Source organism: Novipirellula herctigrandis (assembly GCA_007859835.1).
In the GTDB taxonomy this organism is placed as follows: domain Bacteria; phylum Planctomycetota; class Planctomycetia; order Pirellulales; family Pirellulaceae; genus Novipirellula_A; species Novipirellula_A herctigrandis.
Genome location: SJPJ01000002.1, coordinates 18,744 through 76,414 on the forward strand (window position 1 = coordinate 18,744; position 57,671 = coordinate 76,414).

Here is a 57,671-nt window from a genome sequence, read left to right on the forward strand (position 1 = left end):
AGCGGCAGGAACTCCAGAGAGCCTTGCTCGTGAGGCTGTCCGGTGTGGTCAAGGCTGGCTGTGTGCTCCCGAGAACCCACTCGGACTATCTTCGGTGTAGCGGATTCTCTTCCGCACGCTAGAACCTGCAACTGATTTCGCGATTGGCGTTGTGTGCTGCGCGGTCGATGCTGTAAAGATGCATGTGAACTCGCTGGAGAAGAGGTTTACCACTCCGATCGCGTCCAAAGGGGGAGCATGTCCGAAGCAAAGACTCTGGAAAAGCTCTTTGCTAAGAGAAAAGGGGTGGCCCTTTCTTGCCTAGAAGAGCGGTTGGATGAGTCCGATCGAGATTGACGAAAAGAACGATGCGGTCGGGCCGTGTGTCGATCCATCAGGTCGGCGGGCAAGTACCAAGGGTTTCCTGGCGGTCTCGATGTCTCGTTATTTGGAGCTCTTGGATTGGACGGGCCGGCAGTTGCACCGCAATAAGGTCGGCAAAATACCCGATCACTTGGCTCCTATCTTGAGTCGCATTGGGCTCGACACCCATGGTTGGTGCGACATTGTGAAGAAGTTTGGTCGCGTCTTTAAGCGAGCGGCAGGAACTCCAGAAAGCCTTGCTCGTGAGGCTGTCCGGTGTGGTCAAGGCTGGCTGTGTGCTCCCGAGAACCCACTCGGACTTTCTTCGGTGTAGCGGATTCTCTTCCACACGCTAGAACCTGCAACTGATTTTGCGATTAGCGTTGTGTGCTGCGCGGTCGATGCTGTAAAGATGCATGTGCGCTCGCAGGAAGGGAGGGTTCCCACTCCGATCGCGTCTAAAGGGGGATTATTTCCGAAGCAAAGACTCTAGAAAAGCTCTTTGCTAAAAGAAAAGGGGTGGCCCTTTCTTGCTTCAGCGTTGTGTGCTGCGCGGTCGATGCTGTAAAGATGCATGTGCGCTCGCAGGAAGGGAGGGTTCCCACTCCGATCGCGTCTAAAGGGGGATTATTTCCGAAGCAAAGACTCTAGAAAAGCTCTTTGCTAAAAGAAAAGGGGTGGCCCTTTCTTGCTTCTTTCTTGTTCTTTTCTTGTTCTTCCAATTTTGATCCGTGCGTATTCTTTACCAGCAGCTTTGCAATGCAACGACGGGTAAACAAAGGGCGAGTCTAAACCAGCAATCGATTCTCAGCCAAGTTCCACTGAATGGATGGCATTTGGGAAATCGGAATTCGCATTTGTGGCAGGTTGCACGAAGCAAGTGGCCGCAAAATCGTATTTTCCGGATCCGTCTGATCCAGCCGCTCACCGTCTTGGTTGACCAAAACGGGCTTCGCATAGTCATCGGATTTGCGGCGGATTACGGTCGCAGGAGCGCCACTTTGGAGTTCTACCAAACTGCCCAACGGGAACATCGTCTCGGTCTTCAAAAACGCTCGGATCACTTTCGGGTCAAAGATCCCTCGTCCGGCGTGATGCAGCATCAAACCAAGTGCATCGTGCGGCAAAATCCCGCAACGGTTGCTGGCCGGCGATATCAAATGCAAATAAGCATCGACCACATTCAGGATTCGCGCGTAGATATGAATACGAGGCCCCCGTAGAGCGCGTGGGAACCCCGATCCGTCGTATTGCTCGTGAACCTGTTGAATCGCCAATTGGACAGAAACCGGGATGTCTCGCAAATTTTCTAAGCACTCTTTTGCCACCAGTGGGTGCTTTTCATATTCCCACCGTTCCGCCGGAGACATCGAATTACTTGGGTCGCGAAACTTTGGATCCATTACCAGTAGACCCACGTCGTGCAACAGACCAGCCAAGCCTATTTCGAGCGTTGTCGGGCCATCGAAACCCAATTCGGCTCCTATCGCCATTCCCAATACAGCCATTTGCACCGATCGGCGACTAATATCATGCTCCGCTTCCGCCGCCCCCATCACACCGACGGTTTGGTCGTAGTCGTCCAAGATCGCACGGGCATAAGCATCCGAAATCGTTGCGATCGAGTCGATCGAGTGGATCTCGCGATCGACGATCATCCGTTCGAGTTGATCGAAACGGGCTTTCGCACCCAACAAACCTCGCTGCAAAACTTCGGTTCTTTTTTCGTTGAAAGGTTCTTCAAAGCGGTCAACGAGTAACTCTTTGAGCGAGATGTTCTCTTCCCATACTCCCGAAAAGCCAACTTCGCGTCCGTTTTTCCTGACCGGTCTAGGCCCACCGACTTTGCCACCTGTCATAGCGGCTAAGTCACTCGGATGGATGTCGATCGTCTTGACGTCGCGGTCCACCAAACCCGCAATCACCTGTTCGGTGATGCGTGTCCCTGAACCGAGCAACAAAATACCGCCTTCGTCATCAATCGAATGACTACAAACCACGCCGGGGCGTAGTTGATCGACAGAAACAGAAACGGAACCGGGACGCGACATTGCCCAAATCGTGCCTTGTTGTAAAAAAGAGAAACCAGACGATTGCTCAAACCTAAGTCTGAATTTGTGTCCCAGCAAACACATGTCAAACAAACAATCGCATTTTGTTAGAAACTCACCACACTCAAGTTGCGGTCGCTACGGAAAGCAGGCCGTATTACAACGGTTGTAAGGAAGATACGTTTGCTTATTGCCTTCACACCGCGTTGCAGGATTTGACGATTCAGACCTCGGCGCCGCCGATATAGCTCGAACGACGGAAATTCCAACTGATAAATACCTCGGACAAGGCTAGGCTGTACACCAACAAACCCACACTCAGCTTGGATTGCCTTTCGATTTGACACACAAACGCTAAGTGAAATGATATGCTGTAGCAGCTAGAGAATCGCTCTGCGGAAGAGCGGACGACCCTTCAATCCATCAAGTTCACCCTATGAAGAAGCAAACCAAAGCGACGAAGAAGAGCCGTTCGGTCAAGAAACCAGTCAAGGCCAAAAAGCCCTCAAAGAAAGCTGCCTCAAAGAAAACGCAACCGAATCAAGAGAATTGCGTCACCGTGCATTTGCTCTCGGCGGCCACCGGTATTTTAGCCAACCAAGTAATCTATTCGGCGATGGCTCAATTCCCCCACCTTTCCACCAAAGTAGTCACCCATACATTTGTCGAATCGAAGGAAGAAATCGAGTCGATCCTTAAAAAGGCCAAAGGTAAAAACGTCTGGGTCTTTCAAGCACTCTTGGATCCTGAAATGACGGAACTGGTCGGCAAACTCTGCGACAAACGCTCGATTCCGCACTACAGCTTGACCAACAACGTCATCCGCTTTATCGCCGATAATGCGAAGATGGAACCCGTTTATGAACCGGCGGATCGGATCGATGAAGAATACTTCCGACGCCTCGACACCTTGGAGTTCACGCTCCAACACGACGATTCACGGCGGTTAGAAACCGTGGGCGAAGCCGACATTATCCTGGTCGGATTGAGCCGAGTCAGCAAAACACCGACCTCGATCGTATTGGGCGAATTGGGATTCAAAGTAGCCAATGTGTCCATCACCCTTGATTCGGGAATCCCCGAAGAAATAAAATCCAGCTATAAAAATAAAACGGTGGCGTTGACGATCCAACCAAAACGTTTGCACGAAATTCGTTCGCGTCGAATGGCAATCAATAAGTTTGACAAAGCGATCCACAAGACCAGCCCCGGCGATTTCCGGTACACCGACTTAAAGAGCATCATTCGCGAAGTGATGGTCGCTGAAAAGCTCTATCGTGACCGAAAATTCAAAATCGTCGACATCACCGACCAACCCGTTGAAGCGACGGTCGTTCGGATTCTTGAGTCTTTGAAACTGGCGCGTCCAGGGGCATAATCCAAAAGTGCCAGCAAATGAATCGCCCCAATCGGACCTCAACGCAGGTGAGCTGATCGCGCGCCATCAACATGGTGTCTGGCGCTATTTGCGGATGCTGGGATGTGACAATGCTACCGCGGACGACTTGACTCAGGAAACCTTCTTGCGGGTGCTCCGACGAGAAAACTTCATCCAACATAGCGACACCGCAACGTCAGCCTACCTGCGCCGAATCGCCTTCAATCTGCTCGTTTCCAGGCACCGAAAACTGGGACGTGTACAAAACGCCCCTGACTCAACTCTCATTGATGAAGTCTGGGATCGGTGGGCTGGAAAGGACCTTTGCGGTGATTCGGTCGTCGAAGCGCTAAGAAGTTGCATGAAATTGCTAACCGAGCGAGCACAAATTGCCTTGCGAATGCGTTTTCAAGAAGAAGCCACTCGTGTCGAGATTGGTACCGCGCTTGGGATTAGTGATCATGGCGCGCGAAATCTGATGCAACGAGCCAAACAACAACTACGTGATTGCGTCGAACAAAAAATGGCAGAAGAGAACATCGTCGAATGAGTCGAGAACTGACCCCCACCGAAGAACAGGCAGTCGATGCGCTGATCACGGAAGTATACGGCACCTCGCCTCCCGATTTGTCTCAACAAATCTTGACGCGACTGCGCGAAGAAACCGTCGTCGCACCGCAAGTCCGAACGAAAAAAGATGAAGCTCAGCCCATACGCAAAGCGAAGCCAAACGGTAGCCGTTCTTGGTGGATCCTCGCAACAGCAGCCAGTATTGCAGCTCTGCTGATAGGTGCAATGTTCGTTCGCAACGCTCGACAAAGACAAGTGGCCATCAACGGATCCGATGTTCCTTCGACAAATTTAGCGATCGAGGCAAATTCCTCGGATGCCCCCAGCTCGGCAAATCAGCGAACGCACAAACCACAATCACCGCCAAAGCGAACCAATTCAATGCAACAAGCGGTCGTGCTCAATCAAGGAGCAAAGGCCGATCAGCTTGATCGAGACATAAAGGAAAACGATTCGTCCGAGGTATTTCAATCGCCGCGTGAACCTGATGCGATTCAACCGATCACGCTTGTCTCAAAGCAAATTGGTTTAGGGCTTCGCGATTATTGGGTTTCCGTCGCGGTGGAGCCCACCGAGGATGCTGCGGTCATTGAGGTTGCCGATCGATTGAGCGAGACCTTTGGGATCGAGGTTCCGCCAACCTCCATCGAGTCCGTCGAATCGTTTGATGCCTTTTTAGCTGAACCGCAAAATGCGGTTGCCGTCGCGTCACAGCTTTTGATGCAGGTTACCGAAGGTGGTTTGGCTCGATTGGACCGACAGAACCAAACGAATTTGAGCAACGATCTTGCGAGTTGTTTTAAGCTGGCCCAACCTTTCGACCGTCTCATAGCGGGATGGTTGTCAAAGAAAGGACCGACGTCCGACGCTTGGTGGAAAGCAAATTCCGCCAACCAAGAATCACCACGAGCAAAACACTCGATGGCCCGTAGGATTGCGAAATTGACGATGAACGTCGATCTCCGCTGTATCCGTTGCCATGACGCGAAAATTGAAAGCCGTGGAAAACAGAGTGAGTATTGGTCATTCGTTGGATTGATGGCCCAACGCCCAGGGCAAGACGTGTTCTACGAAACCGCCAACGGCACTCAGAAAATGGTTGAGGCCGTCGTCCCGCCAACCTGGCTCGGTCAAACGAACCGAGACGACGGTGCGATTAATTCCTTAGACCAGTTTGCATCGGGATTAGTGGGGTCACGTGAATTGGCGAAAGGAACGATCAATGCGATCTGGGAACTGGTCAATGGCCGCCCGCTTGTAGGGTCCGTCGTTGATCTTAGTACCACTCCGCACACCGATTCGTTGTTGGAACTGCAGGACAACTTGGTAGACGATTTATTAGCATCCAATTTTGACTTAGGCCGGTCGTTGGCGTTGGTCGTCACGTCACCCGCGGCCCGCCGCAGTGTCCCCGAGACACTCGATCCTACGCGTTCGACTTTGGCCAGTCTCCAGGAGTTAGAACTCGCTAACGAAAAGGTCAGTGCGTTTGCGGCCGCTTCGCCCCGCCACAGGAAGGTCTCATTGGCAAAAAAAATTGAGTTTGCAAACCGCTCGTTCGCAGACAAGGTCGACGGGTCGCGTTTGGACGTAGCGGAACGCTCTTCCCTGCTGGCACAAATATTTGGCGAGGACTCGGATACATCAAAACGATCGCAACCGCAAGCTTCAACCAAGGCGCATCCGAAATTAGAAGCCTATCCCTATCGCGCCGAAGCCCTACCACTCAATTGGCTTGATTCGGTCGCTGGCCTTGACGAACAAATTCGGCACCTTGGCTATGTTGCTTCGCTCGAAGAGGTTCCTCGAAAAGTTACCAACGTAGCAACCCAAATGCAGACTGCCGGAGTCGCCCGGCCCCTAATTTTGCATCGCGTTTGGTGGATGATTCACCCGTAATCGTTCGACGCAAACCCGGCGGATCGCAACGATCACGATACCGTGATTTCGTAGCCCTTAGGTTGTTCTCGTTCCGCAAACGGAAAAATTGGCTTGCTTGTCATCACCAAACTTCGCTGCATTGGGATCGTAAGTCACTTTGCGTTCTAAACGCATCGCAATGTTTATCGGAAACTTTGGCACTTTTTCCGCCAACATTTGCAAATGGATACCCTGCGTACCCTAAGGATGAAGGGATGTGGCCAAGAATATAGATACCCGCGAGTTCACGGTGTAAACTCACGACAATCTCCCTTCGTCCAGAATGACCAACGTTGATTGTCCTTATTGGAAATACGAACATGAAAAAGTCGAACCTGTCTCTCGTCGGCACGCTTCTGTTGTTTGGCTTGATGGTGGTTGATCCATTACTCGCCGACGAACCAACCGATGGTGACTTGAATAGCATTTCGCCTGTTAAGAGTGTCCTGCTGATCGTTTCGGACGACCTTCGGGCTAGCACGTTGGGTTGTTATGGCGACCAAGTAACTCGAACGCCCAACCTTGATCGAATGGCGGCCAGCGGGATGGTATTTGATCGTGCTTATTGCCAAGGAACATGGTGCGCTCCGTCGCGAAAGTCATTCATGCGTTCGCGTTACGTCGATGCCGGGTGCCCGACATTAGGCGAAACATTGAAAGCTGCTGATATCCCCAGTACGCGGGTCGGCAAGATTTTTCACATGCGAGTTCCCGGTGACATCTTTGATGGAACCAACGGCGAAGATGTTGCCGAATGTTGGACCGAGCGATTCAATTCGCAAGGCGATGAAGCTCACACCGTCGGTGACTACGCATGTTTGAACCAAAACATTTTCACCACGGCGATGGAGGGGCGACAAGGAGCGCGCACCGCTCACCGCATGTTCGTCACTGTTCAAGTCGACGGCGATGCTACTGACCAACCCGACTACAAATCGGCCTCCAAAGCAATCGAACTGCTGCATCGTTACCAAGATCAATCTTTCTTTTTAGCAGTCGGATTGGTGCGGCCTCACTATCCGATGGTGGCACCCAAAACAATGTTCGAACACTATCCGGCCGAGTCGATGGAACTTCCCAACACTTGGAACCAAGACCTCAGCAAAAGCGGCATTCCGCCAGCAGGACAACCGGGCGGACGCTCCGCACAAAATGGGATCGACCGATACCCCATCAACCAGAAACGCATGTGGTCGGGGTATCGAGCGAGCGTTGAATTCATGGACGCGCAAGTCGGTCGTATGCTTGATGCGTTAGAAGAACTTGGGCTCAGTGAAACGACGGCAGTTGTCTTCACGAGTGATCATGGCTATCACTTGGGCGATCACACTTTTTGGCAGAAGAGCAACCTGCATGAAAACGTCGCCAAAGTTCCACTCATCATTCGTCCGGGCGTTCGGTCAGGGACGTCGCATGCCAACGCAAGCACGCAAATCTTTGACACGCAAATGCTTGCCAAGCAGGGGCAACGATCCGAATCGTTGGTCGAGCTAGTTGATCTCTATCCCACCGTATGCGACCTGATGTCGGTGCCGACGCCGAGTGCATGCCAAGGCAAAAGCCTGATCCCCATCTTGTCCGATCCATCAAGAACCCTTCGCGCGGAGGCGATCACCATCCTCGGGCAAAGAAAAACACGCCACTTTTTACTCCGAACCCATCGTTGGGCGTTGATGAGTTACCAAAACGGATCCACCGAATTGTACGACATGCAAAAGGATCCTGAGCAGTTAACAAACTTAGCGAACGATCCTGAATATGCCGTGACCCAAACGGATCTTCAGCGCCGGCTAGCCTCGGTGATTGCCCAGCGGGGCTTAAGTTTATCGACGCAATAGAGGCACCGGCCCCATGCGTGCCCCGCCAAAGAAAGGCCAATCGGAGCCGCTGAAGCAACCAAAAAATCACACAGTCAATTAACCGGACAATGCACGCATCCAGAGATGCATCCATTTTCGTTTCAATGGGCGATACAGGATCAGAACATTCGCCCGAAACACGGGGAATCAGCATGATTCCCGGCATAGGCGAAGCAGAATGCGAAGCACTTTCAAACGATGCTGCTCTACGTAGCGTCGTGCAGGCTTGGTCCACTCTGAACCAACCGATCCGCGAAATGATCGCCATTCTTGTCCGACAATGCGGTACTGGATTTGGTGTATAACGTGTAGAGTGCTATTGGCACACACAGCACCTACTTTTGAGCCCCAATAAACAGTAAAAAACTTAAATAACCTCGTGTTTTGCGGCTATTTTGCTCAAATTTTCATTTCTCCCGGAAGACTCACTTGACATGGTACAACGAATGCGATAACGTCCTAAGGACGTTATCGCATTCGTTGTAGGCCTATCTTGAGCTCCTCTCGTGAATTTTTCGTCAGAAGTTTCGTTGCCCAATAGGGTGCTATATGCACTTGCTGAAGAGAATCGAGGAGCAACCTCCGCATGGCGAGTTCGGATTCTCTGCGTCCGTGATGCTCTCGAACACAAGTCGGCAATCCCGGCAGAATCGAACACGAAGCAACTCATCAAGCGAATGGTCGCGGGCAAGCAGTTGGGGCCGATCGAGGGCCTCAAAGAAGTCTATCAAGTAATCGTACCTTATGCGTCGCTCTGTCCAGTCTCCGCAGAAGTCGTTGCGCAAGAGGCAAACCCGAGAGCAGCAATCAGCCATCTGACCGCGTTTGTTCATCACAGCGTGAGTTACGAATTACCTGACACTCTGCACTTGACGATTGCTCCAGCAAGCACGTTCCTTCCGGCTGGAACGACACCTGAAGACTGGCTGGATGCGACGTTACCAAGACCAAGGAAACCAAGCTCGATTCTAGGCCGGGAAGTCCAGTGGTCTTCAACTAAAGATGAATGGGATTTTGGATTCGAGATTGGAATGCACGAAGGGCTTCCGATTTACACAACTGACTTAGAGCGAACCTTACTTGAAGGTTTGCGGTCCCCGAACTACTGCGGCGGATTCAAGCACGTACTTGAGTGCTGGGTTCGATCTCTCGATGAAATCGAAATTGGTAAGATAGTTACTTACGCTAACAAGTTTTCTCAGAACATCTTAAAGCAGCGTATCGGCTTTGTCCTAGAGACACTAGGCGTGAAGCATCAAGAGTTTGACGAGTGGGCCACGAAGGCAGTCAGAGGAAGTAGCGCGGTACTTGTCGCCGGTGAACCTTTTTGCTCCGAGTTCAGCGAGCGGTGGAAGATATCCTTAAACTGTCCGTCAAGCGAACTTTCGATTCTGGAAAACCGTGATTAATGAAAACACTTCAATTCACTGGTCAAGTTTCTGACATAAAGTCGTGGTGCAAGGAAAACGGCATTCCCGAGCACGTGGGCAGAAGACGATATGTTGAGCACGCCATACTCGGCTGCATTGCGCGATCTGGCAAGCTGCGGAACGCGATCGTCTTCAAAGGTGGAAACGCTTTGCGAATTATGTACGGAAGTTCCAGGAGCACACTCGACTTGGATTTCACAGCACTGCCTGATGCCTTATCCGATGACGAAGACGATCTACGAGTTATCGCGGACGAGGCTTTCCGCACCTCTGCAAACTCGTTTGGCGTGAAGTTGCGATGCCAGAAGGTGAAGCGTAATCCACGAGGACAGGAGTTTACAACACCTACGTACAAGATTAGCGTTGCCTATCAATTTCCAGGCGACAGATACTACGAGAACATGGAAACGCGGAACCTAAGTGAAACCGTGCCGGTTGAGATTTCGCTAAACGATGTTGTTTGCGACATGTCAGAGCTTTCGCCTGTAGCCAACGGCCGAAGCACAATTAAGGTTTGCAGTCTTGAAGATATTCTTGCCGAAAAACTCCGTTCGATACTGCAGCAAAAAGTCCGAAATCGGAATCGCAGCCAGGATGTTTACGACATTGCTTTGTTTGCGAGGTCGCATGCTGCGAGTATTAATTGGCAGGCCGTATATACGTATTTTGCGATTAAATGCCAAGCTAGAGGCATAATTGCAGAGAGGAAGGAGTTCGACGTGGCCATCCGCGAGATGGCAGCTTTGAACTACGAGAAGGAAATCAACCGTCAAGCTCGAGATGCGTTCATTTCATTCGATGATGCTTGGAATGAAGTTGAGAGAGTCGTAGAAGGCTTGCCACCTGCGAATTCGTAGAACCTATACCCGACGGCGCAGTGCACCTGACCGAAGCGATAAACGTAACCACGCCGTCGGAACCTCGGTTGATTCTCTAAATTGCATCGGGGTGACACTCGACCGAAGCGAACGACGCTTGAATCTCCAGTAAATGAACCAACTCTGGCGGAGCGACGCGACCGCCCGAGCCAAGCCGTCGAGCGACAGCGAGAAGGCGCAGGCGAGCCTACGCTGATAGCTGCCGGCAGGCACGCCGGCCATGGACGGTCGGCGAAGAATGGGCGGTCGGGGCATGGATGCAGCCGGAACGCAGGCTATGGATGGCCGGAGTGGAGGCCGAGCGCAGCGAGCCGATCGCCCATGCCCGAGGGATTCGCGATCCGGCAAGGAAGCGACCGAACGAAGCGATTGACGTTTGCCTATCGAAAGGTTCTCCAACACGTTTGCAGTTTGCACCCCGAAAGTCGGAGCGTTGCCGGATCGGGACGGCGACGTTTGCAGCGTATCGCCCGTCAACCGAAGCGATTGCAGTTTGAACCCCGATGCAGTCTCCAACACGGACGGAGTCGCCGCCGAGGGCATCAGCGCAGGATGCCCGCAGAAATAACGACGGAAGCAGGATGCCGTAGGGTCACTTCGTGAAAGTCGGACGCACGCTGCAGCTTGAACGCCAGCCGACTGAAGCGATTGACGTTTGAATCTCGCTTGCGGACCGCCTGAATCGGGCTCTAAAGCCCGGTCGCACAGACGATGCTCCAAGGCATCGTCACGATGGAATGCGGAGCCGACGGGAGACGTGTCCTCAGTGAGGAACGAACGTATGCCACGTGCCGCGGCGGTGGAGCAGGAACGGAGCGTTTGAGCGCAGGCACACGGACAAGCACTGATGCTAGCGAGAAACGAGCGGGCCGGGGTTCGTCGGAATGACCAGCGGAGTCTCCATCGCCCGAATGATGCTCCAACACGAAACCGGCTGTACGTTGGGGCTCCAACCCAGACGAAGTTGGCGCAATCGTTTGACGTGAGATCGCAATAATCCATTTTGATCGCAAGTCCAAGGCAGGCGACAACCGCGACGCCACTTCATGAGCCTAACTCACTTTTGATTGGCTTGCGGCTTTTCGCACTCGCATTCTTGGGTCTTTACTGAGCGCGTCGCGTACGGGACGGATCGCGTCAGCGTACTCAAGTTCTTCCTCAGCCCACCTTGTTACGGCTTCGGCAACCGCGTACCGCGTGTCGGGCGATGGATGCTTGGACATCCTTTGCAATCGAACCACCCATTGCTTCATTACTGTTACTCGCCAAAGGGCCTTGGGCGACAGTTTCTTTAGTCGTGCAACCCCATCGTCTGACAAAAACTCCTGTGAGAACACGCTGACTACCTCGGCCGGCTTACTCGGCATTGAAACAAGCACCAACGCTTCAGCATGGCCAGCCAAGATCGCCGCCAAATCTTCTTTGTCCTCCGCGATATCGAGTATCAACCTGAAAACTAACTTGGCAACACGTGGTCTAAGTTCCGGAAAAAACTCGTGGCATTTTCCTGGAATCCACTCCAGTAGCGCGTTGCAAATAGCGTCGCGAGCAACTCCAGCAACAACGGCATTTTGAAGGCCAATCAACGTCACCTCGTAAAGAGAGCTTTTCGTGTTTCCGCTATAGGTAAAGTTGGTCAGGGGCCCCGATTTCTCGAAGCCAAAGTTCTTGCCAGGAATGCCGTTCAACAGAAGCGACAGCAATCTTTTGACGATTCTCTTCGCCTGCGTCTTAGGACCAAGTGTGATAAGTTTCGACAGGACAAGGAAATAGTCAAACTTGTCAGTAAATAGTACGGTGTGACTTTCAACTGCTTCAAGAAGTGCGTTGACAAGTTCTTCGTCGGACCTAGTCCATTTGTAGAAACTGACAATACGATTGTAAGTCGATTCGATCATCGAAACTCTGGTGCCACTCAAATCGCTGCGGTCTCTGATTTGCTTGAGCAATGCTGAACGCAAGTCCTCTTTCCTCAACTGTTTCACGTCAGCAAGTTTATCGTTGCCCGTGCGTTTCTGAAGTGTCTTGGCAAAGAATTCGTTGCCAAGCAATCTTGCGTCAGCTTCTAAGCATGGAAGGAGCTCAGCTCGTAGTTCCGGCCGAAGCTCATAGGCATTGATAAACACAGAGTATCGGTATTGTACAAAGTGATGCTCGCCGCACTGCGTTGACGACATCGTTTCTGCCAGTAACAACGCTGACGAAATTTCTCCGTTGGCTAGAGACGCAACGAAAACATTGTGCAATTCCTCCCAAAGCCCAGGTTTTCTTGAAGCCGAAACAATGGCAGGGGTAAGTGATTCTATGAGCTCCGTTGAGTTCGACGTAAACGGCAGGATTTCCTTCCAAAACCCGAGCAAAGAATGGGTCCAAAGCATGCTGATAAGATCGTTCTGCTCCACGGAAACGGACCATGCGGCAACATCAGACAAGACTTCTTCAGGGATGGCATCTGAAAGCGCGCTTAGGACGTCTGCTACGTGCCGCCAGTACGTCGCCGGAAGTGCAAGCAGATTCGAGACGAACGCAGCTCGCTTTTCGTTGTTAGTGAAATCAGCTAGTTGGATCCTGTTTTTTAAAAGTTCGGACTTTTCGATGCTGGAAAAACCACGGGACACCACAAGATCGAATAGTCCGTCAAGCACTAAAGACAAATCTTGATGTTGACCGAGTTCGACCCTACTTTCACCTCTTGTTTTTAGACCCTCAAGCCAAAGCCCTACATCCCAAGTCCGAAGCGCTTGCAATTGCAGCAGCATTGCCATCCGAAATCGAATCCAACGTTGCCGACCGAGCGAACCGCCTGGGAACCCTGCGATCGCAAGTTCGGCCAACGCTTCGCTTTCTGCCTCTTTTCTCGCTTGAATCACAAACGCAATGGGCTGTTTGCTGGAAACGTACTTGTAACGCGGCAACGAAACGAACTGATCTTCAGAGTCCTTTATGTGCATGCGAGAAAAGTGAACCAGCGTAAAAAACGAACGGTAGATCGCACTGTTGGCGTCAACTTTCGTGTTCAGTTGTCCGATTACCTTGGCAAGCGATTCATGGTCGCAGGCCTGATAAAGTCGCCAACCGCTAAGCAACAACTGCTCTGGCGAGACTTTCTCTGAATTGGATTCGATCTCTTGCCCAATCGTCCCACCGTACAAGCTCGCCTGTATTGATAAGCGTTCTTCCAATTTGGCAAAGTCTCGTTGCCAGCCTTTATTTGGACACGAGTCTCGACATGCCGACGCAAGCTTCTTCCATTCTTCACCGTATGGCGACTGATACCAGACAAGTTCGATTAAGAAGATAAAACCAATGAGCAGCTCATCGCGAGACTCTGAACTAGCGAACTGCAATTCCCACCATGCTGCCGTTGGGTAGCTGTAGTCATCCCACTTATGCTCTGCGTGTGGATGATTCAGGTGGTTGTGAAGCATGACAATCATGTCTTTCGCGGGATCATCAGACAACTCTAACTCGGCTGCCTTAAGCCTCTCTTCAACAAGATAGAAAATGTAATCATCGACCATCCAGTAGAGCCCCAAAATCAAGGCCCACTGAATTTCTCGATATACTACGGACTTGCGCTCGTCGGTGGTTGCGAAAGAGCCGCACCGTCGGATAGCAACAGTCGCCAGATGATTTACTGCCAGACCGTCGCCGGAGCGATGGCAGTCAATTGCATGTTTTCGCAGATACTGCAATCCAGCAGAAACCGTTCGACAATCTTCGTTTGGACCGGTCACGATACTCCACCAACTATTGCTTCAAACGTTTGTTCCAGTGGAGAACGAGGCTCTGTGCTGCCCTGGGCCGCTTCCAATACCGCCAAGTCAACATCTTCCAGCGATGCGACTGCCAACTGCGTTAAGGTTTCTTGGCTGCATCGAGTGGGGCTTTTCAACGCCTCACCCATGAACGTCCGTAGCAGTTGGAAAGTCAACGCTGACTCGTTGTCGAATCCCTCAAGTGCATTCCAGTTTTTCAGCAAGTCGGTATTCGTTAGCGGAATGCCAGTGGATGGGTTCAGGTTTATGTTTGTTATTGGTGCGTCGATCGCACGCAAGTCCGCCTCATAGAGGCTGATGAGCCGGAAATGGTTTCTTAATGCCGAATAGATCGGCTTAGTAAGATGCGTTGTTCCGGGGGGCTTCTTGACATCTACGGAAATGGAACCATTGGTTATCAAAATGCGGTCAGCGGTAAGAGCATGACGCATCCAATGCGCTCGATTCAGTTCGTCTCCACCTCTGTGTTGAAGTAACGTTGTTGTATCGCATCGCCCTGCGTCCTCATCTAGCAAGTCTGCGACTGAAACAACTGCTGCGAGAGCACGGCCGATCGCATCCAGACCACCATCTGCAGCCCATTGCCAAGGCCACTTTTGGTGGGCCATAGCAACCTCAACCGCTCGGAGCAGATTTGATGGGCACGCAGGATCGAAAAATTCCTCGTAGTTCTTTGAGTAGTCCAACATCAATCGCGGGAGTAAACGAGGTAACCGTACTACGTGAGTAGTTCGTACCCACAAGGCACGGCTTGTCCACTGAGACGGGTCAAGGTCCGGGGAGTACGGTTGAGGGAGATCGCATGGATTCTGCGATAGCATACCTAAATCGTGGATCAAAGTAGCGACCAATAGATCGGCTGCATCATCCGGGGCGAGTGACTCAGGCAGGTAAGTCCCACCGACACCAGGTAACCCCCAGCAGCTAATCCGATCAACCAGGCTACACAAATGTGGGAGTCCGTGATCCGTGAATTCTGGAAGGTGACAGGCAAGAGACAGCCTATGTGTGGCGTCGAGAAGATCGCCAACGAAATTCGCAAGGTTTTTTCGCGAGGAATCGAACGCCCGCCTTGTTAGCGAGGATGCAAATATAAAGTCGCGTGCCTCGTGCAGAGTGGAGTTCGGGTCTGGTAGCGGTCGGTTGGAAATCATAGCTGTCGATCAAACTGTGCAAGTCAGAGCTCACGCTATCGCTCAAGAAGAGACGTGCTTGGCTGCGGCAGGAGAACGGCAGAAAACCAGCAAGTATTCCTGTCTTACGCATTCTACTAGAAATTCCCCGACCGTGAAGGCTCGATTCAGAGTGGTTTCACCAGCGTCTGCGAGTACAACTTACAGCAAATTCGCATCTACTTGGTCGGCTTACTAACTCTGGGTTTTGCTCGCTGTTTTGCTTTTCGCTTCTTTGATCGTTGCTGTGCTGGCGATCACTTTTCCGTCCGAACTACATCCTTTGTGTTGAGAGTTATACGTAACACTCGATAGGTAATCACGAACCACAAATTGACGATTGCTGCTCCTCCACCGGGGTCTCGATCCATTTGCCGATGCTCCACCACGCGAAGCGACCTTTTGCGTTGTCGATTCGGTCCCAGATCAGACCACGTTCCCAACGCTTCGGATTGCTCCACGGATTCAGGTCATCATCGGTTGGGTCGGCGTCAACGGGTTGAGTTTCGCTGTCGGTGAATCCCCAACGATCGAGGAACGCTCGCGAGCGGTCGCCACGAAGTAGGCCGCTCGATGTGTCTTCAATTTTGCCATCGACGAACACCATCATCGTTGGCGTTGGGCGGACGTTGTGAGCATCAGCACTCATTGATCGCGAAATCATCGACGATTGCTTGAAGGCGGCTCCCGACGCCCAGTGGCGAGCGATCATCGCGCTTGCCCGGTACGGCGGATTGAGGACGCCAAGCGAAACGGCGGCGCTCAAATGGTCTGATCTCGACTTTGCTGCTGGTCGGATGATTATCAACGCCAGCAAGACAGAGCATCACCGCAGTGGCGGACGCCGAGTTTGCCCGATGTTCCCCGAGCTTCGACCTTATCTGGAAGATTTGGACGCACTTGCCGAGAAGGGCGACGAATTCGTGGTCCCGCGATGCGGCAAATCATCGAACCTGCGAACGATGTTCATTGCGATCATCGAACGGGCCGGCCACGAGGCATGGCCAAAGCTGTTTCAGAATCTTCGCGCCTCCCGCGAGACCGAGCTCCTGGCACTCTATCCCGCAAAGGATGTTTCAAGCTGGCTCGGCAACAGTGTTCCCGTCGCGATGAAGCACTACGCGATGGCACGCAAGGAAGTCTTCGAGGATGCCGCGCTCAAACCGTCAGGTGCGATGCCCGAAAACGCAGATGAGAATAGCGAAGCAGAATCCGAAGCAGACGCGAAGCAAAATGCTAAGCAGACCGTAGCGACCGCGAGTGGTCCGCAGGAGCACGTCCAAAAGAAAAGCCCGCGAATCGCGGGCTCGTTGCCACTTCCGCCCCCTAAGGTCATCTTGGGACAAAGCGGCGGGATGGGCGATACAGAATTCGAATCTGTGACCTCTGCGGTGTGAAAAGAGGTGAGCCACATTGCAAAAGTCTCGGTTTTTGCAGTAAAAACCCGTCATTCACCATGTTTTCCATGCTAACAATGTGCAAAGGTTAATGCAACTAGCGGGGTGTATTGCGGTATTGTGGCGACGGAAAACTTCATAGTCGTGGGGTTATCCGGTATGCGTACCGAAAAACGCGGCGCAATTTGTTGTAACGCGATACCCGCGCATAAAAAAAGCGAGTCGAACGAGGGGGCACCCGCGCGACTCGCTCAACAGCACTAGATGTAATCCACGGCGGGTGAGGTGATTCCGCGATGGCAAGTGCTGATTGTTAGCTAAACGAGACTTTCACCTTTTTTCAGCTCTGGTAAATCAAACCTGCGTAGGGTGGAATTGAGCGCGTCCGCTGCCATCGCTCGAGTGTTCTTTTCTCGGTCGGCCTCATTTTTCAAAATCTCGGATTTGATCTTCTTGACGACTTCGGCCAATGGCTCGGCAATCTTGCCACCCACAAAAAGAGCGGGGTAGTCCGCCTTGGTTTTTGCGGCGTCACTCTGTGCGGTGGTGTGGTCGCCGCCAGCTTTCATGAGCTCATGTACTCGCCGTTGCCAATGGTTTGTTCTGTGTTTCGCGATGTGCATTTGCCGTTGGGCGTTTTCGAAGTCGGCGGCATGGGTCTTTGCTTTCGCCTGCGCAACTTCCGCATTGGCCACGGTTCGGCATACGCGCCCGATCGCTGCCACTCGCGAGCGAAACTCCGCGTCATCCATTTGCAGAATCGCCATCGCATTGTAGAGCGTGTCTGCGTCCGAGTCGTCGGTTGTGCCAAGGTACTCTTTGACGGCGATGGCGAGCACTTCGCTACGTTCACTCGATAGCGACTCCTCGACTAGTTGTTTTTCTTCGTCGCGAAGTGATTTCAATCGACCGAAAATGTCCGTAACCATTTTGCTTTTCCTTTTGTAATTTCGTCCAGTGACGCCCTGATTTCTCGGCAGTAGTCGATACGCGGCGTCTGACAGTCCACGCAAATCGTTCGCCTCGCGACCAAGTGTGTCCACGGCTCCGTAGCCGTCGGCGTCAACTCGGTGCTCACGGTGTGGCTGTAGGCCCGCCTGCGGGTCGATCCACACTCGGGACATTGCCTCGCATCGCCGAAGGTTTGGGCGTTGAAACTTTGCCTTGGGCTTGATTTGATTTTACCATTCATTCCGTGATTTCCTCCTTGTCCGAAGTGTGACCCTAGCACTTGTTTTTCGTGTGGTGGTCAATACTACATTTTGCGACTGTTCCCGTTAGGGTTAGCCCGCTAGAGGGGGTCAGTAGGACCCGTTAAGGTTCTCCGGTGCATTGTCACGCCCGCTAGCGTCCACTTCTGCTGTATCAATCTCACTGTTATGCACGTTGCATAACAAATACTTCGGAGTCCCCTTCCATTTCGTTCTGCCTTCACCTCGCCAGTCACTCGGTCGTCGTCTGGAATCTGCCGTAGCTTTCGCCATCGGTCCACTTCTGCGTTACAAATAGTTGTTTCACAACTTGTGAAACAATACCTTTGCCCCTTCCCATTCCGCTCTGCCTTCACCTCGCCAGCTTGTGATCGGTCTTTCGTTCGTCCTTTGAAACCGGCTCAATTAATTGAGTAGGTTTTTTTTTGCTTGGTCGCCCGCCTTTTGCGCGGTCATCATTGCGCCACCTCAGCTTCGCCGGATTCCTTGACCGGTCTGACGTGCGCGCATCCCGGTGTCTTGCAATCGTAATTCCGATAGCCACCAACTGCGGTTTCTGCGGGTTCCATCGCGCCACCGCATCGCGGGCATGGAATCGGCTTTTTGTGTGGCTCATTTTTCGCCTTGCACCTAGTTGCACCTAGTTCAGGGGTTGCCCTTAGGGAATTTGGCAAAACCCGGGGAGCAATAGGTGAAACCGGGTGCAACTGTGTGCAACCTCGTTTTTTACGGTGTTTTTGAGATTCGGATTCCGACGGATCCTCATGGAAGTCGTCCGTTTTTCTGAGCCTCAAACCCTCGTAAATCACCTTCCCGCGGTACGGATCCTGCCAGCCCCGTAGTTTGTCGAAACGCTCTGCCATAGCCCGCCCGAAAGCGGTCTTTGACCACCTGCCTTTGTGCTCCTCAGAGTACAGTCGATACAGTTCCGCCGCCGGTGCTATGGCGTTGGCTTCGACCACACAATATTCAGCGAGGAACTCGCCTAAGGGATCCGATTCGGTTCGGTATTCTTTTGTCGCGTCAACGACCGTCTGCGGTTCCTGAAGTCCCTCACGCTGATATGCGAGGTGTCCTTGCACCAACCAGTTCAGGATCCCCGGCCCTTCGTTCGTGACTAGCCACCGGTCAAAGTCGGCAATCGGCTTCACTTTTGTGCGTAGGTCAACGAGGAACGGGATCAATTTGACGCGCCGCCAGATTCCGTCGTCGATCCCGTCGATACGAGGTAAGTGATTTGTCGACAACCAAAACGTATGGGTCCGGTCGAATGACCAAAAGTCTTCGTGCATCCGCCTGGCCGTGATGGTACGGTCTCCGGTCAATTCCTTGACCCGGGCTTCTCTGAGGCTCGCGCCACGTTCCGGCTCACTGATCGCCATGAACCGCTTTTGATATAGCGATGCTTTTTCCGTCGGGTGGTTATCCTTGTCGCCGAGCAATAATGCATCATTGGCCAACCCGGCATAGTCGCCGAGTAACTCAGTCACCACATTCCATATCGTCGACTTGCCATTGCAACCGGATCCGTAGGCGATTGGCAAAATGTGCTCGCCTGTGTCGCCCGTCATCGAATAGCCAAGCAACTTTTGAACGTATCCGATCAACTCCGCGTCGTCGGAAAAAATTAAGTTGAGAGTCTCGATCCACTTTTGGCAAGTCGCCGTGGGATCGTAAACCACGTTTGCAAGCTGTGTAATTCTGTCGGCCGGGTTATGAGCGCGTAAGCAACCGGTCGATAGATCAACCGTACCGTTGGCGACATTGAGAAGATTCGGGTCTTCGTTCAGTTCATCGACGACGCATACAATCCGTTCATCGACTGCCGCCAAACAAGTAAAGTCTTCGATCCGTCGACGATGGTTCGTTGACTTGACATAGGTTTGGATCCTGCCCAATTCGTCGCGGTCAACGTGCTGTGCGGCTTCGGCCAATTTGTGCCATAGATTCCGACCGTACCGTTTAGCACGCTGCATGACGCCTATACCATCGTCGTCGTGCCACCGTGCGCCGTCCCAAGTGAGCCATTTTCGCCACGGCGGGATATAGAGCAATTCGGTGGCGAACCGATCGATAAACCGGTCGGCATTAGCCGCATCGGTGCGACCTGATTCACTCAGTAAGTCGCCGGTATCATCTTTTGAACCTTCCCCAATTGTTTGGGGAGGGTCTGCTTTGCCTGCTTTTTGCCTTACATTGGCGTCATAACATCCCGGCTCATAATGTTGACGTAGATCCCGCCAATCCCACGTACAGTGATCGTGCTGGCACCCGGCGGCAATTGCACCTGTTGGGCCTTGGGTGATAAACGCCGCACCATCAGCATCATGGGTACATAATCCCGGGATTGACTCATTAAGGACCCATCGACGCCCGCTACCCTTCCACGGTCTCGACTTGCCGACCGGAACATTATGATCGTCAATCCATTGCCGTAAGTCCCATTCGTTTTTGTCGGGGAGCACTAATCCGTTTTTCTTCTTCATCGGATCCACGGTAGGTTCCTTTTGATCGCCAGCAAACGCCCGTAATTGCTCCGCTGTGACGATTTGCGGCATTGTGTGGGGAATGACAAACCAACTTTGTCGGTGCGGCCTGTGCGTGCCCTGTGGCTTGTCAGCGGGCTGATAATGTTCGCCCTTTCGCGCCACAGTGCCGAGCACCTTCACGATTCGTGCCGAGTTAACCGCTGTGGTGTCGACCTCGGCGTGCTCTGTATCAAACCTCGACTTAAGTTCAGCGAGTACGCTGCCCACCAACGCGGTTGAATCAGCGTCGTTCGTCAAGTTGATCCGGTATAGAAGATAGAATCCGTTCCCCGACATTCCGAACAACGGTTCAGACCATCCGAGCGCCGTCATTTCGGCGCGGATCCGTTCTGCCAATTGCTCGGCGTGATCGTGCTCCGATTGCGTCGAAGAAACTCCAGCAGGCCGTACCGGATCGATGTCAACAAATAACCAGCGACGTGATTGTATGTCGTGATCGCTTGTCGTTTGTGACGCTTTTTCAATCAGGCGGTTGTTGCCGCGTGCAAGGAGTGCGTCATCGCATGGGTTCAGGGTGACATAGATTGCCGGGGGTTGCCGCTGTTCGAGCATTTCCACCGCTTGCGAGGCCTGCTTCGGATCGTCGAACCATCCCGCTACCGTCGCGGTCCATTTGCTACCGTTTGCATCGGGGCACTTTATAGACCGAATTTCAAAAACATCCCCGGGCTCATGCAGCCAAGATAGGAACGCGAGTGTGTCTGTTGACTGCTTGCTCATTTGTCACCCTCCACAAAACTGACCACGTACCAACCGCCTGTGCATCGTGACTTGATCCGGCCTTGCCTGCGTAGGCGCTGAATCGTTTTAGCTACGCATGTTTTCTCGATCGCCCATCCTTGGACTTTTGCCATGTGCTCGGTCAGTTCGTGCAGCTTGAAGACTCTTTTTTTCTCGACGACTAGAAAGAATAGAATGGCGTGCGTCAGTTTTTTTGGGTACGGACGATTGTCCGCGTCTCTCGATTGCGGATCGTCGATCTTGAGTAGCTTCAAGCGATCCTGGGTTTCCTTGTCAAACGTGTCCCAGTACTTTGGTTGTTCGCCTAGCGTTCCTGGTTGCTTTGGCGGCTTAGTGGCATGCCTGAATCTATTTGACTTTGGGTGGTGTTTCTGTACCATTTAGATGTTCCTGATTTGCTGCGGGACGATTCTAAAAAACGTCTTTGGTCTGCCGGCCAAGGGCGTTGCTTTTTGCAATGCGGGGCACCCGATGGTTATCAGGTGCGTTGACTCGTAAGCACGCTACTATTGGATTGCCCCGAGAAAACGAGATACGGCCTGGCGGCTTGTGAAAATCCGGCTGCCGATGGCGACCGTTTCCAGCTTGCGACCGTTTATGCCGCGTTTATTCCATCGCCATAGAGTGGAAACGTGTGGACGGTGGGGTAGCTCTTTCGCTGCCTGTGAGAGGCTCACCACATCTTCGGTCAGGAGGTTGAGCGGTTGCGGTTGCTGTAAATTCGACATAGCTGGTTCTCCGAGTGCGGCCCGGAGAATGCCTACGAAAAATGGCAATGCCTCCGAGCCATGTAATGAAACATGGATAGGAGACATTGCCATCACGCAGCGGAGCAATCGTCTTTTAACAGCCTCGGTCGTCGCCCACCATGCAACCGAAAAACGGCTCTGGTAATTATGTGATCTGAGCTAGCGAGGCAATTTGGCTGTCACAGTCGAAGTGGTCCCTACTTTGTTGTCCGTCCATGCCACCGACGTGCAATTAAATCACGCCGGGCGGATTTTCCTATCTCAACACCATCAGGCTCCGGTACACAGCTTGCACGTATAGTAGCAGATTATGCGAACAGTGCAACCCTTTGCAACAAAAAGAAAGAGGCTACGAGATTTTCGGCGCTGCCTTGGCGGCTTGGATCGCTTTTGATTGTGCGACGCGGACATAGTGCTCGGTCTGGGCGGTGTGTGAGTGACCTAGTAGCGACTGTGTTAGCTCTAGCCCCAGATGCTCGCAGACTACCGACGCCGCCAAGTGTCGTAATTGGTAGGGCGTCCAGTGTTCTACGTTAGCCTGTTCTGCTTTTCGTTTGATTGCTCGGCGGTATGAGTCTTTTGTGAACTTCACACCTGGGCGTCGTTTAGGATCCGCTTTACGCTTATCCCCCGGTTTGGTTCCCCAGCGCCGATTCGTTTTTCGGTTCGCCGTGCGTTGTTCGCGATACCACTGGGCCGATTCTCTTGGCGAAAAGCAATAGGCGTCTGTGTCCCGGAGTAGGTATGGAGTGAGTGCTGCCCGCACTTCCTCAATAATCGGCACCACTCGTTTTTTTCCTCGCCATGTGTTTTTGTGCTTTTCCGGTATGTAAATCCAAACATCGCCGCTCCGATCAATGTCACGCGGGCGAAGATTGAAAACCTCACTGGGTCTCATGCCGGTTGCGGCCTGAACTAACACCATGGTGCGAATGGTCGGCGATAATAGCTTCGCGGTGGCACGTACCGATTCGATGGCTACTGGTTGCCGGGGCTCAGATTCGCGTGCCTCCGTTTGACCATACCGCAACGGCTCCAGCGAATTGAGAGACACGAGGGTATTAGGGTCGACGATCTCGGCGCTAACTCCATGCTGAAAAATGCGGATAATGTTTCGCGTCTGATCATTGACGTAGCGACGACAATTGCCCGAAGCAACAAATAGCTCTCGCAACTCCGCCAACTTTCGCGGACCAAACTTTTCTACCGGATCGCCGCCATATTCATCTTCAAGCAACGTACACAAATTTTCAAAACGGCGTTTTTCGTTTGCGTTCTTCGCGTACTTTTTCTTGATGTGTTCGCGGAACTCACCTGTAACGCACCGCACGGTTACAGGGGCGGCAACTTGGTGTTGCTGTTGCTGCGGAGCCTTCATTCCGTTGGCGTTGTATTCTCCCAGCAGGGCAAAATACTTTGCCCTCGATTCGGGTGAATTGTGCGGACCAAGATAGAAATCAGTGCCGTCAAGCGTAACGATTGCTTGACCACTAAAGTGAAACCGATAATCCGGGATTGCTTTCTTTGGACGTGCCATTTGCGTACATACCTCTCATTTTTGGGGTTTTTCGGTATGGATTACCGAAAAACTCGCGGTGAATGAGGTTGCACGGCACATCGCCGGTTACGCTAAGATGCGTATCAACCAAGACTTACAACAATGGGCGATACAGAATTCGAATCTGTGACCTCTGCGGTGTGAACACAGCGCTCTAACCAACTGAGCTAATCGCCCGTCTTTTGATTCCATCCCCATGCCGACTCGGCACGGGGATGAAATCAAAAGTTAACCGCTAACTAGGTTTCATTCCACCAGGGGAACGACCTTCCTATGTTGGCGGTTTGAATTTTGGAGCCGAAGGTTCGTCGGGTTCTTCCAAATCCGGCTCGCTCGACTTTTTCTTCTCGTCCATCGACAACACTTTATTGGCCTCATATTCAGCCGTTCTAAATTGCTGTTGAACATCATTGAGAGCACGACGAAGTTCGCGGTAACTACTTCCAAATTTGCGAGCGACCTCAGGAAGGTTGCCCCCAAACAAGACGACCGCTATCACACCGATCGCCATCACTTCGGGTATCGATAGCCCAAACATCCTAAGACTCTTCTCGTTCCGAAGTCTCTTCGTCGTCAACACTCTCGTTCATACCACGTTTGAACTCGTTGGCGCTCTTGCCAAGATTACGCATCAGACTTGGTAACTTCGCTCCGCCAAATAGAAGTAAGGCGATGAACAATACGATCACCATCTCGGGCATGCCAGGAAAACCGAATGCCAGGACAGAATTTTCAACAAACATCGATAACATTTCTTCGCTCCGCAGGAGAGGCTCTAATTTTGAGTCCCTGACTGATTTTTCGGCGAAAGCGGGTAGGTCGTTCGGCCTCGGCGGTCGATACTCAATCGACGGCTGAGTCTGCCAAACACCTCCTGAACCGATGTGTCGGGGGTGGGGGGCGAGGCACTCGCTCGCCCTTGGTAGCCCCTATTGTATTGACCGACGGAAAAGAGTCAAAGGCGTAACCGGCAAGATTTTATTGGCGAACGGACAATTTGAATCACCTCGGTCTTTCGGGTTGTTCGACGGGCCCGACAGCAAAAATGCCCGTCTTACGATCCGTTAACGCGCGAACCGTTTTCGCAATATCCGGTGAAAAGCCCGATCGCAAACGCACTTAATTCCAGAAAGCTCGGAACGATTGAGTCCGCTGGCGGCTGTCGGAATTTTTTTGGTTGACCGCTTCGAGCTGATCCGCTTGCCGCCGCGAGGGAGGATAGGTCTCCATTTCACGGAAAGGCAACGGACCGGCACTTTGGCCGCTGAGCGTGTTGAGGTCGGCATCTTTGTCCCAGCCCACGCAATGCAAGATGAAATCGCGTTTCCATCCAGGCGGAACGGGGTGCTCCGGCACACTGAATTGCAGTCGCAGTTCGTCACCGCTGCCCATCACTACCATTGAATCATCCCAAGCAGAAAGCTGAACAGTACACGCGTCATAATTCGTGAATTGTCCTCGCAGCGGAGGCCATTTCGGCGACATCGTCGCGTGCGAATAGTCATACGTTTCAGGTGCCAACGGTGACTCTTTGACTCGCCGTGAAAAACCCCGGTAAACCAGTTCGCTATCTCGCAGCATCAGTTCGTGTGACGTTGTCGAAGCCGGTTCGGATTGCACCACCAATTCCGCACAATCCCAGTAGATTTGGGCACTGGTGCGGATTCGCAATCGCGGATCGTCGCGATTCATTTCATCAGTCACATCGACCACAATCGTTTTCGTTTTGCCGCCTGGGAAACCAACATAGTCAATCGCTTTTCGCCATCCGGATTCCGCGTCTGGATCGGGTACCCACAGCGACGGAAACTCGATCGGTGGCAATTCGGGGTTTTGATCAATTTGGATATTCAACGACGTATCGGTTGGCAATATCCAACCGGTCAACACGAGGAAAATGGACTGATCGGATTTGGCATCAGGAACGAAGTCCTCTGCAAATTCGACATCGATCCAATGTGGCGGACATAAACCTTGGCGAATGCGGCGATCGAAACCTTGGACGTATTCCTTATCAATCGTGGAAAGCATCTTGGTTATATCACGGCCGCGAGCATCTTTCGCCTGTTTGGCCGAAGTTCGACTTTCGGCCGGGAACGCGTAAACGGTCGGTGTTGCGATGGGCGCCGGCCCGACTTTCTCGTTCGTCCAAATGTCCACTTCTTGGGGATGATCCACTGCGATGAGAGAAACGTAATCAATGTAGGCTACCTCCCACAATTCTTCTGTAATACGCAAGTCATAACGGCCGTCGTGTTCGGCCACAAAATCACCGTCCACTTTCAAGTATTCCCATGGACGATCCTTTGCCACCACACCATCGGCCACCTGAAGCCCCAGCGGCGCGGCCCATAAACAGTCGGTCACGAATGCATACTTTTCCCCGTCCCACGCATACAGATAGGGGCAAGAACCTTTGAGCGTCTGTTCTTCTTCCACCAACGAATCGATGCCTGGGTCGCGAATGGTTTGCGTCAGACCATTTGGAAAAATCACCCGCAATGTCGTCGCGTCATCGATCTTTCCGAGTCCAAAATGGGTGGTCGGTGATGTAATCACTTCGGCTCGATAGTACGGACCAGCTCGCATTTCCACGATCGATCCAATGGAATAATGGTTCACTCGACCACTGTTTACATTGTTGTCATCTATCCCTCGAAAGCGTACTTGCAGGTAATGGTTGTCCGTCGCGGTTGTGTTGGTCGCGACGACAGGCTTTCCGCCATTGAGACTCAATACGTCAAGCAACCCGTCTTGGTTGAAATCCGCTGTGGCAACAAGTTGGTCACCGAGTACTGCCTCGATTGTGTCGACGCTCTGAACCCCGGCATCAACAAGTCGTATCACAACCGCACCGGATTCACTCGACTGGACCGCCTCGAATGCGAGGTCATTATCGAAATCCGCCAATAGCAGGCTACTGCCTCGTTGATCGGTAACCTTCGTTTGGTCGATTGTCCAAGCCCCGGCATCAGCGGTTTGTGAATAAGCAAAAACGGTTTTCTCGGCTCCAGTAACGATCAAATCCCAGGAAACATTTCCGTCAATATCTTCAACTGCGACGCTAAACGCGGATTCAACCGCAGGAATTTCTTTGAGCGAACGGAAGCGGAATTGCAAATGCAAAAAGTTCTCAAGCAAGCCGACTTTTCCGTCTTGGTCTAACGTAACGATATCCAAATCGAGGTCGCGGTCGAGGTCGACAATTTGCATGTCGATAATGGATGTTTGATTGACCAACGAATTCGCTTCACCAACGGTAGCGGTTTCGAAAAACGTTCGGTTGCCGCGATTGATGAACGTCCGAATTCCCTTATCGCCAGTGGCAACGACCAGGTCCAAGTCGCCGTCACCCTCAAGATCACCGGCGATCATCGATGAGATGCTGCGGACCTCTTCGAGTCCCGTAGCCTTGTCGATCACCGACAGTCGCTCCTCGAGGGCCGTCGTTGGCCGTCCGTCAACGGCGATGAATTTAATCCCTTCGTCGCCGTAGGCCATGACGGTAAAAAATGTGTTGTGACGTGACGACGTGGTATCGGGCGTCGTGTATTGCAACCGATTGGGGTCACTGCTATCCACCATAAACAAATCCGCAATGCCAAGCCCAACCACGGAAATACCGAGATCAACCGAACCTGCCACATCCCAATTTCCAGCCCCGCTCGATGGGCTTTGAAACAACGTGATATTACCTTCCGCGGTAGTGGTAATCACATCGAGGTTTAAATCGAGATTAAAGTCAATTGGCATGGCCGCTTTGACATTATCGATTTCTCCGACTTTTGCAGTACGGAACTCGATGTTCGATACGGCGGTGCTGGTGCCAATCGACTTAGCTACCTGCGCAGACGCTCGACGCATTGAATCAAAACTGAGCCGATCGAGTGGATGCGGCGACGCGCGGCGGCGATCCGTCTTGACCAACTCGGTGCTGTTGAGCACGTTGAACCACAGCAGCATTTGATTCTCGGCCGTTGAAAAATCTTTCTTGCCAATCGCCTCAATGATTTGATTGACCAATTCGCTTGGTGTTAATCCAATCGGCTCGGTTTGACGCCGCAGCGATGGCTCGATGGCGCTAGCGAGTCGCCCAGTCCTTTGTACCGCCTTGGACGCATCCGGCGACGCGATCGCCAACTGAATTCGTGCTGCACGTAGCGCCAAGAATAAATTCTCGGGATGTTGATCGGACATCACACCGAGCGTTTTAGCCGCCTGTTGTTGGATAGCTTTTGGCAATCCTTGGATTGGGTCTTCCATTTCGTCGAGAATCGTCGTCAAAGGCCCGCCAAGAATCACTGACTCGGGACGTTTTCCCATATCGCCGTGGATCGCGGTAACGAGGCGGTCAAAGTAATCCTTGCGAAGCGAACGCGTCATCGTAGCGGGCAACAAAGATGCTTCGTGCAAATCGACTCGCGTTCTTAGCCATAGCCCCACCACCGCGTCGCCGTCAATCTTTTCGAAATCGTCGACCGCTTTTCGAGCAGCATCGATCGCTTCGGGCAATTGCCGCCGCGTGGCTTGTTTCTCTTCGGCCGTCAACATCGAATTGGTAGCTTGTCCAGTCAACGAGTCGACCAACAGCACTCGGTTGAGTGCCCGGTTCAGTGCGATCGATCGATCGTTAGGCGATTGTTCAAGGAGCGTGTTCCAGTCCTTGTCGGCGATTTTCGAATCAAAATTCTCAGTCGCCTCAAGTGCCTCGCGAGTTCGATCCAACGCAGCAACGGCCGCATTCGGATCGGCACTCGTTTGAGAATCCACACCGCCGGCTTGTTGTTCCGCAACGGGTGTTCGGCGTGAGAAAGCAAAAAGGAGCCCGGCGACAACGACCAGAACCGCAAGAAGAATCAGAATGCGCTTCATGGAAAAGACTCGAATGGGAATGAAGATGAATCGAATGGAGACTGCGCAGTACGAAATCCACAACGACTTCGACTACATTCGCGGCTTGCTCTGTTTGGTTTCCCGATTGAATTGATAGACTTCCTTTTGTTTGGGATCAACGACGTAAATGGATTCTTCATCGATGGCAATTCCAACGGGACCGACCAACGGTTCGCCCTCGTGCCAAACTTCGCTTTTTCCATCCGCGGTGAACTTCCAGATTTTTTTGCCGTAACCATCCGTAACGAAGCCGAATTCGCCAGCCCAAACGATCCCGTTAGGATATTGATAGGGTCGACCGGTGACGATCGCTTCACTTTGATTCGATTCCACGTCGATGCGATAGACCGCAGCGTCATCGGGCGTATTGGCCCAAAGCTTGCCCTCAGCGTCAAACGCCAACCCGCGAGCGTTCACACGGTCGACCAATTCAGGGTCCCCCCCTTCGATCGGAAAGCGAAAAACGGAACGCTTTTCCGCGTCCCCGACGTAGACCGTTTTCTTGTCGGGTGAAATGGCGATCGCCATCGCATTGCCCATGTGCCCGTTGACCAACGGCTTTGGTTCCCCGTCGGCCTCGGTGATATGATAGATTTCGCGGGTTGCCGAATCGCCAACCAGGATCCCGCCTTCGGGATGTATCGCGATGGCACGCGGACGGTTCAGCGGTTTGCGGAGCAAGTTCGATCCACGAACGAAAAGCGTACGCTCGTCCGCAGTGATTTGCCAAACACCGGGAAGATCCAAGTCAACGACGTAAAGCGTGTCACCATCCACTGCGACCGATATCGGATATGCCGGTTCCGCCTCCACTGCAGCGTCTTGGGTTTCAGCGGCGTCTTGGGGTTCAGCGGCGTCCTGTGCCGATGCGGCATCCAGCGACGCGACAGCGGTTAACCAGAACAAAACGAACAACGAAGAAAGAATCCGGCGGGATGTAGAGGGAAATATCGCCATCAATTGAACCTAGGTGTGGAAAAGACCAGAAACAGCTATTTCGGATTGTAGCGTACTGGGGACTAAGAAAAAACGAGGGGAAATGCTTTGCCCTATGCTGACTGTCGCACAACAGCACTGGATGGTTCGACTCTTAAAACCGCAAACACTCGGTTCGAGCTATCCGTGTCGGAGCGTCGCCTTGTTCGAGGCAACGCGATCCATGTCGAAGTGCGGTCTGCAAAGGCGCGTCCAACCTTCTCACATTTACGTGACAGAGACGTGACAGAAACAAAAAGGAAACGTGACACTTAATTTGATCGAGTCAACACGTACATCATAATCGCTGATGCGACGGCAACATTCAAAGAGTCGGTACCCAATTGCATCGGAATGGTCAAACGCTCCGTCGCGATCCGCTGCAGCACCGGATCGAGCCCGATTGCCTCGTTTCCGATCATCAGCACCTTGGGGTCGGCTATGAAACGCGATTCATCAAGAACGGTAGCTTCGCGATCAAGCGTCGTTGCAATCGTTTGAGCACCTGTTCCAATGGCGATTCTCCGCAAATCTTGCTCTGGCCACTCGAGTCGATAAAACCGATGCTTGAACGCCGTCGCCATACTCACTCGAATCACGCGGCGACGCAGAGGATCGACCGTGCCATCATCTAGCAGGATGTGGTTGACCCCCAATGCTGCGGCGGACCGAAGAATACTGCCCACGTTTTCGAGTTCCGATACCCCCATTAAGGCTAACGTCAGATTCGGCAGCGGACGTTGGGAAAGGAAATCATCTACCGTGTGCAGTGGCTCTCGAATGCCGCACGCCAACACCCCCCGATGAAAGTCAAATCCCAACAGTTCCGCCATTTTACGACGAGGCAACGTATAGATCGCCACACTTTCAGGAACGAGATCAAGATAGGATTTGACCATGCCCTCTTGGATCAAAACGGACGCAACTTGAAAGCGGCTTTCCAGTAACCGTTGAACGATCAAATGGCCTTCAGCGATGAAATAACGTCCACCTTTGGCCAAATCGTTGTGTCGCATATTCGCGAACATGGAAAGCCGGGGATCGTCGGGGCTCTCCACCGCGATTACATGCTGCTCTCTCATTCGCTCTCGATTATTACCAGTCGCTGTGATTTGAATCTCTGCGTTGGGTTGAATCCACGAGTTGATTTGCATCCAACATCGTGCCTCCGATCACCAAGGCTGGAACCAACACAATCAGACGCCCTCCACTTCCCAGCCTTGTCGATATTGTTTGGCAATGTATTGGTCGGCTTCGGGGCAATTGGTCGCCTTCAGCTGTTCAGCATTCCAAATCAACGATTTCCCTGTCCGGAACGCGACGTTACCTAACAAAACCGATTCGGTCAAAGGGCCGGAATAGTCAAAATCACATGTCGTGGGCGAGCCGTCCTTACAAGCTTTGATCCACTCAGAATGGTGTCCGATCGAATCGGGAATGGTTTTCTGGGGTGGATCGAAATCAACATACTTGTCAGTGGGGAAGAGTTTGTATCGTGAGTAGTCCGCAAATAAGTTCCCTTCGCTACCGACAAACATGACGCCCGCACCGGGAGCTTTTTCACCCGCGACTTCGCTTGGAATTTGATTCCCATCGGACCAGGTCAACTTCACCGGTGGCTTCGATCCGCGAGCCGGAAACTGATAGCGAACGGTCAATCCCAAGGGACATGTTTCGGGATGAACTTCCGGGCCTTCCGCTTCACACTTGGTCGGATACTTGAGGTCCAGGGCCCAGAACGGAAGGTCCATATAGTGACACGCCATATCGCCGAGCGTTCCCTGACCAAAATCCCACCACTTTCGCCATTGTGCGGGGTGGTAGCGTCCGGAGGCATAGGGCCGCTCGGGTGCCGGTCCCAACCACAAATTCCAATCCAAATTCGCAGGTGGCTGTTCGGCAACGGTTGGTCGATCACCACCGCCCCATCCCTTGCCGACCCAGACGTGGACTTCCGTTACGTCTCCGATCGCACCGGATTGAATAATCTCGACCACTCGACGGTAGTTGGTTCCGGCATGAATTTGCGTCCCCAATTGCGTTGCAACGCCTTTGGCTCTTGCTGCTTCCGTAATGATCCTCGCCTCTTGGACCGTGTGAGTCAGAGGTTTTTCGCAATAGCAATGTAGTCCAGCGTTGATCGCTCGTATCGCCGCAGGAGCATGGTTATGATCGGCGGTTGCAATCACAATTGCGTCTGCCTTATCGGCTTCAGCCAATATCATCTCTCGATAGTCAGCGTATTTACGTGCGTTAGGCAATTTCGCTGCGGCACGGTCCAAGTAGTTGGAATCCACATCACAAATCGCAACAATGTCTTCGCCTTCGACACCTTGAACGTTGGCGGCCGCTCGATTCGCTGTGCCAATACACATCACTCTAAGCTTGTTGTTAGCCGAAAGGGACTCCGCTGCGGGCAATTCGCTCCAGACTCCCGCAGCGACCGACATCGCCGTTGAAGTTTTGAGAAAAGTACGGCGCGACAGATGGTTGATTGACGCTTTTCGTTTTCGTTGCATGATCGAAAATCCGATGGTTCAAGGAAGGAGCACTGGGCGAGGAGTCCGATTTTATCAGATTCCGTGTTTTGGTGTTGTTTGGCTAGGGTGTTGTTTGGCTAGGGACGATTTGCCGCTAATGGCTTTCCCCCAATCAACATTTTGCAGCAAAAGGAAGATTCAAAGCCAGGAAGTCAACGAACCGCCCAGTCGCTACAATCGCCGCACCGCGGCCTCCATAGACAATGGCCCCTTTCATGATTGCCCATCATTTTGACGAAAGATAACATGCCCCCCAAGGATCGAACCGAACCAGCAATGATGATTCGGTTGTCGATCTTGATGTTCTTTCAGTACTTTGCGATGGGGGCTTGGTACGTCTCCGCGACCGGATTCATGTTGCGAAGCGACATTCAGATGGATGGACTTGTGTTTGCCGTCTATTCCGTGGGACCGCTGGCGGCGATCTTTTCGCCATTTTTCATCGGCCTAGTCGCCGACCGCTACCTGCCAACTCAAACAGCGCTAGCGATCTTGTTTATCGCCAGTGGGATTCTGCTTTGCATCGCTCCGGCAATGGCGTCGCCATTTGGCGTTCCCGATGTTTTGCATCAGAATTGGTTAGCGGGACGATTGACGATGCTTTGGACATCGATGAGGCACCCATTCGTCCTGGTTTTGCTGGGGCACATGCTTTGTTTTATGCCAACCATTTCGTTGACGGCCAGTTTGTCGTTTCGGCATTTAAAACATCGCGAGAAAGAGTTTCCGGTTGTTCGCGTACTCGGGACCATCGGTTGGATTTGCGGTAATGTCGCTATCAGTTTCCTGCCAGGAAAAGATGCGTCGGCATTGCAGTTTGGCTTGGCCGGAATGAGTGCATGTGGCATAGGGTTGTACTGTTTCCTACTGCCATCGACTCCACCACCGCTAAAGGGTCAACGGGTGACGTTTGGCGAGATCATTGGACTTGGCTCGCTAAGGTTGTTCCGCAGCCCTGCCTTCACCGTGTTTATCGTTGCCTCGTTCTTGACGGTCATCCCTCATTCGGCCTATTCGGCATTTGCACGTTCCTTTGTCGAAGCGTCACACGTCGCGCCGTTTGGAAGCGCCACATTTGCGATGGCGTTTGGTCAAGCAAGTGAAATCATCTTTATGCTAGTGATGCCATTTTGTGTTTCGCGAATTGGCGTGAAGTGGATGTTGGCCATCGGCATGGCTGCCTGGGTGCTCCGGTTTGGACTGTTTGCGGCCGCCGCGGAGACACAGAGTGCATGGATGATCATGAGCGGCATTTTGCTGCACGGCGTCTGTTTCGGATTCTTTTTTGTGACCGGGATGATGTACGTCGATCGAACAGCACCTCCGGCGATCCGCAATCAAGCTCAAGGTTTCCTCGTCTTGGTCACGCAAGGGTTAGGCATGTTCACCGGAGCACAAATCATCGGCGGATGGGAACAATATCAAACCGTGGCGGGAGTCATCAATTGGACCGACTTCTGGTTATCACCCGCAATCTTCGCTGCGATAATTACTCTCGGTTTTGTGATATGCTTTCGAGATCCTAGGAAAGACCGAAAACAGAGCGAGTGAGCCGCTCCGATTTGATTTTGGAGTAGTGGACGAGGCCCCCTAGAAATCCAAAAGTTGACCACACTCTCCGCTTTTTATCCCAACGTGGAGTTCACGTTTCCGCTTGCGAACAAGCAAGCCGACATCGCGACCTATTTGCAGCAACCTTGATGCGTCCCACTTCAACATTACCACACGAGACATCTAACCATGTTCATTCGTTTCACGTTACTCTCGCTGATCGCCTCGCTTAGCGTGACGATTGCCAGAGCCGACAACCTCGCCGCGTTAAGGTCCAAGCAATGCCGCGACATATTGCAGACGTCGATTACTCATTTCTATTTGCCTGATTGCATTGACGCCGACTTTGGTGGCTACCTCGAAGTCATTGATGAACACGGCACTTTTATTTCAAGCGAAAAATTTTTGACGCTTCAAGCCCGCCAAGTTTGGTTCTTTAGCAAACTGGCAAACACGTATGACACCGATCGTGAAAAGACGTTAGCTGCCGCCAAATCAGGCTACGATTTTTTGCGTGCACACTTTTTTGATCCGACCAACGGCGGCTACTTTTCCAAGACTGATCGCGACGGAACGCCAACCGATCGGCGAAAACATGTCTACCCCAACGCCTTTGTGATCTACGCATTTGCGGAATATCACCGTGCGACTGGTGATCAAGAACCGCTCGATCGAGCAATGGAGCTTTTCCAAACGCTCGAGGAACATTGCCATGACAAAGTGAATGGTGGTTACCATGAATTCTTTTCCGATGATTGGCAATTGATCACTGACCCGAAGGAATCAGGCTACATCGGTGTTCCGGGAACGAAGACCTATAACTCGCACTTACATTTGCTCGAAGCTTTTACCCCCCTATACCTTGAAACGCACGACCCGTTGGTCCGAAGTCGACTCATTGAAATGCTGCTAATCAATACGTGCACAGTCAAACTTCCTGATTTCCCTTGCAACGTCGATGCTTGGTATTCGGATTGGAAACTCGTTGATACCGACCGGAATCGCCGCGCCAGTTATGGGCATGATGTCGAATGCGTTTGGTTGGTACTCGAGGCAGCCGAAGCATTAGGGATGAAACCCAATTCGCTTCGTTCGTGGGCGGTTGCACTCTGTGATCATGCGATCGAACGCGGATTCGATACCGTCAACCACGGATTCTTCTATACCGGCCCAGTAGGCAAACCGAGTGATGACCGAAAGAAAGTATGGTGGACTCAGTCCGAAGCATTGGTTGCAATGTTAAGGATGCACGCTTTGACAGGCGATGAGAAGTACCGCACGATTTTTGAGCAGACGTTTGACTTTGTTCAACAACATCAAATTGCCCCAGAGGGTGGTTGGTGGGCAACGGTCAATCAAGATGGCTCGAAGATTCCTGGCACGGCTCGCACAAGCATGTGGCAGGGAGCGTACCATAACGGCCGAGCATTGTTGATGTGCGAACAAATGCTAAACGGGGCTGCGAGTCGATAGTCTTTGGCTACCGAAAAGACTCGTGAAATGAGCGGCGAAATTGTAGAGTACGGGCGATTTATTTTCGCTCTGTCTCCCTGGCCAGAACCTTATCTCAAAGCATTTCCAATATGCAAACCACGACCCAAGTCTGGGCAGACGTTGGCGGCACCTTTACCGATTGTTTTGTCGTTTCCAATGACCAGCGTCGGTCAGGCAAAGTCCTCAGTAGCGGCGTCGTTCGCTACGGGGTGCTGCGATATTGCGTTGTCACAGGGACAATCTTTCTCCAACCTGATGCCGCATTTGATTCGTTACCTGATGGTTTCTGGAACGGAGTTGGCGTTCGGCTTCTTCAAGAGGATGGGTCGGCAACCGAACTTGGTACCGTCACGGATTTCACGGCATCCACATCGACAATCCAGCTCGACCGAACCACTGCGCCACTTTGTTCGGACCAAGTGATCGAATTGGACCCGCAAATGGAGGCGCCGGTGTTGGCGACTCGATTATTGCTGGGTATCCCGCTTGTCACTCCGCTGGGACCAGTCGACGTTCGCTTGGGGACGACTCGTGGTACCAATGCATTGCTCACTCGACGCGGGGCCGAGACAGCACTTTTGGTTACCGTCGGATTTGCAGATGTCTTGCGAATTGGCGAACAAAACCGTCCTGAATTGTTCGACCTAGCGATTCGTAAACCATCACCGCTGACCGAACAGACGGTGGAAGTCTTCGGCCGAATGGATCAGCACGGAAACGTTATCCGCGAAATCGATGAGCAAAGGCTACGTGATGATTTACGGCGACTCAAACAATCCGGAACCGAATCGTTAGCGATTTGCCTGATGCATGCTCACGTCAATGACACGCACGAACGAATCGTCCAAGAGATCGCTTGCGAAGAAGGATTCACTCAGATCAGTCGTTCTAGTGAAGTTGCGCCACTGATCAAATTGGTCTCGCGTGCAGAGACAACAACACTCGATGCCTACTTGAATCCGATCCTAGCCGACTATGTCCACCGAGTATCGAAACAATTTGGCGACCAATGTCACTTACAGATGATGACAAGTGCCGGAAATCTCGTCATTGCCGAATCATTCCGTGGCCGCGACAGTATTTTGTCGGGCCCGGCCGGTGGCGTTGTCGCCTTGGCTCACGTCGCCCGATCCGCCGGCACCGATGCGGCGATCGGCTTGGACATGGGGGGAACAAGTACCGATGTCAGCCGGTTCAGCGGTCGTGTCGGTCGGCGGTTTGAATCCACTGTCGCGGGGATTCGAGTGATGACGCCGATGATGGACATTCGCACGGTCGCGGCTGGCGGCGGATCGATTTGCGATTTTGTCGATGGACGATTGACCGTCGGGCCCGATAGTGCGGGGGCCACCCCAGGCCCAGCGTGCTACGGTCGCGGAGGCCCATTGACGGTAACGGACGTCAACCTGTTACTAGATCGATTGCCTGCGGATCGATTTCCTTTCCCGCTTCATCGCGATGCTGCACAGCGACGAATTGATGAGATCGCGGCGAAGCTACCTGCGGGAAAGACACCGTCCACTAAAAAATTGGCCGAAGGGTTCTTACAGATCGCGGTGACTCACATGGCCGAAGCCGTGCGAACGGTCAGCACAGCCGAAGGGAACGACGTCCGAAACATGTCTCTCGTTGGCTTCGGCGGAGCAGCGGGACAACACTTATGCCGGATTGCCGGTGCCTTGGGAATGACAAGCATTGTCGAACACCCCGACAGCAGCACGCTAAGTGCACTGGGCATGGGATTGGCCGACATTGGACGCGTTGTGACTCGGGGCGTTTACGAACCATTCGACGACAACACAAAAGCAAAAATCGAAGGCATTGCCGCCGAACTGCAGAAAGAGACGTTACAACTACTGACCACCGAGGATCAGACAGCCTCCAAACCGAAATTCGTGTTTGAATGCGATGTTCGTATTGTCGGGACGGAATCCTCGTTGCCTATTTTGGCTTGGCCAACCGAATCGCTCGTCGAGCGATTCCACGAGAAGCACCTGCAAACCTTTGGCTATCGTCGTGACCAACATGCGGTCGAGTTGGTGGCGATTCGATGTGAGGCGACATTAGCCTCTAACTCAATATCGATTGCTCATGCCAAGACCAAGGCTCCGTCAGAGATATCGAAGACCTTTCGTGGCATGATCGATCGCGTCACGCTGTGCATTGGCGATCGAATTGAGGCTCCCGCAATGGTCGTTAGTAACGATTCAACCTTGATTGTCGAATCGCCATGGACAGGGCAAGTCTTGGAAGATGGAATCATCACGTTGACACATCCGACCGAAAGCCCGACCGAGCGAACCGGCAAAAAAACCGCCGAGATGGAATCCACGGGTGATGACCCGGTCCTGTTGGAAGTGATCGCTCGACGCTTGCAGGGGATTGCCGACGCGATGGGCGAAACATTGCGGCGAACTTCAGTGAGCGTGAACGTAAAAGAGCGTCGTGATTATAGCTGTGCGGTGTTTCGTGGCGACGGGTCGTTGGTGGCCAATGCGCCTCATGTGCCAGTGCATCTCGGTGCCATGGGGCATACCGTTCGGCATCTAATGAAAGAATATCCCGTTATGTTCGCTGGCGATTGCTACCTCAGCAACGATCCGTTCTCGGGCGGTTCGCATTTGCCCGATGTGACATCGGTGACACCTGTTTTTTGTGATCCAAATCGCACCAGCGGAAATCCCGATTTTTTTGTCGCTTCGCGAGCGCATCACGCTGAGATTGGTGGGCGGACACCTGGTTCGATGCCACCCGATGCTCGGTCGCTTGCTGAAGAAGGTGTCCTGATTCGCTCGTTCAGCTTCGTCCGAGACGGAGTTGTTTCAGAAACGGCACTTCGCAACTTGCTATCGAGTGGCCCCTATCCGTCACGCAACCCTAACGAAAACTTGTCTGATATTTCAGCACAACGCGCTGCGGGCGAAGAGGGCGTTCGTGGATTAGTCGAAATGTCACGAGTTTATTCGGTTAGCGAGATCGATCGCTATATGGGTGGATTATTGGCTATTGCCGCCGAGACCGCCGGTGCGTGGATAGAGACGTTGCCGCTTGATCCAATGCGGTTTTCGGATTCGCTTGACGACGGAACCGTAATTCAAGTCTGCATCTCTCGTTCGGGTGAGCGTTTGACGATCGATTTCACAGGAACGGATCCCGTTCACGAGTTTGGATTTAACGCAACACCTGCGATTGTGACCGCAGCGGTGATGTATGTGGTTCGGTGTGCTTCACGTTCCAACTTGCCGCTTTGCGATGGGGTCACGCAAAATATCGATTTGGTGATTCCACCCGGACTATTGAATCCACCAAAGCACGAAGACGCCGAGCAGTGCGCGGCCGTAGTGGCCGGAAATGTCGAGACAAGTCAACGTGTGGTCGATGTGCTGCTTGGGGCACTGCACGCAGCGGCAGCTTCGCAAGGAACGATGAACAATGTGTTGATCGGCGACGAGAGCTTTGGCTTCTATGAAACGGTCGGTGGCGGCAGTGGTGCAACCGAGTGGGCGGATGGAGCCGACGCGGTTCACACGCATATGACCAACACGCGGATCACCGATCCCGAAGTGATGGAAGTGCGTCTGCCGCTGAGGTTACATCGCTTTGCAATCCGACACGACAGCGGTGGAATAGGAAGTTGCCGAGGCGGCCATGGAATAATCCGCGAGATCGAGTTTCGCAAACCATTGACTTTATCGTTGATCACCGGTCGCCGAACCCGCAGCCCATACGGAATCGATGGTGGCCAAGCGGGAACACCTGGAAAGAATCTGTTGATTCGCGATGGAAAAGAAGTCGAGTTGCCCTGGGCAACCACGACTCAAGTCGCCAAAGGGGATCGGTTGCGACTAGAAACCCCCGGCGGAGGTGGGTTCGGAGAACTGCGCTAGCGAAGTATTCCAAGCGTTAGCCGTAAACAATCCGGCCAGTCTAAGCAAGGTCCAAAACGGGACTCTTCCAAAGGCAAGAAACCATCTGCATGCCAAAGAATCAACAACTACAAAAGCGTAGCGAGTTGTTGGGCAGAGTGGACCATCAGTCGTTTGTGGTCGCGTACGACTCGCATGAACTCGTCCTCATGGACAGGCTTTTGAATGTAGTCATGCACGCCAAGTTCGCGACAACGGAATCGCATTTCGTCATCCTCGTTGGCCGTCAAAACCACTGTGGTCACCTGATCAATCGTAACATCACCATTCTGCAACCACTCCAGCACATCGATGCCACTGCCATCGGGCAAGTTCAAATCGAGTAATAGCAGGTCGGGTCGTGGGGCGCGTGCGAAAACCCCCTCTTGATTGAGAAACATCAGCGCCTCTCGCACACACCGAACCAGAGTTAGCCGATGATGCACTTGGCTTCGACGAAGTGAGTGGATCGTCACGCGTGCATCAAGCAAGCTATCTTCAACCAATAGAATCTCCATCGGTTTGACTCGGGATGCCGCAAGCATGTTCAACTCCTTCGCAATCAATCTAATGTTCTATTCTTTGCCAATTGGCTGTTGCCTAAATCGCTTCCAAGAAGCATTCGATCAATTCGTTTTCACATCGTTCGTGTGCCTGCCAATGTTCGTCGAATTGTCGGAACCGCTGTACCAATTCCTGAATCTGGGCCGCTGCGACCCCACGATACTGATACTCTTCGGCCACTTCAGCCAAGTCACTCGCTTCTAAATACAAGGCACAATGCTGTGTCTTTGTATCATTCACATCTGTCACACCATCTCTGGACTTACACACGAACGATCCGTTCTTTGAATCGATGGGAACTTCGACGTAACCGTAACATTCCTCGAGAGCAAAGTGCATGGCGATCACGTCGCGCAACTGATCAAGCAACTTCACCATCTTAATCGCAACTTGCCGAGGCTCATCCGTCGAATCGCAAACTTGGCGAAGTTGATACCAAGTTTTCCAAAGTTCAGGGTTACTGTCTTTGATCTCTTGCAAGAACGCAGCGTTGACAGCCAATTGGTTCGAAGAAGTCTGGACGGCTGTTTGATTCGCTACGTTCGTTAGGATTCCAACCATTGAACACCTGCCCTGTAAATGAATCTACCCCGTAAATGAATCTACCCCGTGAATGAATTCAACCTTTCGATGAATTTGCGATCCATCGCATGGCCTAACCGAAGCAGCGTGTGGCATTTTTCGGTGTGCACTATGCAGTCCGAATTGATGACGCACTTCTTTAAGGGTAGCGATGCGAGCGTAGTTTGGTCAACCATTTGACGTTTTTCCGCCAAACCGATCGGCAACCGCCAAACCGATCGGCAACCGCCAAACCGATCGGCAACCGCCAAGGATGCCGGAGTGAGAAGCCGTTGGTTGGCAAGTCACTTCGAGTGCTAAATCGGATTGCTGAGATCGCTCGCTAGGGCCGCTTTAAACGCTAGGGCCGCTTCAAACGTCGCGGCCCATTTGGCTACCATCGAAAAATGCCGTATTTCACAATGCACCACAGCGCACTAACGCCGTCACGCCATCCAATCTTCTTACCTTCGTCGTACCAGCGGTGTTGATAGCGAATAGGGCGTTCGGTGAACCGAAGATCACTTTGGACCCATCGCGCCGTCATCTCGATCTCGACCCCAAAACGATTCTCACGCAATTTCGGCAAGATTGCTTCAAAGTGCTCTCGCGGCGCCATTTTATAACAGGTTTCCACATCACTCAGTCGAATCCCAATGCAGACGCTCGCCAACAGCGTAATAAATCCGTTTACGGCTTGGTGCCACCAAGGTGACAATTGGCGGTCGTAGTGGCCATATCGCGTTCCGTAGACCACGTCGGCGTCCCCGGCCACTAGCGGCTGGAGCAGGTAACGAAAATCGGATGGATCGTACTCTTGGTCGGCGTCTTGGATCACGATGACGTCGCCGGTACAAGCTTTCACACCACTGCGGATCGCGGCCCCTTTTCCTTCGTTGGAATGATGATGGATCACGGTGATAAAATCTTCGCCTGCCAACCTCTCCATCACCTCGGCTGTCCCATCATCGCTGGCATCATTGACAAGAACGATCTGCATCGAGATTCCCACCGAGCGAAGCCGATCCACAACGGCCGCGAGTGTTGTCGCTTCGTTGAATACAGGCACGATCACCGACAAGACAAATCCGGTGGGCAATTTGTAGATAGCTAGGCTGCGGCAAACGCTATCGCCCAACAACGCTTCCATCTGATCCACATAGGCATCGGTCCACAATCGGCGAGCGTCCTGCGGCGAAGAATCCTCGTTCGAGACAGGAGCATCTTTCGACAAAGAAGCGTCACTGGAATCGTCCAATTTTTTTCGGGTTTGATTAGGCAGATGCGTCAAGTTGTCACCTCACGAAGAAAACCGGTCAAGAGTTGAACACGACAAAAAAATTGAGCATGATTCAATGATAAGAGCAGACGATGCGACTTGCTATCGCATCCGGCATATGAACCGAGCCGTGAGCAGCATAACTACGTTGAACCACAAAAAAAAGTTTGCGCGAAGTCCTCGTGTTTTTCGCTTCTTTTTGGAGCGAACATGTTAGATAAACAAAAAGAGTTGGCACTTTGTTGTTGACACCGACGCGAGTTCACGCCACATTCTCTCTCACAACAAACATGTGATTCACGGTGAGCGAACGGGCACGTTGTAGTGAATTTTTGCAGTGCCTTCTGTTCGCCACATTTCTTGACAAACGACGGAGTAAAGTGATGCGAAATCCGAATGACTCAAGCATGCTTGTTTTCATCGGGTCGCCACCCTCTTTCCGATTGGGTCGGGCGAGTGACAACGCCTGAGACTCTCCGGAGTCGAAACGTCTTCATGTCGAAAGACATCTTTAGTGCCGGAGAAAATTGCTAACCGGCTTGTTCCGAAAACCGATTCGTGGAAAGAGTCCACGGTTCGAACTTATCGTCGCAACGGATCCTGTTGACGATCGTTCATGGGAGGTGGTCCCAATGGATAGCCACCAATGAGTTGTTCACCCTACTCATGTACACGGATGTCCCTCCCATTTTCTCACTGCTAACGTTGCAAAGCGATTTACTACAACAAAGCTTTTTGCGGGCTTAAGTCCGTTGCGATGCAACAAATGGGAAAAGGCCTAGTGTTGATGGATCGACACTAAGTTGAATTCCTTAGCGGTGAATTGCGAGTTCCGGTCATGCAGGAAGCACACCGGCTCGCTTTTCTTTTTTTTGGCGTCTTGAACGAACGGCTAACTCTGCGTAGTGCGGTAGTGGCCCCACAATTTGATTCCCATCCAAACTGCGGCGAAACTTCCTACGAACGCCATCACCGTATAGAACAACGGCTGTAGATATTGTTTCGACACATGCGCCGATGCTTTCCCGGTTGATTCAATCGAACGCCCCACGATTCCAGGTTTCGAAACGACGATCGGTTTGCCTTCGGCGTCAAAGACAATCTGATCGCCTCCAAGAAACCGCTCCGGCTCCGCCAAGATCACCGTCGTGGTCGCCGCAGTAAACAAGGTTTTGCCGGGATTCGCTTCCACAAACCGACCAGCAAACTTGACGACGCGCTCGGTATCGTTTCGGATCATCGACAAAACGGCACCGCGTTGAACCGGCGCGAGCGAAGAGATTTCGTCTGCGTGCCGTGCAATCACAATCGCTTGGTCGGCACTCATCCGACCAGCCAATTCCGCACCGTCATCGCCCAAGTATTTGAGCAACGTTAATCCAACACCTGGATGTTTCAATTCGCTCACAAGTGCGGTTGCTCCATAACGTGAAACCGCGCCCGCAAGCGTCTTACCCGATTCACCCGCTGCCAATTTTGCAAGCGCCGCTGGGACCTGGTCTGTGGGAAGGTCGTCGATCGCACTGACGATTCCACGGATGCTGCCTGCATTGTCGAACGCCAAGATCGCGTCAGGTCCATACTTGGTCGTCAACGTCGCGACCTGCTCGACCGCTTCCTCGCCTCCTTCTTTCGCAGCGACCTTCGCCACACGCTCGACGGCCTCACGGCTTCCCGATTTCGCTAGATACTCGGTCGCCTGTTCGGCCCCTTCTTTACCAAAGTACTTTGTGACCGCTTTGACCACCGTAGTGGCACCGGCGGCATGCACCGCATGGGGAGCAATCGCGACGATGACGAACAAGCAGAGACAAACGATGGCGCGTGGTCTAGTCATTTTGATGGTTCCGTGGAAACGATCTTGGCAAAAAACTGGTTGCGATACGCTTCCGTTAACGAATCACAGAGTTGGGGCAGCGACCTTCGCAAACCCTCGCTTCGAAGGCCCTCGCTTCGAAGGCCCTCGCTTCGAAGGCCCTCGGTTTGCAAACGATTGGCCGAAGAATTCGCCAAAGCGGGGGAACCCTCAATGAGTGAGCTGCGAAGTTGGCCAAGATAGTCGTAAAGCTGTTCGCACATTTTGGCTTCAAAGTTTTCGGTCATCCACCAATCGATCGCGACACCGACGATCAATCCGACCGCCAATCCAACCACCGTGCCGACCGGTCCCGCGAAACTGCCACCGGTCGCGCCCGTCGCGGCGGCTCCGGCTGCAGCACCGGCCCCGGCCGCCGCGCCGACTGCCGCGGTTGCGGAAAATCGGGCCAATAATCCCGCAGCGATGCTCATCGCTGCGTACCCGCCTGCTTCACTGACCAAGAAAACCACTAATGCATTGTAGACACTCGTCGTTCCTTGTCCGGTTGAATAACCGTGCAATTCCTTTGCCACCGATCGGTAAAATGGTCCGTACTGCTCGAGATGGATTTCAGGTAAGTCCGCGATCTCGAGCGACGCTTGAACATGAACGAGCATCCGTTTTTGATTCGCGTCAACCTCTTGTCGAAATTGGTTTAGAACGTCCGCAATACTCTCGGTCAACGAAGTTTCCGAAAACAGATGGGCTTCAAACTTCTCAGTGACATACCTTTCAATCCGCCCATCGCCGTTCCACCAATTGCCTGGCGCCCGCTTAAGAATTCCGAAGCGAGTTGAGAAACTAGTCAAGTCATCCACGAACGGCTTGACCCCGTTCTGATAGCGACGGATCAAAAGATCGATTCGCTCCAAGCACCGTTCAGCCGCCTCGCGATTGAGCACATCGGTGGCCACGATTTCCGGTTGAACTTCGCGGTCGAAGAAAGCCGCTCGGATCACTTCTCGCGACACAGCCGGGGCCTCGGTTGGTTCGGCAATGCGAAGACCGGCTGGGGACATCGGCGAAGCTTTCGGCTGCGAAGGAGGATCAACCGCCGCTCGTTCGGTCGCGATCACGTAAGTCGCAAGAGACACGATACTGGCGACAAGCAACGCAAACGCCCGCGGGTGCGCCGGTGCCGATCTGGAAGCCGGTGCCGATCTGGAAGCCGGTGCCGATCTGGAAGCCGGTGCCGATCTGGAAGCCGAGTCACTCGAAGGACCTCGAGCATGACGTTTGCGTAAGTCACTCACATCTGGCATCCACCGCCGCAACACCGCGGCATCCCACACGCCTCACCGGAACCCGTTACCGGCAGCGATGCACCATGACGAACCGCTGGAGCGGCCGTGACGCTTAATTGTCGCTCCATTTTCCGATTCCCACACTCGGGACATTCCGCGATTTCTTCTTGTGACCGAACCAAGATCTCGACCACCTTAGCGCATGACTTGCATTCATATTCGTATAATGGCATTTAGAAAAACCCCGTCTGTGAATTATTTGCCTGTGAAATTGTTGTCGCCGATGTGTTGATTATCTTTCAAAGCGGTATGATTGGGAAGCCATGAATTTACGCCCTTTATCGTGTGACGAAGTTCGTCAAGTTGACAAAACAGCGATCGAGACGTTCGGAATGTCCGGCTTGGTGTTAATGGAGAACGCTGGCCGAGGGGCGGCCGAGCGTATCGCGGCGATTGTACCAACAAACGACCCAATCACGATTCTATGCGGAAAAGGGAACAACGCAGGCGATGGCTATGTGATCGCTCGCCACTTGGAACGACTCGGACGTCAAGTCACGATCCTTTCGATTGTTGACCTTGAATCTCTATCGGGCGATGCAAAAGTAAATGCGGAGATCGCACGCAAAGCCGACATCGAAATCAATATTGCCAATTCAACTGAGAGCTTAAAACAGCCTATCGAAACGGCGAAGGCCTTGGTCGATTGTTTGCTTGGCACCGGAGCACAGGGTCCGCTTCGAGGCCTTTACGCGGAGGCCGTCCGAGTTGCCAATGCGTCTTCGGCGATGCGAATCGCGATCGACGTTCCAAGCGGTTTAAATGTGGATACCGGTGAACCCGGTGAGCCAACATTCCAAGCGGCGTGGACGTTATCATTTGTTGCAGAAAAAATCGGCTTCACCCGCAAGTCCGCAAAGCCCTTTGTCGGCTGCGTCGGAGTCGTCTCGATCGGCATACCCCAAAAGCTGCTCGACCAAATTCAGGTGGGAACTGATCAACAATGATTCACTTCAAATGTCCTGCGTGCAAAAAATCTTACAAGATCTCCGGAAAGTACGCTGGTCGCCGAACAAAATGCAAAGCGTGCGGCCAAAAATTTCGTCTTCCAAGTCCGGCGGTGGCCATTGAGGAAAAACCAATCGCTGTAGCCGTAGTGAAGGAAAACAGGGAGTTCGATGATGCGATACGCCCAGAGTTGCCTTGGGCCGATTGGCTAACAGAATGTCAACAACGATTTGGAGACGCGCCACGTAAATTCGACGCAGAGACATCCGCATACCTGAGTTTCCCAATGGGTTGGATCTGCGGATGGCTATTCTTTATTCCGCTGTGCAAACTCCTGAAAAACAGTCGTCAACGCGAAATATTCCGAAAGGGGAAAGTCGTCTGGGCCCACATCATTCAAGTGAACGACACATTGTTCACTCAGTCGCTTAGCGGCGGCGCGGGCGACCAAGACGATGATGACGCGCCAGGCGAGTTGGTTTTCTCGCTCGATACTTCAGGGCGCTGCACACCGGAAACACTGATGCCGATTGCAGATAAGATTGGAATGCTCCGCGGTCAAAATCTTAGCGACCCGGAACTAAAACGAATCGGCGACTACCTTGAAGCGGAAACCGTACGTGCGTTCGGATGGAATGTACCGAAGCAATTTACTCCACGACTACCGTGTTTTATTTCGACGACGATGTTCATGCGCAAACACCTGCCAAGTAGATGCTTGCAACAAAGCTTCCTACCGATCGTTGTCTCACACAAATCGCCACACTATGCGATGCCCCTACCGGAACGGTTCTGGGCTCCTGACCTGATCGCTTGGTGGACGACCCATTGATCGGCTGGTCATGATTATTCCTAAACAAACATGGTCCCCCATGAAATGATTTAACACCGGGAAAGTCTGCATCGAAAGAAGATGGACGATAAAACGTCGGCAACGAAACTGGCACCACGGTGAATTAGATTGAAGCAAGCCCCGAAGTCGCTTGCCTCGGAAACGCGAAATGGTTGCACCCAAATCTTGAAGTAGAAAATATGAGACTTGCAAATATCGGCGTCATGGTTGTTGTCGCGATTGCTTCTGTTCTGGGGTCAGTTTACCGGACACTGCATGCAGCGGAGCTTTCCGTCGAAGAAGCTCGTCGCTTTGCTCTTCCACTCATTGAATCGGAGCGAATCGACGGATTGTCGGTTGGGATCATTGATGGACCGCGGCACTTCACGTTTCATCTTGGTGCAGCAAATGACGGACAGACGGAAGCTGATGACAACACGATTTACGAAATCGGCTCGATCAGCAAAGTGTTCACAGGCCTATTACTTGCCGATGCTGTGACCAAAGATCCAGGAATGCTAGAAAGAACGCCCAACTCGCGTGATTGCGAAGTCAGGCTGCCTCTGTGGCAAGACCAATCAATCACGTGGCTCGATCTTGCAACACATCAATCGGGGTTGCCGCGGTTAGCCGATAACTTCACTACGGGGCAAAGCAAGGACCCTTACGCGACCTATGATTCGACCAAAGCGATTGAGTTTTTGCGACGTCATCAACTGCGACGACAACCGGGCACTCAGCATGAATACAGTAACTTTGCTTTTTCATGGTTGGGTTATCTCTTAGCCAATCGCGAACGCGTTTCCTACGAGCAACTATTGAAGCATCGGATTACGGGGCCGCTCGAGATGACAGACACTGCCATCACGCTCGCGCCGAATCAGTCGCCAAGACTCGCAACTCCGCATTCTTCTTATGGGAAAGAAACATCCTATTGGGACTTTGCCGACTTGCCAGGTGCGGGCGGGATTCGAAGTTCCATTTCCGACATGATGAAATTCATGCATGCACAATTGGATCCCCTCAATTCAAGTTTGCGTGAAACGAGCGAATTGGCATGGAAACAACATAACCCCGGAAGTGAGAATCACTTAGCGATGGGACTTGGATGGTACATCGCCCGTGATGGGAACACCCGCTTCCATAATGGCCAAACCGGCGGGTTTCACAGCGCAATGTTTGTCAATCGCAAACGAAGTATCGCGGTCGTTGTGCTTGCAAATACGGGCCCAGCCGATGAAGTTGACGTACTTGCAGAGCGGCTGACCCAACGGCTCGCGGGCATCAAAGTGCAACCACAGAAATTGTCCAAAGCGACCAAGGTCGATCGCAAAGCGATGGCAAACTTAGTGGGACGCTATGAGTTGTCGCCGACGTTCATCTTCGACGTCAACGTGATTAACGATAGCTTGATGGTTGGAATTACCAACCAGACAACTCAAGAGGTGTTCCCTATCACCGAAGTACGATGGTTCTATAAGGGCGTTGATGCCGAGTTGACTTTTGAACTTGGAGAGAACGGCCTAGCAGAATCGTTGGTACTGCATCAAAACGGCATTCAGCAAACCGCCAAACGAATCGATTAGTCGGCAAGCGAGCATCGGCTATCCGGACGAGAGGGCGAAATCGACAATCATCTTTCAGCCTATTCCAAGTTTGTGTCAGCGATGATTGCTCGGTTGCATCAATTGACGATCGGCGCGAGCGAAAATAATCGGCAAACCTTACCGGTTAGGCAAGGTTTGCGGTTTTTTCTGATTTTTCGGGTTTTGCGTTTAGCTTCTCAAGTCTTCTGGCCGATATCTCTGGTGAACAAGGTAGTGCCTGGTCGAGCGAACTCGGTCCGGCGTTTTGTTCGATTACCCGGGGGGGTGACACCACACTTCAGCGATCGGTGCTGGGAATTTGACTTTTTCAAGTTTCCTGGTCCTTCGCATTCCAGAATCCTATTGGTGAAGCCAGTGCTTTTTCTAAACCGCACCTCCTGTTTCACGCTCATGTTGGCGGCCTTGGTGGCCAGCCCCACGAGCGCACAATCTTCGAACAACCAGGGTCCTGTCCGCAGAGCCGAACGCAGTGCTCGAGCGAGTTGGCAACCCGTTCGGTCCTCCAATCGAGTTGACGCAGACGCTGCTACAGTAACGGCGGGTGCGAGGACTCAACGCGAAGCGACCAAACCGAACGACGCGGAAAGAGCAAACCCCGCCGCGGGTCAAACCTATCCGGTCCGCCAAGTTGGTTACGCTCAGGCTCGCCAATCGCAAGCTCGCCAAGTGCGACCGATTGGCCACGCCATCCCCGCGCCTCCCTCGGGTGGAATGTCAATCGTCGAAGGACCGCTGATGGATGGTTCCATGACGTCCGAACCGCTCGATGGTCAAATCGCTTTTGCTCCCGTTTATGATGGCATAAGCTCATGCGATGCGATGCCAATGGGTTCTAATTGCGGTTGTGGCGCGTCGACCTGTGACGGCGGTTGCGACGGCGGATGTAGTTCACCTAGCTGCTGTAACTTTTCCGCAGGTTCGTGCAACAGTTGCTGCGGAGAGCTTTGCAGCCCCGATTCATGGCGACCTTGTGTGACGCTTTGCTTGCCGACCGATGGATGGGCGACTTTTGAATACTTGATGTGGTGGCAAGACGGCATGGAATTGCCGCCGCTGATCACCACCAGCACCGACCCGAATGTCGCTCAGGCCAACGCCGGTGTGCTTGGCCAACCAACCACTCAAACCCTGTTTGGTGGCGATGATGTTTTGACCGACAGCTTTGAAGGCGGCCGCTTACGCTTTGGTTTCTGGTTGGATAAATGCCATACTTGGGGCGTCGGAGCAGAGTACTTCCAAATCGGCAGCAAAAGCGAATCGTATTTCCGAAACAGTAACGGTAACCCCACACTCGCACGACCATTTTTCAACGTCAACCCAGCAACAGGTAGCCCTCGCGAAGATTCCGAACTGGTAGCCTTTCCCGACGTGGTTTCGGGTGCTGTTGGTGCCGAAGCGACCAGCGAATTGGTCGGTGCCGGATTCCATTTCCGTCGCCTACGGAATTGCGATGAAGGCTGCAACCGATGGTTGTTTGATTCGTGTGATCAAAACTATTGCTCGCGGACCGAATCGATGATTGGCTACCGATTTTTGCAGCTCACTGAAACGGTCAATATCACCGAGAACTTAACTGGCATTCAACCACAAGCTAACTTTGACATTTCAGACAACTTCCGTACTCGAAACCAATTCAACGGTGTCGACCTAGGATGGGTCTATCGTCAAACACGAAACAATTGGACGATTGACGGATTGATTCGGTTGGGTATCGGTGTGACACACCAACAAGTTGATATCAATGGATCCACGACCATTTCCGGGGATCCGACGAACCCCGGTTCGACGACCTACTCAGGCGGCCTGCTGACTCAAGCATCAAACATCGGCAGCTACACTCGCGACGAGTTCTCGGTGATTCCAGAGTTCAACGTCAACCTTGGCTATCAACTGAACGATCATTGGCGAGCGATGATGGGTTACACCTTCATCTACTGGTCCAACGTGGTTCGACCTGGCGAACACATCTCGCGAGATGTGAACCCGAGCCAGTTGGCACCACCAGAAGATCCACTCACCGGCCCCAACCGTCCCGAGTTTGATTTTGACTCGGTTGACTATTGGGTCCAAGGATGGAGTGCGGGCCTCGAGTATCGCTGGTAACGAGAACCGTAAAACGAAGTGAACACTGCCGGTAGCTCTAAATCCGGTGGTAACAGTCAAGACGATCGTACTAATCGCCCGATAGATATTTCGAATAGTGCAGATGCGCAATCGCCGTCTGCATCGCCCCTCACTGATGAATCCCCTTTCGCCCCAAGCCACTGCGTCTAGACGCCGACTGATTGGCACAAATTGCCAAGTCTCCGTAAAATAAACGCAAGTAATGGCTACCAGGGGAAAGAAAACGCCGACGACGAATAGGACAACGAAGATGGTCTGGAACAAAGTTGTTGCTCAATTTACGAAGCGATCACAAGCACGGCGTCGCAAAGCACAAAACCGCTCGCTGCGACTTGAGACGCTCGACCGCCGCGAATTGCTAGCGGCCGATATCGGAGCGATTTCTGGTACCGCTTTCACCGATCAATCGGGCGACGGCTTAACCGCCGACGACCCACGACTCGTTGGTGTTCAAGTTCAACTCTACGTTGACAACAATAGCAATGGCATTCTGGAAACAACCGGAGCCAGCCCCGATACGTTACAGGGAACCTTAACGACCGACGGCCAAGGCCAATATCGCTTTGATGATCTTGCGCCCGCCGACTACTTGGTCGTTCAAGCATCCAGTGGTGCGCTCGTAACGCCCACCCCCGTTCCGGTGACGATCGATACCGGAAGTGTCACGGTCGAGACAATTGACCAATTCAGCGAAACCAACGCCGGGACGTTGTTGGCAGATGCAGCCACCCCAAACGTCACCTTCGTTGACAACGTCACATCGACGAGCGTTCTTGGTTCCGAACGCGACGTCACTATCACTCGCACAGGCACGACCGGAAACGTCACGCTCAGTATCGAAACAACGACAGGAGAATTGACGTTCGGCAGTTCAAACGGTACGGGGGTCGCAACGCTGCAATACGATGGCGACGACAACAGCACGACGCTCAATGCTACGGGCTTGGGAGCGGTCGACCTTAGTGCCAGTGACACTCAGAGCGGTATCATCGTATTTGTCAGTGCAGATCCTCGCGTTGATAGTGCCTCACAACCGACGAACTTCGAATTGACTCTCTACACGGACGCGAATTCGTTCAGCACTCGATTGGTCGACTATCCCGTAGGCGCTGACGTTGCACCTGTGGAAATTTTTATTCCATTTTCGAGTTTCTCGACGGGAACGGGTGCCACATCGCCCGCGAACTTCAGCAGCATTGGTGCAATCGAACAATCGATCGACTTGATCCTTGACCAAGATGTGAAAGTATCGCTCGTCGAGTCGGTTCGCCCCGAGCTCGAAACCGTCAATCTCGCCAATACTCAATTGCTCTCGCTCGGTGGCCAAGTCTTCATTGACAATGGTCCCGGTGTTGCTCAGAACAATGGGGTGCGTGATAGTGGTGAACCATTGGTAACGGCGTCTACATCCGTGGAACTATACCGTGCAGACCAAACGCCGGGAACGGACGCTCCAATCGCAACGACCGCGACCGTCGCAGGCACCTATGACTTCCCGAATCTGACGCCCGGCGACTATGTCGTCATGATTCCCGAAGCAAATTTTGCAAGTGGATCGACCTTGTTTGGCTTCACGACCAGCACCGGGAACGATCCTGCACCGGATCCAGACGACGACGTCAATTCGGACGACAACGGTACGTTCGTTGCCGGCGTCGGTATCGTCAGTCAAGCCATTACGCTGACAAGCAATACCGAACCGATCGATGACGACGATACCGACCCGAACACCAACACGACGGTAGATTTCGGCGTCATTCCACAAATCGACTTGTCGATCACCAAGACAGTCAACGACGCTGGATCCGATTTGCGAGCAGGCGGCCAAGTTGTCTTTGACATCGCAGTGCTAAATGACACACCGGCCGGCACCGACATTGTCGCCGCGACCAACGCGATCTTTACCGATATTTTGCCAACTGGCTTGACGTTTGTCGAATTCCGAAATCTGCCCGCGGGTGCATCAAATCCAACCGCCAATGGTCAAAACGCGTCGGTCAATCTCGGTACGGTCAACGCGGATCAAGCGGCGGTCACGTTCCAAATCGTTGCAAATATCGGCCCCACTCAAGTCGATCCAATCACCAATACCGGGCAAATTGCAACCGTCGACCAAGTCGATCTGAATTTAAGCAACAATGCCGAGCCCGAGACATTCGACTTAATATCCTCGGACTTGCGACTTACCAAGACGGGCCCAACCACGCCCATCGCGGCGGGAACACCGATGTCCTACACGGTTAGCGTATTCAATGACATTGCTGGCTCCGACTTGGCAACAGGCGTTGTCGTTGTCGACACGTTACCGGTCGGAGTGACGTTTAACAGTGCTACGATCACGGGCGATACAGCCAACCAACCAGCGACGTTTAACTCCACGACGCGTGAACTCACCGCTGTGATCGGCAACTTGGCCGCCGGCGCCACTCCAGCCGTCGTGACCATCAACGTCACGGTTGCCGAAAACGCTCAGAGTCCGTTGACGAATGAAGCAACCGTCTCGGCAACCTCGTTCGACCCAGATCTAGCCAATAATACCGCAAACGTCCAAACAACGATTGATCGGGAAGTTGATGTCGCGATCACCAAAGCATTACAGACCGGCGATGTGGTCGTTGCGGGTGGAACCTTCACGTACGAATTCACGGTCACGAACAACGGCCCGAGCGAAGCTCGCAATGTCGCCGTGTCCGATCTACTCGCCACGGGCTTGACCTTTGTCAGCTTTGACGCTGGAACATCGGGGATCACCCGAAACACCGGTGACGATCAAGACCTGACCTTTAACGTGGGCACACTTAGCAGTGGAGAGACCAGGTCGTTTTCGATCGACGTTTCGCTCGCCGCGTCTGCTACCGGAACGATCGCCAACACGGCGAATATCACGACGACGGATCCCGATAGTGAATCCACGAACGATTCGGCTACGGTCAGTAATCCCGTGACTCGCGATATCGATTTAATTATCGAAAAGAGCGTTGAAATCGTTGGCGATGCGACCGGACGAACCATTGCGGTACCCGGCCAAGACCAACTCCTTTACACCATCACGGTTCGCCACGACACCGGAAGCCTCAGTGATGCACAAGATGTCGTCATCACAGACAGCTTACCTGCGGGAGTGCTGGGTGACACGATCACCATCAACAACAACGCGACGGGCGATAGTAGTGCATTCGATACCGCAAATCAGGTCGCCACGGTCACCCTCGGTACGGTTGCGGTTGGCGAAGTTCGAACCTTTACGATTCTTACCAATGTGATTGATGAAGCCACCACCGCGACGTTGACCAACACCGCCGAATTGACCGATCCAGCGGACGGTGTGATCACCGCGACAGCACAAACACCAGTCGGCGTTGACTTTGACATCATCGTTGACAAGTCCGTCAGCAACACCACACCCGCGCCTAACAGTACCGTCGTCTATACGGTCACGGTCAACAACGAGGGCCCCAGCACGGCCACTGGGGTCACATTGAGTGACACGGTCCCGACCGGTCTGACGCTTGTTTCTGCGATCATGAATGGGCAAAACGGTGTGGTCAACGGCAGTTCAATCGACTTCCCTGCCATCACACTCGATAGTGGTTCGTCGGCCACCGCGACACTGACGTTTACCGTCGATCCAACGGCATCAGGCTTGATAACCAATACCGCGAGCGTGCCTGATTTGTCCAATACAGGTGAGAACGACATTACCAATAATTCGGACACTGCCGACATTACCGTCACGCCTGTCGTCGACTTGACCGTAACCAAAACCGTCGACCAAACAAACGCTGCATCGGGCGATGAGATAACTTATACCGTCACCGTTTCCAACTCGGGCCCATCGACGGCCGCAGCCGTGACCGCAGTTGACACTCTACCCGCAGGCGTGACGTTTGTTCGCGGTACGGGCCCCAGTGGAGAATCGCTTACCGCATCCAGCGGAATCGTTACTGTCAATGGTGGTTCGCTAGCGACTGACCAGAACTTTCAATTCACAATTGTTGCAACCGTGAATGCCGGAGTCACCGCAGATCAATTGAACAGCGTTTCGGTCAGCACGACGACCAACGAGCCAAACACGGCCAATAATTCCGCGACAGCGACGACGACGGTCGATCCAATGACTTCTCGCATCGACGGATTCGTCTTTGTCGACGAGAACAACAACAGCCAATTCGATGCTGGCGAAACTCCCGTATCAGGCGTCACAGTTGAGTTGACCGGAACAGATGCGTTTGGCAATGCAGTCAGCGTCCAAGACACGACCGACGCTAATGGGGAATACGTCTTCGACAATTTGTTCGCAGGGACATACCAAGTTCAACGGGTCGACAAACCTAACAATTTGCGAAACGGTGGCGAACAAGCCGGGACCGGTGCGAATGCAACCATCGATGACATCGACAATGCTTTCACCGCGTTGGGACTCGAAGCAGCGGACGCAGCCGAGGACTTTAACTTTGGCTTGTTGTCGGCACCGATATCTAAACGAGACTTCTTGGCATCTTCCTAGGGTGAAGGTTTTTCCACGTGCAACGCGTCGCTACTAAAAATCTCTCTCGACCAATCGGGAGCCGGTGTGGAAGGCCGAGAGAGATGCGACCAAGAGCTTGATGCGAGAACGTGAAAAAGCGACTAGTGAGGAACTAAGAAGTAAAAACGCTCAGCCACCGGGGGGAGGCTGAGCGTTTTTTTCGTTGCAGCAGCTTCCGTTGCCGCTGATGCTTCAGAGCCCCCACTGCATTAGAGACGGCGGCTCGAAGCCACCGTTACGCCTAACTCGATGCGTTTTTCGAAGCAGTCCACCGCGCAGCAGTCGGCAAATGGTTCTTGCCTATCCGGCCATCACATTTCACCCATCCCAAAGGTCGCCCCGCCAACCGAACCACGGCCCACCCTCGCAGGGTGCTTGGGATGGGCGGCCCCGACAAATAGACTCGAGCTGCGTCTTCATCTATATCCATGAATTGTCGGCTCTGTAAAACGCCTCTGCGACGCAGGGATGCCGCATGCGAGGGTTTCCAAACCTTGCCGGTTCGGTGTGCGACCTCGGCACCTTGAACCGCCACCGATTCGACCCAATCGGGTGCATCGCTTGGCAGCGCATACAAATTCGCATCGCCACCGAAAAAACGGATGTCGGCGGGAACACCTGCGAACCAATCCTCTAATTTCGCATCGGGCTTGGATGGTTTTGCGACGCGGTGTTTACGCGGCGACTCGGCGGGACCGTCGAGCTTCAACGATGCCGCGAAACTGCCGGCACAATCATGCAGATGCGGCCATAGCCGGTAACTTGCTGGAGCAATCGGCGAAGCGTACGGGGTTAAACGCTCCGCCGGCATAGGCCTCATACCGAGTGATTCGAGCATCCAATTGACTTGATCTTCATTCTCGGCTGTCGCAAAAGTACATGTACTGTAAATCAAACGACCTCCTTCGCGAAGAAGTGTCCGAGCGGCTGTCAGAATTCGCCGTTGCCGCGCAGCACTATGTTCAATTTGGTGAGCCGAGATCGCCGAGCTTGATTGTCGTTTCCGTCCCAACAATGCCTGCCCGCTGCAAGGTGCGTCGACTAACACCACATCAAATGTCCCGGGCAATTTCATCGCCAACTTTTCCGGATCCATCGCGGTAACGGCAAAGCGATCCGAACCGGTTCGCGACAAGTTATACAGTAGCGCGGGAATGCGGGAACGAATCGGCTCGTTCGCTAATAAGAACCCACTATCGAGCACTTCGGCCACCGCGCTCGCCTTACCACCAGGCGCAGCGCACAAATCACAAACAAGTTTTCCATTGAGGGATTCTGGTGAATCGGCTTCCGCACAAGCCAATGCCAAAAGCGAACCAGCATCTTGCAGGTAGTAGTCGCCCGCAGCGTAACCAATCTGCATCGACGGACGAGACAAAGCGTCTCGATTGCGGTAGCCATTTCGGTACCAATCGACCGGTTCCAGCGGCAAGGGAATCGACGATGGATCCACACCCGACCGCAATCGTAGAATATTATGAAATCGCTGTTCGATCGCAGAGGCGAGCGACGACAACTCTCCCGTCGATAGTCGCAAATCACCAAGCGTCTCAGCAATCCGTGCCGAAGCCATCACAGGTGTTTCATCCTCTCTCACGTCACGCTCGGCCTTGCATCCATTTCAACAATGCCATCCCACTCGACAGAACGCCTGCCAAAAGTAAAGGCGAAGTGAATGTGAACATGATAAAGACGATGTGGGGAAACCGACCACCATCACCACCGGAACCACTCAAATCAGTCCCGAAAGCGATGTTGATTTCGTCGCGAACCGCATCGACACGTGAGGCGTACAGAATCCCCGCCGAGATCAATGCAAAAATCAACATCATCAGCATCATGACCCCTAGGCTCAATTGCGGCGGTCGTCGAAGAGTGCGATTCGTGCTCATAGAAACAGGATACCGTCCAGCGACCGGTCCGCAAACACGCCGCAGCCGATCAGCACGGTAAATCAGTGGCTGATGACCATCTTCCCCCCCAGTCTGCTATGAAATTTTGAGGGAACGCAGAAGCGAGTGAAATGGTCCATCAAAAACGGAAAAATACCCCAGACGGGTTTCGCGATATTGTAAAACCGGACAAGATAGGTGTTCAATCAACCACTTCTTTTCGACTTTTCTTTTCAAAGGCTTCTCCGCAATGGACGAACTAATTCAGAAACTAACTGCCCAATTGGGTATCGACGCTGGCATTGCCAACAAAGCAACGGGCCAAGCGATGGCGATGATCAAGGACAAAGTGGGCGGCGACTTGTTTAGCCAAATCTCGGGCGCAATCCCCGGTGCGGAAAATGCGGCAGCTGCTTCTGCCGAAACCGCTTCGGAACCTGCTAGCGGATTGATGGGCGCCCTTTCAGGACTTGCCTCAAAAACACTCGGCGGCTCTGCTGGCGAAGCAATGGAATTGGGGTCATCCCTCAAATCCGCTGGTCTCAAACCCGAACAAATGGGCGGGTTTGCCAGTACGCTTTTGGAATTTCTCAAAGATAAACTTGGCGACGATGTGCTCGATCAAATTTTGTCGAAAGTCCCGATGCTGAAAAGCTTGATTGGTTAAAAAACGATGACTAGACGTTATGCAATTTGCAACGAAACATTCGGCGATTGGCCGCTCGACAAAGCACTTGCCTTTGCCGCTGCGGCCGGTTTCACCGGATGGGAAGTCGCCCCGTTTGTGCTCACCGACACGATTGGCTCGTTTTCAAAATCCGAGCGAAACGATTACCGCGCTGCCGTCGAAGCAGCGGGCTTGTCGGTTGTGGGATTGCATTGGTTGTTGGCAAAAACCAACGGCTTGCATTTAACGACCAACGACGCAGATGTTCGTCTTCGGACGCGAGATTATCTATGCGACTTGGTCGAATTGTGCAGCGACCTCGGGGGCGACGTGATGGTGCTCGGATCACCTCAACAACGGAATGTGCCCGAAGGCCAATCGATGGATCAGGCGATGCAAAACGCTGCGGAAGTCCTTTCGGGTGTCACCGAGTCACTCGCCCAACACGGCGTCAAAATCGCGCTCGAACCGCTCGGCCCACAAGAAGGCAACTTTCTCAACACAGCGGCCGAAGCACGCCAATTACAAGCCATCGTCGATCATCCATCAATCGGATTGCACTTGG

Annotated in this window: 43 protein-coding genes and 1 tRNA gene (1 of these 44 only partly in view); 19 read left to right on the plus strand and 25 right to left on the minus strand. The window is 52.8% G+C overall.

Features of this window, described 5'->3' with window-relative positions; all coding sequences use genetic code 11:
• Positions 1-316: 316 nt before the first annotated feature.
• The gene (locus CA13_RS30935; RefSeq protein WP_419195193.1) at positions 317-676 is read left to right on the plus strand and encodes a hypothetical protein; all 360 of its coding nucleotides are present in this window, start codon (positions 317-319) and stop codon (positions 674-676) included.
• 454 nt (positions 677-1,130) lie between these two features.
• Here CA13_RS30935 and CA13_RS30940 read toward each other — a convergent pair whose 3' ends face one another.
• A complete protein-coding gene (locus CA13_RS30940; protein ID WP_419195194.1) occupies positions 1,131-2,393 on the minus strand; it encodes an HD-GYP domain-containing protein in 1,263 nt (420 codons plus the stop codon).
• A gap of 436 nt (positions 2,394-2,829) precedes the next feature.
• Between CA13_RS30940 and CA13_RS30945 the strand changes: the two genes are divergently transcribed.
• From CA13_RS30945 to CA13_RS30975, 7 genes are all read left to right on the plus strand, one after another.
• Positions 2,830-3,771, plus strand: a complete 942-nt coding sequence (locus CA13_RS30945) for a kinase/pyrophosphorylase (protein ID WP_146403999.1) — start codon at positions 2,830-2,832, stop codon at positions 3,769-3,771.
• A gap of 7 nt (positions 3,772-3,778) precedes the next feature.
• On the plus strand, positions 3,779-4,321 hold the full coding sequence (locus tag CA13_RS30950; RefSeq protein WP_419195195.1) for an RNA polymerase sigma factor: 543 nt from the start codon (positions 3,779-3,781) through the stop codon (positions 4,319-4,321).
• A complete protein-coding gene (locus CA13_RS30955; protein ID WP_146404000.1) occupies positions 4,318-6,240 on the plus strand; it encodes an anti-sigma factor in 1,923 nt (640 codons plus the stop codon). The genes CA13_RS30950 and CA13_RS30955 overlap by 4 nt, the downstream gene beginning before the upstream one ends.
• 341 nt (positions 6,241-6,581) lie before the next feature.
• Positions 6,582-8,099, plus strand: coding sequence for a sulfatase (locus CA13_RS30960; RefSeq protein WP_146404001.1), 1,518 nt, complete (start codon positions 6,582-6,584; stop codon positions 8,097-8,099).
• Between the two features lie 89 nt (positions 8,100-8,188).
• Positions 8,189-8,425: a hypothetical protein gene (locus CA13_RS30965; protein WP_146404002.1), complete on the plus strand. Its 237-nt coding sequence runs from the start codon at positions 8,189-8,191 to the stop codon at positions 8,423-8,425.
• 201 nt (positions 8,426-8,626) lie between these two features.
• Positions 8,627-9,529, plus strand: coding sequence for a type IV toxin-antitoxin system AbiEi family antitoxin domain-containing protein (locus CA13_RS30970; protein ID WP_146404003.1), 903 nt, complete (start codon positions 8,627-8,629; stop codon positions 9,527-9,529).
• A complete protein-coding gene (locus CA13_RS30975; RefSeq protein WP_146404004.1) occupies positions 9,529-10,407 on the plus strand; it encodes a nucleotidyl transferase AbiEii/AbiGii toxin family protein in 879 nt (292 codons plus the stop codon). The genes CA13_RS30970 and CA13_RS30975 overlap by 1 nt, the downstream gene beginning before the upstream one ends.
• A gap of 1,073 nt (positions 10,408-11,480) precedes the next feature.
• Here CA13_RS30975 and CA13_RS30980 read toward each other — a convergent pair.
• The 3 genes from CA13_RS30980 to CA13_RS30990 form a co-directional block, all read right to left on the minus strand.
• Positions 11,481-13,949, minus strand: coding sequence for a hypothetical protein (locus CA13_RS30980; RefSeq protein WP_146404005.1), 2,469 nt, complete (start codon positions 13,947-13,949; stop codon positions 11,481-11,483).
• Between the two features lie 212 nt (positions 13,950-14,161).
• A complete protein-coding gene (locus CA13_RS35965) occupies positions 14,162-15,361 on the minus strand; it encodes an HD domain-containing protein (RefSeq protein WP_419195196.1) in 1,200 nt (399 codons plus the stop codon).
• A gap of 337 nt (positions 15,362-15,698) precedes the next feature.
• Entirely contained in the window at positions 15,699-16,043 is a 345-nt protein-coding gene (locus CA13_RS30990) for a YbbN family protein (protein ID WP_146404007.1), read from the minus strand.
• A gap of 10 nt (positions 16,044-16,053) precedes the next feature.
• On the opposite strand from CA13_RS30990, the gene CA13_RS30995 reads away from it, so the two are divergent.
• Positions 16,054-16,776: a tyrosine-type recombinase/integrase gene (locus CA13_RS30995; RefSeq protein WP_419195197.1), complete on the plus strand. Its 723-nt coding sequence runs from the start codon at positions 16,054-16,056 to the stop codon at positions 16,774-16,776.
• A gap of 317 nt (positions 16,777-17,093) precedes the next feature.
• On the opposite strand, the gene CA13_RS31000 is transcribed toward CA13_RS30995, so the two are convergent.
• From CA13_RS31000 to CA13_RS31060, 13 genes are all read right to left on the minus strand, one after another.
• Positions 17,094-17,900, minus strand: coding sequence for a hypothetical protein (locus CA13_RS31000; protein WP_146404009.1), 807 nt, complete (start codon positions 17,898-17,900; stop codon positions 17,094-17,096).
• A gap of 177 nt (positions 17,901-18,077) precedes the next feature.
• Positions 18,078-18,260 (minus strand): hypothetical protein, encoded by a 183-nt coding sequence (locus CA13_RS31005; protein WP_146404010.1) that lies wholly within the window; start codon positions 18,258-18,260, stop codon positions 18,078-18,080.
• A gap of 182 nt (positions 18,261-18,442) precedes the next feature.
• On the minus strand, positions 18,443-21,256 hold the full coding sequence (locus CA13_RS31010) for a DNA primase family protein (RefSeq protein WP_146404011.1): 2,814 nt from the start codon (positions 21,254-21,256) through the stop codon (positions 18,443-18,445).
• Entirely contained in the window at positions 21,253-21,657 is a 405-nt protein-coding gene (locus CA13_RS31015) for a hypothetical protein (protein ID WP_146404012.1), read from the minus strand. Before CA13_RS31015 ends, CA13_RS31010 begins: the two co-directional genes overlap by 4 nt.
• Before the next feature lie 126 nt (positions 21,658-21,783).
• Positions 21,784-22,005, minus strand: a complete 222-nt coding sequence (locus CA13_RS31020) for a DUF1580 domain-containing protein (protein WP_146404013.1) — start codon at positions 22,003-22,005, stop codon at positions 21,784-21,786.
• A 370-nt stretch (positions 22,006-22,375) separates the two neighbouring features.
• Complete coding sequence (locus tag CA13_RS31025) at positions 22,376-23,563, minus strand: tyrosine-type recombinase/integrase (RefSeq protein ID WP_146404014.1); 1,188 nt, start codon at positions 23,561-23,563, stop codon at positions 22,376-22,378.
• A 124-nt stretch (positions 23,564-23,687) separates the two neighbouring features.
• Positions 23,688-23,761 (minus strand) — tRNA-Val (locus tag CA13_RS31030).
• 94 nt (positions 23,762-23,855) lie between these two features.
• Entirely contained in the window at positions 23,856-24,122 is a 267-nt protein-coding gene (locus tag CA13_RS31035) for a Sec-independent protein translocase subunit TatA/TatB (protein ID WP_146404015.1), read from the minus strand.
• A gap of 1 nt (position 24,123) precedes the next feature.
• A complete protein-coding gene (gene tatA / locus CA13_RS31040) occupies positions 24,124-24,336 on the minus strand; it encodes a twin-arginine translocase TatA/TatE family subunit (RefSeq protein ID WP_146404016.1) in 213 nt (70 codons plus the stop codon).
• Positions 24,337-24,703: 367 nt separating this feature from the next.
• Positions 24,704-28,456 (minus strand): FG-GAP-like repeat-containing protein, encoded by a 3,753-nt coding sequence (locus CA13_RS31045; RefSeq protein WP_146404017.1) that lies wholly within the window; start codon positions 28,454-28,456, stop codon positions 24,704-24,706.
• A 72-nt stretch (positions 28,457-28,528) separates the two neighbouring features.
• A complete protein-coding gene (locus CA13_RS31050; protein WP_146404018.1) occupies positions 28,529-29,434 on the minus strand; it encodes an SMP-30/gluconolactonase/LRE family protein in 906 nt (301 codons plus the stop codon).
• A 290-nt stretch (positions 29,435-29,724) separates the two neighbouring features.
• On the minus strand, positions 29,725-30,606 hold the full coding sequence (locus CA13_RS31055) for a TrmH family RNA methyltransferase (protein WP_419195198.1): 882 nt from the start codon (positions 30,604-30,606) through the stop codon (positions 29,725-29,727).
• A 42-nt stretch (positions 30,607-30,648) separates the two neighbouring features.
• Positions 30,649-31,971, minus strand: coding sequence for a Gfo/Idh/MocA family protein (locus CA13_RS31060; protein ID WP_146404019.1), 1,323 nt, complete (start codon positions 31,969-31,971; stop codon positions 30,649-30,651).
• Between the two features lie 267 nt (positions 31,972-32,238).
• On the opposite strand from CA13_RS31060, the gene CA13_RS31065 reads away from it, so the two are divergent.
• The 3 genes from CA13_RS31065 to CA13_RS31075 all read left to right on the plus strand — a co-directional run bounded on the left by CA13_RS31065 (position 32,239) and on the right by CA13_RS31075 (position 38,924).
• The gene (locus CA13_RS31065) at positions 32,239-33,543 is read left to right on the plus strand and encodes an MFS transporter (protein WP_146404020.1); all 1,305 of its coding nucleotides are present in this window, start codon (positions 32,239-32,241) and stop codon (positions 33,541-33,543) included.
• Between the two features lie 189 nt (positions 33,544-33,732).
• Complete coding sequence (locus tag CA13_RS31070; RefSeq protein ID WP_146404021.1) at positions 33,733-35,016, plus strand: AGE family epimerase/isomerase; 1,284 nt, start codon at positions 33,733-33,735, stop codon at positions 35,014-35,016.
• 110 nt (positions 35,017-35,126) lie between these two features.
• Complete coding sequence (locus CA13_RS31075) at positions 35,127-38,924, plus strand: hydantoinase B/oxoprolinase family protein (protein WP_146404022.1); 3,798 nt, start codon at positions 35,127-35,129, stop codon at positions 38,922-38,924.
• A gap of 107 nt (positions 38,925-39,031) precedes the next feature.
• Here CA13_RS31075 and CA13_RS31080 read toward each other — a convergent pair whose 3' ends face one another.
• The 6 genes from CA13_RS31080 to CA13_RS31105 form a co-directional block, all read right to left on the minus strand.
• Positions 39,032-39,487, minus strand: a complete 456-nt coding sequence (locus CA13_RS31080; protein WP_146404023.1) for a response regulator — start codon at positions 39,485-39,487, stop codon at positions 39,032-39,034.
• Between the two features lie 55 nt (positions 39,488-39,542).
• Positions 39,543-40,067 (minus strand): hypothetical protein, encoded by a 525-nt coding sequence (locus tag CA13_RS31085; RefSeq protein ID WP_146404024.1) that lies wholly within the window; start codon positions 40,065-40,067, stop codon positions 39,543-39,545.
• A 394-nt stretch (positions 40,068-40,461) separates the two neighbouring features.
• Positions 40,462-41,358 carry a glycosyltransferase family 2 protein gene (locus tag CA13_RS31090; protein WP_419195199.1) on the minus strand — a complete coding sequence of 299 codons (897 nt, stop codon included), beginning with the start codon at positions 41,356-41,358 and terminating at the stop codon, positions 40,462-40,464.
• A gap of 880 nt (positions 41,359-42,238) precedes the next feature.
• Positions 42,239-43,183 carry a hypothetical protein gene (locus tag CA13_RS31095; RefSeq protein WP_146404025.1) on the minus strand — a complete coding sequence of 315 codons (945 nt, stop codon included), beginning with the start codon at positions 43,181-43,183 and terminating at the stop codon, positions 42,239-42,241.
• Positions 43,180-44,223 (minus strand): hypothetical protein, encoded by a 1,044-nt coding sequence (locus CA13_RS31100; RefSeq protein WP_419195200.1) that lies wholly within the window; start codon positions 44,221-44,223, stop codon positions 43,180-43,182. Before CA13_RS31100 ends, CA13_RS31095 begins: the two co-directional genes overlap by 4 nt.
• A 230-nt stretch (positions 44,224-44,453) precedes the next feature.
• Positions 44,454-44,681: an FmdB family zinc ribbon protein gene (locus CA13_RS31105; RefSeq protein WP_146404027.1), complete on the minus strand. Its 228-nt coding sequence runs from the start codon at positions 44,679-44,681 to the stop codon at positions 44,454-44,456.
• 90 nt (positions 44,682-44,771) lie between these two features.
• On the opposite strand from CA13_RS31105, the gene CA13_RS31110 reads away from it, so the two are divergent.
• From CA13_RS31110 to CA13_RS31130, 5 genes are all read left to right on the plus strand, one after another.
• A complete protein-coding gene (locus CA13_RS31110) occupies positions 44,772-45,455 on the plus strand; it encodes an NAD(P)H-hydrate epimerase (protein ID WP_146404028.1) in 684 nt (227 codons plus the stop codon).
• A gap of 287 nt (positions 45,456-45,742) precedes the next feature.
• Entirely contained in the window at positions 45,743-46,288 is a 546-nt protein-coding gene (locus CA13_RS31115; RefSeq protein WP_146404029.1) for a hypothetical protein, read from the plus strand.
• Between the two features lie 200 nt (positions 46,289-46,488).
• Positions 46,489-47,874, plus strand: a complete 1,386-nt coding sequence (locus CA13_RS31120; RefSeq protein ID WP_146404030.1) for a serine hydrolase — start codon at positions 46,489-46,491, stop codon at positions 47,872-47,874.
• Positions 47,875-48,240: 366 nt separating this feature from the next.
• Positions 48,241-49,998: a BBP7 family outer membrane beta-barrel protein gene (locus CA13_RS31125; protein ID WP_419195201.1), complete on the plus strand. Its 1,758-nt coding sequence runs from the start codon at positions 48,241-48,243 to the stop codon at positions 49,996-49,998.
• 271 nt (positions 49,999-50,269) lie between these two features.
• Positions 50,270-54,526, plus strand: coding sequence for a beta strand repeat-containing protein (locus tag CA13_RS31130; protein WP_419195202.1), 4,257 nt, complete (start codon positions 50,270-50,272; stop codon positions 54,524-54,526).
• Positions 54,527-54,788: 262 nt separating this feature from the next.
• Here CA13_RS31130 and CA13_RS31135 read toward each other — a convergent pair whose 3' ends face one another.
• A complete protein-coding gene (locus CA13_RS31135) occupies positions 54,789-56,144 on the minus strand; it encodes an RsmB/NOP family class I SAM-dependent RNA methyltransferase (protein WP_419195203.1) in 1,356 nt (451 codons plus the stop codon).
• A gap of 1 nt (position 56,145) precedes the next feature.
• Positions 56,146-56,439, minus strand: a complete 294-nt coding sequence (locus CA13_RS31140; RefSeq protein ID WP_146404032.1) for a hypothetical protein — start codon at positions 56,437-56,439, stop codon at positions 56,146-56,148.
• A 250-nt stretch (positions 56,440-56,689) separates the two neighbouring features.
• Here CA13_RS31140 and CA13_RS31145 point away from each other — a divergent pair, with 250 nt between their 5' ends.
• Both CA13_RS31145 and CA13_RS31150 read left to right on the plus strand, forming a co-directional pair.
• Positions 56,690-57,106, plus strand: a complete 417-nt coding sequence (locus CA13_RS31145; protein WP_146404033.1) for a DUF2780 domain-containing protein — start codon at positions 56,690-56,692, stop codon at positions 57,104-57,106.
• A 6-nt stretch (positions 57,107-57,112) separates the two neighbouring features.
• Positions 57,113-57,671, plus strand: partial view of a sugar phosphate isomerase/epimerase family protein gene (locus CA13_RS31150; RefSeq protein ID WP_146404034.1) — the 5' portion only. 266 nt of this gene lie beyond the right edge of the window; the window shows 559 of its 825 coding nt (coding positions 1-559); its start codon is at positions 57,113-57,115; its stop codon lies beyond the right edge, outside the window.

Coding starts and splice junctions, on each gene's coding strand:
- CA13_RS31110 (WP_146404028.1), top strand. CDS start 44,772: ATGAATTTACGCCCTTTATCGTGTGACGAAGTTCGTCAAGTTGACAAA.
- tatA (WP_146404016.1), bottom strand. CDS start 24,336: ATGTTATCGATGTTTGTTGAAAATTCTGTCCTGGCATTCGGTTTTCCT.
- CA13_RS30975 (WP_146404004.1), top strand. CDS start 9,529: ATGAAAACACTTCAATTCACTGGTCAAGTTTCTGACATAAAGTCGTGG.
- CA13_RS35965 (WP_419195196.1), bottom strand. CDS start 15,361: ATGATTTCCAACCGACCGCTACCAGACCCGAACTCCACTCTGCACGAG.
- CA13_RS30945 (WP_146403999.1), top strand. CDS start 2,830: ATGAAGAAGCAAACCAAAGCGACGAAGAAGAGCCGTTCGGTCAAGAAA.
- CA13_RS30955 (WP_146404000.1), top strand. CDS start 4,318: ATGAGTCGAGAACTGACCCCCACCGAAGAACAGGCAGTCGATGCGCTG.
- CA13_RS31025 (WP_146404014.1), bottom strand. CDS start 23,563: ATGGCACGTCCAAAGAAAGCAATCCCGGATTATCGGTTTCACTTTAGT.
- CA13_RS31080 (WP_146404023.1), bottom strand. CDS start 39,487: ATGCTTGCGGCATCCCGAGTCAAACCGATGGAGATTCTATTGGTTGAA.
- CA13_RS31045 (WP_146404017.1), bottom strand. CDS start 28,456: ATGAAGCGCATTCTGATTCTTCTTGCGGTTCTGGTCGTTGTCGCCGGG.
- CA13_RS31035 (WP_146404015.1), bottom strand. CDS start 24,122: ATGTTTGGGCTATCGATACCCGAAGTGATGGCGATCGGTGTGATAGCG.
- CA13_RS30965 (WP_146404002.1), top strand. CDS start 8,189: ATGCACGCATCCAGAGATGCATCCATTTTCGTTTCAATGGGCGATACA.
- CA13_RS31070 (WP_146404021.1), top strand. CDS start 33,733: ATGTTCATTCGTTTCACGTTACTCTCGCTGATCGCCTCGCTTAGCGTG.
- CA13_RS31130 (WP_419195202.1), top strand. CDS start 50,270: ATGGTCTGGAACAAAGTTGTTGCTCAATTTACGAAGCGATCACAAGCA.
- CA13_RS31140 (WP_146404032.1), bottom strand. CDS start 56,439: ATGAGCACGAATCGCACTCTTCGACGACCGCCGCAATTGAGCCTAGGG.
- CA13_RS31145 (WP_146404033.1), top strand. CDS start 56,690: ATGGACGAACTAATTCAGAAACTAACTGCCCAATTGGGTATCGACGCT.
- CA13_RS30990 (WP_146404007.1), bottom strand. CDS start 16,043: ATGATTTCGCGATCAATGAGTGCTGATGCTCACAACGTCCGCCCAACG.
- CA13_RS31005 (WP_146404010.1), bottom strand. CDS start 18,260: ATGGCGAAAGCTACGGCAGATTCCAGACGACGACCGAGTGACTGGCGA.
- CA13_RS31055 (WP_419195198.1), bottom strand. CDS start 30,606: ATGCAAATCAACTCGTGGATTCAACCCAACGCAGAGATTCAAATCACA.
- CA13_RS30960 (WP_146404001.1), top strand. CDS start 6,582: ATGAAAAAGTCGAACCTGTCTCTCGTCGGCACGCTTCTGTTGTTTGGC.
- CA13_RS30940 (WP_419195194.1), bottom strand. CDS start 2,393: ATGTCGCGTCCCGGTTCCGTTTCTGTTTCTGTCGATCAACTACGCCCC.
- CA13_RS31075 (WP_146404022.1), top strand. CDS start 35,127: ATGCAAACCACGACCCAAGTCTGGGCAGACGTTGGCGGCACCTTTACC.
- CA13_RS31095 (WP_146404025.1), bottom strand. CDS start 43,183: ATGACTAGACCACGCGCCATCGTTTGTCTCTGCTTGTTCGTCATCGTC.
- CA13_RS31105 (WP_146404027.1), bottom strand. CDS start 44,681: ATGCCATTATACGAATATGAATGCAAGTCATGCGCTAAGGTGGTCGAG.
- CA13_RS31020 (WP_146404013.1), bottom strand. CDS start 22,005: ATGTCGAATTTACAGCAACCGCAACCGCTCAACCTCCTGACCGAAGAT.
- CA13_RS31060 (WP_146404019.1), bottom strand. CDS start 31,971: ATGCAACGAAAACGAAAAGCGTCAATCAACCATCTGTCGCGCCGTACT.
- CA13_RS31115 (WP_146404029.1), top strand. CDS start 45,743: ATGGGTTGGATCTGCGGATGGCTATTCTTTATTCCGCTGTGCAAACTC.
- CA13_RS30980 (WP_146404005.1), bottom strand. CDS start 13,949: ATGGTCGATGATTACATTTTCTATCTTGTTGAAGAGAGGCTTAAGGCA.
- CA13_RS31000 (WP_146404009.1), bottom strand. CDS start 17,900: ATGTCCCGAGTGTGGATCGACCCGCAGGCGGGCCTACAGCCACACCGT.
- CA13_RS31120 (WP_146404030.1), top strand. CDS start 46,489: ATGAGACTTGCAAATATCGGCGTCATGGTTGTTGTCGCGATTGCTTCT.
- CA13_RS31010 (WP_146404011.1), bottom strand. CDS start 21,256: ATGAGCAAGCAGTCAACAGACACACTCGCGTTCCTATCTTGGCTGCAT.
- CA13_RS31065 (WP_146404020.1), top strand. CDS start 32,239: ATGCCCCCCAAGGATCGAACCGAACCAGCAATGATGATTCGGTTGTCG.
- CA13_RS31015 (WP_146404012.1), bottom strand. CDS start 21,657: ATGGTACAGAAACACCACCCAAAGTCAAATAGATTCAGGCATGCCACT.
- CA13_RS31085 (WP_146404024.1), bottom strand. CDS start 40,067: ATGGTTGGAATCCTAACGAACGTAGCGAATCAAACAGCCGTCCAGACT.
- CA13_RS31100 (WP_419195200.1), bottom strand. CDS start 44,223: ATGTCCCCAGCCGGTCTTCGCATTGCCGAACCAACCGAGGCCCCGGCT.
- CA13_RS31050 (WP_146404018.1), bottom strand. CDS start 29,434: ATGGCGATATTTCCCTCTACATCCCGCCGGATTCTTTCTTCGTTGTTC.
- CA13_RS30935 (WP_419195193.1), top strand. CDS start 317: ATGAGTCCGATCGAGATTGACGAAAAGAACGATGCGGTCGGGCCGTGT.